Here is a 57,671-nt window from a genome sequence, read left to right on the forward strand (position 1 = left end):
CTCCACGCCCAGCTCCGGGTCGAACCGGTCGATCGCCTTGATCAGGCCCACCGCCCCGACCTGCAGCAGGTCCTCCTGCGGCTCACGGTGCGCGGCGAAACGCCGGATCGCGAACCGGACCAGCGACAGGTTCATCTCCACCAGGGTGGCCCGCACGTACGAGTACTCCCGGGTGCCCTCCTCCAGCGCCGCGAGCCGGCGCAGCAGCACCCGGGTCAGCTCCCGGGCGTCGGCCGGCGCGACCTCGCGCAGGTCCTCCGCCGCCGCCAGCTCCGGCGGCAGCAGGTCGCGCAGGTCCGCCGTGGCGGAGGCGGCCGGGGAGACGAGCGGTTCACCAGTGGTCGCGGCCATCGGAGTCCTTTCCTCGTTTCTTCGTGACGCAACGCCCGTTACCCCGTCCCGGCCGATCGATGCGGTCACCGGTCGTGAAGGTTCCATGAAGGAGGTTCGTACACTTCGGGTGCGTCGCGGAACGGCCCAGGCTAGCGCGGTGAACCGGCGGGACCAACGCGACGACCAGCCGTTTCGGCTCGGCGAACGGCTGCGATAGCCTCCGGACGGGAACACATCACACCTGGAGCCGCGGCCCGTCCCGAGGTGTCCGCGACCGGATGCGGGCCGGCGGCGCGGCGTTCTACGGAGGCGACATTTCGATGGCTGGCCCGATCCTGTCCCCCGAGTCGCAGCACCGCCCGCCGGACGGCCCGGGCACCGCGCTGGTCAACGAGGCGGAGCTCCGGCAGCTGCTGGCGGGTCTGACGGCCGTGCGGGACGGCGACTTCAGCACCGAGCTGCCCGACGACGCGGACGGGCTGCTCGGCGAGATCGCCACCGTGTTCAACGGCATGGTCGACCAACTGTCGCACTTCACCTCGGAAGTGACCCGGGTGGCCCGCGAGGTCGGCACCGAGGGGCGGCTCGGCGGCCAGGCGCAGGTGCCGGGAGTGTCGGGCACCTGGGCGGACCTCACCGACTCCGTCAACGCGATGGCCGGCAACCTCACCTGGCAGGTGCGCAACATCGCCCAGGTGACGACGGCGGTGGCCCGCGGGGACCTCACCCAGAAGATCGAGGTCGACGCCCGGGGCGAGATCCTGGAACTCAAGGACACCGTCAACACGATGGTCGACCAACTGTCCTCGTTCGCCGGGGAGGTCACCCGGGTCGCCCGCGAGGTCGGCACCGAGGGGCGCCTGGGCGGCCAGGCCCGGGTCGAGGGCGTCTCGGGGACGTGGCGCGACCTGACGGACTCGGTGAACTCCATGGCCGGCAACCTCACCGCGCAGGTCCGCTCGATCGCCCAGGTCGCCACGGCGGTGGCCGAGGGCGACCTCACCCAGAAGATCACCGTGACCGCCCGGGGCGAGATCCTGGAGTTGAAGACCACCATCAACACCATGGTCGACCAGCTCTCGTCGTTCGCCGACGAGGTCACCCGGGTCGCCCGCGAGGTCGGCACCGAGGGCCGCCTGGGTGCCCAGGCCCGGGTCGAGGGCGTCTCCGGCACCTGGAAGCGGCTCACGGCGAACGTCAACGAGCTGGCCGGCAACCTCACCCGGCAGGTCCGGGCCATCGCCGAGGTGACCGGCGCCGTCACCGCCGGGGACCTCACCCGTTCGATCACCGTGGACGCCTCCGGCGAGGTCGCCGACCTCAAGGACAACATCAACGCCATGGTGGAGTCCCTGCGCCAGACCACCCGCGCCAACGAGGAACAGGACTGGCTCAAGACCAACCTCGCCCGCTTCTCGGCGCTGATGCAGGGCCGGCGGGACCTCTCGGTGGTCGCCGAGTCGGTCATGGACGAACTCGCCCCGCTGGTGGGCGGACAGTGCGGCGCCTTCTACCTCGCCGAGGAGAGCCCCCGCGGAACGGTGCTGCGGCTCGTCGGCTCCTACGCGTTCCCCGACGGTGAGCGCCCGACCCGCTTCCGCCTCGGCGAGTCCTTCGTGGGCCAGGCCGCGCGCAGCCGGCGCACCATCGCCGTCGACTCCCTCCCGCCGGACTACCTGGCCGCCTCCTCCGGTCTCGGCCGCACCGAGTCGCTGTCGCTGATCGTGCTGCCGATCGTGGTCGAGGAGCAGGTCCTCGGCGTCATCGAACTGGCTTCCGTCCGCCCCTTCACCGAGGTCCACCGGGACTTCCTCGACCAGCTGATGGAGACCATCGGCGTCAACGTCAACGCCATCATCGCCAACGCCCGCACCGACGAACTGCTCGGCGAGTCCCAGCGGCTCACCGCCGAACTCCAGACCCGGTCCGAGGAGTTGCAGGCACGCCAGGAGGAGCTCCAGGCCTCCAACGCCGAACTGGAGGAGAAGGCGGAGCTGCTGGCCCGGCAGAACCACGACATCGAGACCAAGAACCTGGAGATCGAACAGGCCCGCCAGGAGCTGGAGGAGCGCGCCCACCAGCTGTCCCTCGCCTCCAAGTACAAGTCCGAGTTCCTGGCCAACATGAGCCACGAGCTGCGCACCCCGCTCAACAGCCTGCTCATCCTGGCCCAGCTGCTGGCGCAGAACCCCACCCGGAACCTGACCGCCAAGCAGGTCGAGTACGCCGGCATCATCCACTCCGCCGGCTCCGACCTGCTGCAGCTGATCAACGACATCCTCGACCTCTCCAAGGTCGAGGCGGGGAAGATGGACCTCAACGTCGAGGCGGTGCCGCTCCAGTCGCTGCTCGACTACGTGGAGGCCACCTTCCGTCCGCTGACCGGCCAGAAGAACCTCGCCTTCGCCGTCCGGACGGCCAGTCGGGTCCCGGCCGAACTCCGCACGGACGACTACCGGTTGCGCCAGGTCCTGCGCAACCTGCTGTCCAACGCCGTCAAGTTCACCGAGCAGGGCCGGGTCGAGCTGCGGATCGAACCCGCCCACGAGGACGGGATCCCGGACGGCGTGCGCCGCGACGGTCCGGTGCTCGCCTTCCACGTCACCGACACCGGCATCGGCATCGCCCCGCAGCACCTGGAGACCGTGTTCGGCGCCTTCCAGCAGGCCGACGGCACCACCAGCCGCAAGTACGGCGGGACCGGCCTCGGCCTGTCGATCAGCCGCGAGATCGCCTTCCTGCTGGGCGGCGCGATCACCGTGGAGAGCACCCTGGGCCGGGGCAGCACCTTCACCCTCTACCTGCCGTCCGAGCCCGCCCACCTCTCCGCCGCCGGCCCCGGCACCGCGCCCGGAGCTCCCGAACGCGTGGCCACGGTGCCGTCCCAGGACGCCGGGCACGACCCGGCACGGGCGGCCGGCGGCCGGCCGCGGCGGCTGCTCGTGGTGGAGGGCCGCCCCAACGGCCTGCTCTCCCTGGTCGCGGAGAACGCCGTCGCCGACCTCGCCCGCTACTCCGGCGGGCAGCGGCCGGTCGAGATCGTCACGGCGGTCGGCGCGCAGGAGGCCGCCACCGCCCTGGCCACCGCCCCCTGCCACTGCGTCGTCCTGGAACTGGGCCTGCCCGACGGAACGTCGGCGACCCTCCTGGAGGAGATGGAGGGCGACCCGGCCCTGTACACCGTCCCGGTCCTGGCCCACGACAACCGGGGCGTCGTCCCGGACAACGAGCACGCGGTCCGCCGGCGGGGCGAGCAGCCCCTGGAACTCCTCTCCAGCCTCGACGAGCTGCGCGAGCGCATCGCGCTGCACATGAGCGCCGACCGGCCCGGGGGCGTCGTCCAGCTGGTCCGGGACACGGACCGCGAGCCCGCCCGGACCCCCGGTGCCGACCCGGTGCTCACCGGCCGCACCGCGCTGGTCGTCGACGACGACGACCGCAACCTCTACGCGATCACCAGCATCCTGGAGCTGCACGGCATGCACGTCCTCCAGGCCGAGAACGGACGCGCCGCCCTGGAGGCGCTCGCCGTCCACCCGGGCATCGACGTGATCCTCATGGACGTGATGATGCCGGAGATGGACGGCTACTCCGCCACCGCCGCGATCCGCGCCATGCCCGAGCACGAGGGACTGCCGATCATCGCCGTCACCGCCAAGGCGATGATCGGCGACCGGGAGAAGAGCCTGGCCTCGGGTGCCAGCGACTACATCACCAAACCGGTCGACGCCGACCAGGTGATCAGCCGGATCAAGCACCTGCTGTCCTCGTAGCGCGTCCCCAGCCGCCCGCCCCGAGCCGCCACGCCCCAGGAGCCCCGACCGTGCACCAGCCACCGGAGCAGTCCCCCGCCGGCAGCAGCCCGTCGACCGGGCCGACCCCCGGCACGCCCGTCGTCGTGCCCGTCGCCGGGCGCGACGCCACGACCGGAACACCGGAGACCCGCCAGTCCGAACGCGAGGCGACGGCGGTCGGCCGGCTGGCCGGCACCGTCGAGCGGCTACGGCTGGAACTGGACCACGCCCAGGCCCACACGGCGGGCCGCGCCGTGATCGAGATGGCCGTCGGCGTCCTCGTCGAGCGCCTGCGGTGCAGCCCCACCGAGGCGGCCAGGCAGCTGGAGAACCTCTCCGAGCAGTCCGGGACGTCGCCCCTGGAGCTCGCCGCCGACCTGGTCAACCAGTCCGCCGCGGACGAGATCTCGGCGCTCGTGCGGAGCTTCGTCGCCGGGGCCTCCGCACCGTCGGCGGACGCCGCCCCGCCGGCCGATCCGGTGGCCGTCCGGCTCCGCAGCACCGAGGCGGACGTGCTCGCCGGCGGCGACGCGGCGGCGGCCGCGCGGTCCATGCTGGAGCACGCCCTGCGGCCGCTCGGCGTGGCCGCCGTCGCCGTCTGGGCGGCCCACCCCGACCTCTCGCTGTCCCTCGCGGGCAGCGCCGGCTTCCCCGAGGAGGAGGCCCGACGCTGGCGCCACGTCCCGCCCGGCGTTCCCACCCCGGCCCGCCGGGCCCTGGACGAGCGGTCCGCCGTCCGCTACCCGACACTCGCCGACGCCTCCCTGCCGTCGATCGGCCAGCACGAGGTCCGCGGCGGCCGGCTGGCCGTCCCGGCCGGCACCGGCGGCCGGCTCATCGGGGTCCTGGAGATCTGCTGGCACGACGCGCTGCCCGAGCACTCCCAGTCCCTGCAACGGCAGTTCGAGGCACTCGCGGAGCTGGCGGCCGCCACCCTGGAGGCCTGGAGCTGCCCGGAGCCCGCCGGCCCCGATCCGGCCGACCGGCAGTTCGGCGAACTGCGGCAGCTGGTCGACGGCCTGCTCGACCCGTGCATGATCCTCCGGTTGTCGCCCGACGGCGACGACCACCTCCCCCGGTTCGTGATCCGGCACGTCAATCCCACCTTCGTCGACTTCGCCGGGCGGCCGACCAGCGCCATCGCGGGCACCCACCTGCTGGAGGCGTACCCGCTGGCGGCGGAACCCGGCGGCCTGGCGGAGAAGGTCGAGCACGTCTTCGCCACCGGGGAGCCCTTCCGCACCCACGGCATGCGGCTCGCGGCCCTGGTCGACGGCGTGCCGCTGACCGCCCTGGCCCAGGTGAGTATCAGCCGGCACGGGACCCACGTGGCGGTGGTCTGGCGCCTCGGCGACGGCACCCCGCGGGTCGCCCGGCTGCTCCAGCACGCGCAGCGGCTCGGCCGGATCGGCGGCTTCGAGGAGGATCTGACGACCCGTCAGATCGCCTGGAACGAGACCCTGTTCGAGCTGCACGGGCTGCCGTCCGGCTCCCCGCCGATCGCCCTGGACCAACTGGCCGACCACGCCCACCCGGACGACCGGCACACCATCGGCCGCTTCCTGCGCACCCTGCTGCACCACCGGCGGCCGGCCTCCACCGCCTTCCGCCTCCAGCGCCCCGACGGCGTCACCCGGCACATCCGCGTCGTGGCGGAGCCGGTGCCCGCCCCGGACAGCAGTCTGCGGATCGTCCGCGGCGCCTACCAGGACATCTCCGCCCAGCACTGGACGGAGGTCGCACTGGCCGCGACCCGCGACCAGCTGGTCCAGAGCGAACAGCAGGCGGCGGAGCGCAGCCGGCTCGCCCTCCAGCTCCAGCACGCCATCATGCCGCCCACCCGGGGCCCGCTGGACCTGCCCGACCTGCACGTCGCCGTCCGCTACCGTCCGGCCGAGAAGGACCACCTGGTCGGAGGCGACTGGTACGACACGCTCACCCTGCCCTCCGGCGACGTCCTGCTGTGCGTGGGCGACGTCTCCGGGCACGGCATCGAGGCCGCCACCGGCATGGTCGCCCTGCGCAACGCGCTGCGCGGGCTGGCCGCGACCGGTGCCGGGCCGGCCCAGCTGCTGAGCTGGCTCAACAGCGTCACCCACCACCTCACCGACAACGTGACCGCCACCGCGGTCTGCGGCCTCTACGAGCCCGGGACGGGCCGGCTCCGCTGGGCCCGCGCGGGGCATCCGCCGCCGGTCCTGCAACGGGCGGGGCGTGCGACCACCCTTCCGCAGCTGGGCGGCATCCTGCTCGGCGCCGTGGACCAGGCGGAGTACGAGGAGGGCGAGTTGCCGCTGGAGCCGGGCGACACCCTGGTGATGTACACCGACGGGCTGATCGAGCGCCGGGACGAGTCCCTCCAGGCCTCGCTGACCAGTCTGACGGCCCTCGTCGAGCAGGCCCACCGGGTGGCGGCCACGGGCGAGGCCGGGCTCCAGGACCAGCTGGACCACCTGCTGCGGTACAGCAGTGCCGACACGGACGACGACACCTGCCTGGTCGGGGTGGCCGTCCGGTAGGCCCGCCCGGAGCGGGCCCACCGGACGAGCGCTCAGGAGGCGACCGGCGGGCGGTAGACGGTCAGGGCGGCGGGGCTCTTGGACAGCCGCAGGGCGCCGCGGGCGGGGACGCTCTCCCCGTCGACGGCGATCCGGTCGGCGTCGCCGAGGAAGTCCAGCTCCAGGGCGCTCAGCCGGGCGGTCCGGTAGACCCGGGAGCGGTGCAGGGTGCCGGTGAGGAACGCGGCGGCGAGCCGGGTGCGGGCGAAGGGACTGCCGCCGTCGACGACCCGGACGTCGAGTTTCCCGTCGGCCAGGGCGGCGCGGTGGGTGGGGGCGAAGCCCGCCGGTTCGTACGCCCCGTTGCCGGCGAAGAGCAGCCACAGCCGGTGCGGCCGGCCGCCGGCGTGCACCGTGACCGGTTCGGCGGTCGCCAGCAGCTCGGCGACGGCCACCGCGAGGGCCGGCCACTTGCCGATGCGCTTCTCCGACCGCTCCCGCCGGTGCACCAGCTCGGGGTAGACGCCGAGGCTGAAGGTGTTCACGAAGGTCCGGGTGCCGGTGTCGTCGGTGGCCAGTCCGAGGTCCACGCCGACCGCGGTGCCGGCCTCGACGGCCCCGGCGGTGGCCTCGTGGGTGGTGGCCCCGAGGTCGAGCGCGAAGTGGTTGAGGGTGCCGCCGGGGAAGACCGCCAGCGGCAGCCCGCGGTCGACGGCCAGCCCGGCGGCCAGGTTGACGCTGCCGTCGCCGCCGCACACCCCGAGCGCGCCGCCGGCCCGGTCCGCCCGGTCGGCGGCCTCGGTCAGCAGCTTCACCAGGTCGTCCTCCGGCCCGCAGACCCGGACGTCCGCCTCCGGCAGCAGGGCGCGCAGCGTGTCGGCCGTCTCCTCGGGGCCGTCGGCGAGCGGAGCGCCGCTCCCGGAGCCGGAGTTGACCACCACCGACAGCCCCCGGCCGCCCGGCAGGGCCGGGGCCGGGAGGGCGGCCGGGGCCGCGGGCGGCGGGACGTCCGAGGAGCGCGGCCACCAGCGCAGGGTCGTGGCGGCGGCGCCCGCCCCCAGGGCCGCGCCCGCGAGGACGTCGCCGGGGTAGTGCACGCCGGTGTAGACGCGCGAGAACGCCACCGCCGCCGCGACCGGCGCGACGGCCGCGCCCAGCAGCGGGGACTCGATGGCCACGCCGGTGGCGAAGGCGGCCGCGGAGGCCGCGTGGCCGGAGGGGAAGGAGGTGGTGACGGGCTGCCGCAGCAGCCTGCGGATGGCGGGCACGCCGTCCGCCGCCGGGCGGGGGCGGCGGGTGGCGTGTTTGGCGACGGTGTTGGCGGTGGCCGAGGCGATGGCCAGGGATCCGAGCCCCCGCAGGGCCGCGCGCCGGCCGCGGCGTCCGCCGACGGTGCCGAGGACGGCGGCGGTGGCCGTCCAGAGCACCCCGTGGTCGGCGGCCCTGCTCAGCGCCCGCAGCCATGGCCGCGTGCCGTGCAGCGGCGCGGCGGCGATGCGGTCGAACAGGGCCCGGTCGATGGCGTCCAGTCGTGTGGTCCCCAGTCGTGTCATCCGACGAGCCTAACGAAGCGGGCCCGCCGAGCCGAGGAGGTGACCGCCCGGGTGTGTCCCCGGACGGCCGTACGGGGTTCGGGCCCGGATCAGGCCTGGTCCGTGGAGATGGCCACCAGCTTGGTCACCGAGCCGTCGTCCCCGACCACGTCGCGCAGGTGCCGGAAGCCGAGCCGGTGGCACATCGTCAGGCTCGGCGTGTTCTCCGCGCCGACCATGCCGTAGACCTCCTTGAGTCCCAGCTCCTCACCGGCGTAGCGGATCAGGCCGCGCACCACCTCGCCGCCCAGGCCCCGGCCCCAGAACGCCGGGGCCAGCGCGGTGACCAGCTCGTGGCCGTCGACGTTCCCGGCGCGCTTGACCTCGGCGTGGCCCGCGTACGCGCCGTCCACCCAGAGGCCCCAGACGTCGAAGAGGTTCTGCGGGTAGACGTCGCTCAGGATCGCGCGGAACAGCGTGCGGATGTCCGGCTCGGGCACGAGGTCCTGGCCCATCCAGCGGCACACGTCCGCGTCGCGCAGCAGGGAGACGAAGGCGTCCTCGTCCTCGGTCCGGTAGGGGATGAACTCCAGGTGCTCGGTGCGCAGCGGAGGGGTCATGCTGCTCTCCTCGGGTCGTGGTGGTTCGGTGGTTCGGTGGTTCGGTGGTTCGGTGACGCGGCGGTGCGGTGGTGGGGACGGGGCCGGCCGGCCCGCACGCGGCCGGCTGCCGTCCCGCGGCCGGTCAGGCCCGGGCGTTCTCCATGCGCTCGCGCAGGCTCTTCGGGCGCATGTCGGTCCACACCTCGTCGACGTAGGCGGTGCACTCGGCCTCGGTGCCCTCGGTGCCGACGGCCTGCCAGCCGGCCGGTACGTCGAGCTCGGCGGGCCAGAGGGAGTACTGCTCCTCGTCGTTGCGCAGCACCTGGTAGCGGGTGTTCTCGTCCATGTCGGGCTCCTTCGTCGTCGTCATCGGTCGGTCGTGGCGGGGTTCGGTGCGGGTGGGTGGTGGCGGGTGGTGGTGGGCGTCACCGTCCTTCCCGGGCGTGCCGGGCGATCTGCCGCAGGGCGGCGGCGAAGTCCTCGGCCGCCCGGCGGACGGCCTCGGTGCCGTGGACGGCGGGCCGGTGGTGCCAGGTGAAGGCGAGGCGTCCGCTCCGGGCGGCGCCGACCACCTCCAGCGGGTGGGAGCCGCCGTCCCGGGGGTCGTGGTCCTGGCCGAAGGAGCCGAGCTCCGCGCGGACCAGACCGTCCCCGGCGGTCTCGGGCCTGGCGTCCCACTGGCCGAGGTAGTTGAAGACGACCTGGCCGTGCCCGCCGGCGGCGAGCCGCTCGCGGACCTCGGGGGTGCCGAAGGTGCGCAGCGCGCCGAAGCCGAGGCCGTTGCCGGGCACCGCGCGCAGTTGCCGGCGGACGGACTTCACCAGGGCGCGCCAGTCGCGGTCCGGGTCGGGCGCGGCGGGGTCGGGGACGTGGAAGCCGACGGGGTGGACGGTGGTGAACCAGCCGACCGTGCGGGAGAGGTCGACGCCCTCCAGCAGGTCCTCCCGGCCGTGGCCCTCCAGGTCCAGGCCGATCCGCTCCTGGCCGCTCCAGCGGGCCAGGGCGAGGGCGAGGGCGGCGAGCAGCACGTCGTTGACCCGGGTGCGGTAGGCGGCGGGGGCGGCGCGCAGCAGCGCCTCGGTGTCCGCCTCGTCGAGTTCGACGGTGACCGCCGCGCGGGCCGAGACGTCGCCACCGGTGCCGTCACCGCCGGTGCCGTCACCGCCGGTGCCGTCGCCGGGCCCGTCCGGGCCGCCGGGCAGGGCCGCCCGGGCGCTCACCGCCTCCTCCCAGTACGGGAGTTCGTGGTCCAGGCCGCCCTCGGCGACATGGGCGGAGAGCCGCCGCGCCCAGTCCCGGAAGGAGGTGCCGCGCTCCCCCAGGGTGATCGCCTCGCCGCGGGCGGCCTGCGCGTGGGCGCTCTCCAGGTCGTCGCGCAGCACCCGCCAGGAGACGGCGTCGACGACGAGGTGGTGGGCGGCCAGGAGCAGCAGCGCCGGGTGGTCGGGGTGGCCGGTGAACAGGGCGGCGCGCAGCAGCGGGCCGCGGGCGAGGTCGAAGCCGGCGTGGAGTTCGTCGGCGGCCTTGGCCATGGCGGCGTCGGCGGCCTCGGTGCCCTGCCCGGTCAGGTCGCAGTGGACCAGGAGGTCCTCGACGGGCGCGGGCGGCGGGTTGAACTGGTGCCAGCCGGCCTCGTCGTGCGTGAAGCGCATCCGCAGGCCGTCGTGGTGTTCGAGCAGGGCGTCGAGGGCGGCGCGCAGGGCCCGCGGGTCGGGGTCGGCGGCGAGTTCGAGCAGGGTGGACTGGTTGAAGTGGTGGTGGGCGGCGCGCGGGGTGGTCAGGAACCACTCCTGGATGGGGGTGAGCGGGACGTCCCCGGTGACCGGGCCGTCGTCGGTGCGCTCGCCGGCGGCCCGGACGACGGTGGCCAGTTCGGCCACGGTCTGGTGGCTGAAGAGGTCCCGGGTGGCCATCCGCAGGCCGTCGCGGCGCAGCCGGGACACCACCTGCATGGTGAGGATGGAGTCGCCGCCGAGCAGGAAGAAGTTGTCGTCGGCGCCGACCCGTTCGAGGCCGAGGACGTCGGCCCAGATCCGGGCGATCCGGCGTTCGAGGTCGGTCTCCGGGTCCCGGCCGGGGGCGGTGGTGGCCTGGACGGGTCCGGGGTCGGGCAGGGCGCGCCGGTCGAGCTTGCCGTTGGGGGTGAGCGGCAGGCGCTCCAGGGGGACGAAGGCCGCGGGGACCAGGTGCGGCGGCAGCGACTCGGCCAGGTGGAGCCGCAGTTCGAGGGCGGGGGCGCCCCGGTCGGCGTCGGCCGGGACGACGTAGCCGACCAGTCGGCCGCCGCCGGGGCCGTCGGCGCGGACGGTGACGACGGCGTCGCGCACCAGGGGGCTGCGGCGCAGGGCGCTCTCGATCTCGCCCGGTTCGATCCGGAAGCCGCGCAGCTTGATCTGCTCGTCGGCGCGTCCGGCGAACCGGAGCCGGCCGTCGGCGTCGCGGCGGGCGAGGTCGCCGGTGCGGTACATCCGGGCGCCGGCCGGGCCGTGCGGGTCGGCGAGGAAGCGGGCGGCGGTCAGGCCTGGGCGGCCCTGGTAGCCGCGGGCGAGGCCGGGGCCGGCCAGGTAGAGCTCGCCGGTGACGCCGGGCGGTACCGGCCGCAGCGCGGTGTCCAGGACGTAGGCGCGGGTGGCGCCGCTGGGCCGGCCGATCGTGGGGCTGCCGGTGCCGGGGGCGAGCGGTTCGGTCCAGCTGGCGACGACGGTGGCCTCGGTGGGGCCGTAGGAGTTGATCATCCGCCGGCCGGGGGCCCAGGTGTCGACCAGGTCGGCGGGGCAGGCCTCGGCGCCGACCACCAGGGTGCGCAGCCCGGTGAGGGCGGCGGCCGTCGCGGGGTCCACGGTGGCCAGGGCCGCCGGGGGGATCAGGGTGTGGCTGATCCGGCGGTCGGCGAGCACCTCGGCGAGCCGTTCGCCGACCAGCGGGCCCTCCTCGCCGGTGACCAGGGCGGCCCCGGAGAGCAGTGAGATGCACAGCTCCAGCACGGAGGCGTCGAAGCTGGGCGAGGCGAACTGGAGCACCCGGTCGCCGGGGCCGACGGCGTACTGCTCGGCGGCGGCGGCCGCGAAGACGGCGAGGCCGCTGTGGGTGACCAGGACGCCCTTGGGCGTTCCGGTGGAGCCCGAGGTGTAGATGGCGTAGGCGGGGTGGGCGGGGGTGAGGCCTTCGGTGCGGTCGGCGTCGGTGGGCGGGGTGTCCGGCCCGTCGGCGGCCCAGACCTCGGCCGGGTCGTCGAGCAGCAGGTGGGCGCCGGAGTCGCGGACCATGAACTCCCGCCGGGGCGCCGGGTAGTCCGGGTCGACGGGGAGGAAGGCGCCGCCGGCCTTGGCGACGGCGAGCTGGGCGACGACCATGGCCGCCGAGCGGGGCAGGGCGAGGGCGACCAGCCGCTCCGGTCCGACGCCGCGCCCGATGAGCCGGTGGGCGAGCCGGTTGGCGGCCCGGTCCAGTTCGGCGTAGCCGATCTCCCGCTCGCCGTCGAGCAGTGCCGGTGCGTCGGGGGTGGCGGCGGCCTGCCGTTCGAACAGCTCGGCCAGGGTCGCCTCGGGCACCGGGCGGAAGGTGCCGCGGGTCTCGGCGGGCGGCGTGTCCGGGCCGGCCAGCGGCAGGGCGCCGACGGCCCGGGCCGGGTCCTGGGCGACGGCGGTCAGCAGGGCGGCGAGCTGGCCGGCCATCCGCTCGACGGTGTCCGCGTCGAACAGGTCGGTGTTGTAGGTGAGCAGGCCGTGCAGCGCGCCGCCGTCGGCCTCGGCGAACTCCAGAACCAGGTCGAAGGCCGTGCGGGTGTTGTCGGTCTCGACGTCGGCCACGTCCAGGCCGGGCAGGTCGAGGGCGGCGGACGGGGTGTTCTGGAGCACCACGAGGACCTGGAAGAGCGGGCTGCGGCTGGTGTCGCGTTCCGGCTGGACCTCGTCGACGACCTTCTCGAACGGCACGTCCTGGTGGGCGAAGGCGTCCAGGACGGTCTGCCGCACGTCGCCGAGGAGCGCCTCGAAGGGCCGCTCGGGCTCGATCCGGGAGCGCAGCACCAGGGTGTTGACGAAGAATCCGACCAGGTTCTGCGTCTCGGGCCGGTCGCGGCCGGAGGTGACGGTGCCGACGGCGACGTCGGTGTCCCCGCCGAGCCGGGCCAGGTAGGCCTGGGCGGCGGCGACCAGGGTGGTGAACAGGGTGGTGCCGCGCTCCCGGCCGACGGCGGCCAGTCGGCGGGCGGTGTCGGCGGGCAGCTCCAGCCGGGCGGTGGCGCCGTTGCTGGTGCGCACCGCGGGCCGGGGCCGGTCGGTGGGCAGCCGCAGCGCGCCGACTCCCTCCAACTGCCGCTTCCAGTAGTCGAGTTGCTCCTCGGCAGGGGCGCCGGCGGTGCGCTGCCAGTGCGCGTAGTCGGCGTACTGCACCGGCAGCGGCGCCAACGGGGGCTCCGTGGAGCCGAGTTCGGCGCGGTAGAGGTGGGCGAGGTCGGTGAGCAGCACACCGGTGGACCAGCCGTCGGTGACGATGTGGTGCAGGGTGAGGGCGAGCACGTGCTCGCCGTCGGCCAGCCTGGCCAGGGCGGGGCGCAGCAGCGGCCCGCGACGCAGGTCGAAGGGGCGGGCGCGCTCGGCGGCGAGCAGCGCGCCCAGCGCCTCCGCCCGCCCCCCGTCCGGCAGTTCGGCGAGGTCGTGCAGCGGCAGCGGGACGTCCTGCGGCGGGTGGACGAGCTGGACGCCGTGGCCGTCGACGCTGTCGAAGGTGGTGCGCAGCGACTCGTGCCGGGCCACCAGGGCGCCCAGCGCCGCGCCGAGCGCGCCGGTGTCCAGGGTGCCGCGCAGCCGCAGCGCGAGCGCGGTGGCGTACTCGGCGCCGCCGGGAGCGAACTCCTCCAGGAACCAGAGGCGTTGCTGGGCGTAGGACATCGGGGCGGCGCCCTCGCGGGGCACCGGGAGCACCGGCGGGCGGGCCGGGGCGGCCGGTTCCGCGGTGAGCAGCCGGGCCAGGCCGGCCGGGGTGGGGTGGTCGAAGACCGCGCGCGGCCCGAGGTCGGCGCCGAAGGCCTCGGCGAGGCGGGCGGCGAGGCGGATGCTGAGGATGGAATCGCCGCCCAGCTCGAAGAAGCCCTCGTCCACGCCGGGCGGGCGGATGCCGAGGACCTCGGCGAAGACCTCGGCGGTGCGGCGTTCGGCGTCGGTGCGCGGCTCGGTGCGGGAGCGGCGCTCGCCGCCGACTTCCGGCGCCGGGAGGGCGGAGCGGTCGACCTTGCCGTTGCGGCTCAGCGGGAGCGCGGCGAGCGGGACGAAGGCGGCCGGCACGAGGTAGTCGGGCAGGCTGCGGGCGGCGAAGGCCCGCAGCTCCTCGGGGTCGGCGGCGCCGACCGGGTAGGCGACCAGCCGGCGGGCGCCGGGCCGGTCCTCGCGGACGACCACGGCGACGTCGGTGACCAGCGGGTGGGCGGCCAGCACGGCCTCCACCTCGGCGGGCTCGACCCGGAAGCCCCGGATCTTCACCTGGTCGTCGGCGCGGCCGAGGAACTCCACGGTGCCGTCGGCGCGCCGCCGGGCGAGGTCCCCGGTGCGGTACATCCGGGCGCCGGGCGGGCCGGCCGGGTCGGCGAGGAAGCGGGCGGCGGTCGCCCCCGGGCGGCCGAGGTAGCCGCGGGCCAGGCCCTCGCCGGCCAGGTACAGCTCGCCCGCGCAGCCCGGCGGGACGGGCCGCAGCCGCCGGTCCAGGACGTGCACCCGCCGGTCGTCCAGCGGGCGGCCGATCGGGACGGTGCCGGGCACCGCGGCGGCGTCGGCCAGGGCGTGGGCGGTGGCGAAGGTGGTGGTCTCGGTGGGCCCGTAGCCGTCCACCACGGTGAGCCCGGGGCAGGCCGCCAGAACGCGGCGCACGGCGGCGGCGGGCACCACGTCGCCGCCGGTCCACAGGGCCCGCAGGCCGGTGAAGCAGTCCGGCGCGTCCTGGGCGAGCAGCCGGAACAGTCCGGCGGTGAGCCAGAGCGCGGTCGGTCCGTCCGGTCCGGCGAGGCGGCGCAGCACGGTGGCGTCCACCGGGCCCTCGGGGGCGACGAGGACGCAGCCGCCGTTCAGCAGGGGCGCCCACACCTCGAAGGTGGCGGCGTCGAAGGCGACCGGCGAGTGCAGCAGCACCCGGGCGCAGCTGCCGTCGGCGAAGCGGCTGTCGGTGGCGAGCGACGCCACGTCGCGGTGCCGGACGGCGACGGCCTTGGGCTCGCCGGTGGAGCCGGAGGTGTACATCACGTACGCCAGCCGGTCCGGATCGGCGGGCGGCAGCGCGGCGGGCGCCGGCTCGTCGCGGACGGCGGCGACCCGCTCGGCGGTCAGCACCGGGCCCGCACCGGCCCGGTCAAGCAGGACGCGGCGGCGTTCCTCGGGGGCGCGCAGGTCGACGGGCAGGTAGGCGCCGCCCGCCTTGAGGACGGCCAGCTGGGCGACGACGAGTTCGGCGCCGCGGTCCATCGCCAGCGCGACCCGCTCCTCGGGGGCGAGGCCGTCGGCGAGCAGCCGGGCGGCCAGCCGCTCGGACCACTCGTCGAGCTCCCGGTAGGTCAGTTCCCGTTCGCCGTCGCGCACGGCGGGGGCGTCGGGGGTGGCGCGGGCTCGCTCGGCGAAGATCCGCGGCGGGCTGCTCGGCGCCGCCGGGCGGGCGGTGGGGTGCCAGGAGGCGAGCAGGTCGCGGTCGGCCGCGGTGAGCGGGTCCAGGGCGGCGAGGTCGCCGTCCAGGCCGTCGGCGAGGGCGGTCAGCAGCCGGGCGAGGCGGTCGGCGGCGTCCCGGGCGGTGTCCGGGTCGAACAGCGCGGGGTCGTAGGCCAGGTCGAAGGCGAGCTGCCCGCTGAGGTGGGCGCGCAGGCACCAGGGGAAGGTGGTGGCGTCGTCGGCGCGCACCTCGACCACCCGGACGCCGGTGCGGTCGGCGGCGGACTCGTCGACGGGGTAGTTCTCGAACACCAGCATGCTGTCGAACAGCGCCTCCCCGGCGGGCAGTTCGCTCAGGGCCTGGATCCGGGGCAGGGCCAGGTGGTCGTGGCGGCGGCCGTCGCTCTGCCGGTCCTGGAGGTCGCGCAGCCAGGTCCGCACCTCGCCGTCCGGGATCCGGACCCGGGCCGGCACGGTGTTGATGAACAGGCCGATCATCGTCTCGACGCCGGGGAGTTCGGCGGGCCGACCGGAGACGGTGGTGCCGAAGACGACGTCCCCGGTGCCGCCGTAGCGGGCCAGCAGCAGCGCCCAGGCGCCCTCGACCAGGGTGTTGACGGTCAGTCCGGCGGCGGCCGCGTTCTCCCGCAGCCGTACCGAGAGCGCCTCGTCGAGGACCCGGTGCACGGCGGCGGTGGCGCGGGCCCGGTGGGCTCCGGCGGGCCGGCGGTCGCAGGGCAGCGCGGTCCGTTCGGTGAACCCGGCCAGGGCGTCGCTCCAGTGCTCCTCGGCGGCCCGCCCGTCCTGCTCGCGCAGCCAGGCCAGGAAGTCCGCGAAGGGGCGCCGGACCGGGCGGGGCGCCTGGGGTCCGCCGGTGAGAGCGGCGTACTCCTCGCACACCTCGGTGAGCAGTTGTCCGGTGCTCCAGCCGTCCAGGATCACGTGGTGGGTGGACCAGAGCAGCAGCAGCTCGTCGCCGGGCAGCGCGGCCAGGGCGAGCCGGGTGAGCGGCGCGGTGCCCAGGTCCAGTCCGGCGGCCCGCTCCTCGGCGAGCAGCCGTTCCGTCTCGGCGTCCCGCTGCCCGGGCGGCAGCGCCCGCCGGTCCAGGTGGCGCACGGGCAGTTCGGCGCGGCGGGCGACCAGCTGGACGGGGTGCGGCAGGCCGCGCCAGTGCACGGAGGTGCGCAGCGCGGGGGTGCGGTCGGCGACCAGCTGCCAGGCCTCGGCGAAGGCCGCCGGGTCGGCGACGCCGGCCAGCCGGACGGCGATCCGGTCCACGTAGGCGCCGTCCTCGTCGACCAGGCCGTGGAAGAGCATGCCGGACTGCAGGGGGGTGAGCGGCAGGACGTCCTCGACCCCGCGGCCGTCGCCGACCAGCCGGTCCAGCTGTTCCTGGTCGAGGCCGGCCAGCGGGAAGTCGGACGGGGTGCGGCCGCCGGCGGCGGGGTCCGCGCAGTGCTCGGTGAGCTCGCGCAGGGCCTGGAGGGTCTGCTCGGCGAGGGCCCGGACGGTGGCCTCCTCGTACACCGCCTCCGGGTACGTCCAGCCCAGTTCGAGCCGGCCGTCCTGGACCGCCCCGATGACGTCCAACAGGTAGGGGCGGGGCTCGTCGGGGTCGGCGTCCCGCCCGGCCGGGGGCAGCGAGCCGCGCAGCAGCCCCTCCGCGCCGGTGCCGGTGTCCCACTGCCCGTGGTAGTTGAAGCTGATCCGCGGCGCGGGCGCGTCGGCCGGCAGCGCGTCGGGGTGCAGGTAGCGCAGGGCGCCGTAGGAGAGTCCGCGCAGCGGGACGGCGCGCAGCTGCTCCTTGACCGAGCGCAGGGTGTCGTGCCAGCCGGCCGCGGGGTCGACGCGCAGGGCGAGCGGGAACTCGGCGGTGAACCAGCCGACCGTCCGGGAGAGGTCCTGGTCCGCGAAGAGGTCCTCGCGGCCGTGGCCCTCGACCCCGACCAGCACGGTGTCCCGGCCGCACCAGCGGGCCAGGGTGCGGCCCAGCGCGCTGAGCAGGACGTCGTTGACCTGGGTCCGGTAGACCTCCGGGACCCGGCGCAGCAGGGCCCCGGTGGTCTCCTCGTCCAGGGTCACGGTGAGGGTGGCGGCGCCGCCGTGGGTGTTGGGCCCGGGCCGCCCGGCGGGCAGCTCGGCCGGGGCCGCGCCGGTGCGGGTCCAGTGGGCGGTGTCGCCGTCCAGGGCGCCGGAGCGGGTGTGCCGCTCCAGCCGGGTGGCCCAGCGGGCGTAGGAGGTGCCCTGGTCCGGCAGCCGGACGGGCGCGCCGGTGCGGGCGGCGCGGTAGGCCGTTTCGAGGTCGGCCAGCAGGATGCGCCAGGAGACTCCGTCGACGGCCAGGTGGTGGGCGGTCAGCACGAGTTGGCCCGGCTGCCGCTCGCCGCCGTCGAAGAACAGGGCGCGCAGCATCCGGCCGCCGAGCGGGTCGAGGGAGCGCTGGGCCTGCTCGGCGGCCCGCTGCACCTCCTCCTCCACGGCGCCCTCGTGGGCCGTGAAGAGGCCGTCCGGGGCCTGCTCCAGGACTTCCTGGCGCCAGTCGGTCCCGTCGTGGCGGAACCGGGTGCGCAGCGCCGGGTGGTGCGCCGCCAGGGCGAGCACGGCCGCGCGCAGGGCCGCCGGGTCGGTGTCCGGGGCCAGGGCCAGCCGCTGGGTCATGGTGAAGCGCAGCGCGTCGCCGGGGCGGCGGCCGTCCAGGTACCCGTGCTGGATCGGGGTGAGCGGCGCCTCGGTGGGCTCGGCCTCCAGGCCGGCCGCCACGGGGGCGGCCGACTCCCCTGCGGCGAGGGCGAGTTCGGCGACGTTCTGGTAGCGGAAGACGTCCTTGGTGGTGAGCGCGAGCCCGGCGGCGCGGGCCCGGGAGACGATCTGGATGCTGAGGATGGAGTCGCCGCCGAGGGCGAAGAAGTTGTCCCGGGCTCCGATCCGCTCCACGCCGAGCACCTCGGCCCAGATCGCGGCGAGCCGCTCCTCGGTGCCGGGGCGCGGGGCGACGTACGCGGTGGTGCGGTCGGGCCGGGCGGACGGGGCGGGCAGGGCCCGCCGGTCGGTCTTGCCGCTGGTGGTGCGCGGGATGCGGGCCAGCGGGACGAACGCGGTGGGCACCAGGTGGTCGGGCAGGGTGCGCCGCAGCCAGGCCCGCAGTTCCTCGGCGGGCGGCACCCGGTCCCCGGCCGGCACCGGGTAGCCGACCAGCAGGGTCCGGCCGCCCAGTTCGCGGGCGGCGACGGCGCAGTCCGCGAGGTCGGGGTGGGTCAGCAGGGCGGCCTCCACCTCGCCGGGTTCGATCCGGAAGCCGCGGATCTTGACCTGCTCGTCGGCGCGGCCGAGGAACTCCAGCTGCCCTTCGGCGTCCCAGCGGGCCAGGTCGCCGGTGCGGTACATCCGGGTGCCGGGCGGGCCGTAGGGGTCGGCGAGGAAGCGGGCGGCGGTCAGCCCGGGCCGGCCGAGGTAGCCGCGGGCGACCTGCGCCCCGGCCAGGTACAGCTCCCCCGGCGTGCCGGGCGGCACCGGGCGCAGCGCGCCGTCGAGCACGTAGGCGGCGGTGTTGCGGCCCGGCCGGCCGATCACCGGGCGCCCGGGGTGGTCGGCGCAGCGGGCGTAGGCGGCGTCGACGGTGCACTCGGTGGGCCCGTACAGGTTGTAGGTGCTGATGCCGAACTCGGCCTGTGCGGCGCACAGGTCCCGCCAGGTGGCGGCGGGGACGGCCTCGCCCCCGAGCTGGAGCAGCCGGGGGTGGTGGGCGGCGGGGGCGAACAGTCCGGCGGCGGTGAGCTCGCGCAGGAAGGAGGGGGTGACGTTGACGACGTCGAGCCGCCGTTCGACGATCCGGGCGAGGAAGGCCTGCGGGTCCAGCCGGACGTCCTCGTCGATCAGGTGGAGCTCCTGGCCGGAGACCAGCAGCAGCGGGCCCTCCCAGCTGGTGTCGAAGGAGAGCGAGGCGCTGAGGGCGACCCGCAGCCGGGCGCCGTCGGCGGTGTGCGGGACGAGCATCCCCTCCCGGTGGTCCCGGCAGAGGTTGACCAGCTGGCGGTGCTCGACGACCACGCCCTTGGGGCGGCCGGTGGAGCCGGAGGTGTGGATCAGGTAGGCGGCGTGCCCCGGCAGCAGCGGGGCGGTCCGCTCGGCGTCGGTCAGGTCGTGGCCGGGCAGGGCGTCCCAGGGCACCTCGCGCAGGGTCCGCTCGGTGAGGACGGTGCGCGGCCGGGTGTCGTCGAGCAGCAGGGCGGCCCGCTCCTCGGGCAGGTCCGGGTCGACGAACTGGAGGGCGGCGCCCGCCTTGAGCACCGCGAACAGGGCGACCAGCAAGTCGGAGGTGCGCGGCAGCCGGACGGCGACCACCTGCTCCGGGCCGGCGCCGAGGGCCGTCAGGTGGCGGGCGAGCCGGTTGGCGCGGGCGTTGAGCGCGCTGTAGTCCAGGGTGGCGTCCCGGGCGACCACCGCGGTGGCGTCCGGGGTGCGGGCGGCCTGCTCCTCGAACAGGGCGGTGAAGGTGGTGTCCGGGCCGGGCAGCGCCTCGCCCCGGCTCTGCCGCAGCACTTCCCGCCGCTCGTCCCCGGTCATCAGCGGCAGCTCGCCGACCGGCGTGTGCGGGGCCTCGGCGGCGGCCGTCAGCAGGGTGGTCAGCCGGGCGGTGAGCCGTTCGGCGGTCCGGGCGTCGAACAGCCCGGTGCTGTACTCCAGGTAGCCGGTCAGTGCGCCGTCGTGCTCGGCGAAGTCGAAGGAGAGGTCGAAGGTGGCGTTGCGGACCGGCGGGGTGATCGGCTCCGCCGTCAGGCCGGGCAGCCGGGGCGCCTCGGCGCCGAGGTTGTGCAGTGCCACCATCACCTGGAACAGCGGGGTGCGGCTGGTGTCGCGCTCCGGCTGGAGGACGTCCACCAGCCGTTCGAAGGGCACCTCCTGGTGGGCCAGGGCGTCCAGGACGGTGCGCTGCGCGGCGGTCAGCAGCTCGTGGAAGGACCGTTCGGGGCGGATGTCGCCGCGCAGCACCAGGGTGTTGACGAACATGCCGACCACGTCGTGGAGTTCGCCCCGTTCGCGGCCGGAGGTGACGGTACCGACGGCGACGTCGCTCTGCCCGGACCAGCGGGCCAGCAGCACCTGGCAGGCGGCCAGCAGCACGGTGTAGAGGGTGCCGTCGGCCTCCCGGCCGCGCTCGCGCAGCCGGGCGGTCAGGTCGGCGGGCAGGGTGAAGGCGACCAGCGCGCCCTCCCGGGTGCGCACCGCCGGGCGCGGCCGGTCGGTGGGCAGTTCCAGCGGCTCCAGGCCCTCCAGGGCGCCGCGCCAGTGGGCGAGGTCGGCCTCGGCGGCGGCGGTGCGGGTGCGCTGCCAGGCCGCGTAGTCGGCGTACCGGACGGGCAGCGCGGGCAGGTTCGGGCGACGGCCTTCGAGGGCGGCGGCGTACAGCTCGCCGAGGTCGCGGCCGAGCACGCCCATCGACCAGCCGTCGGTGGCGATGTGGTGCACGGCCAGGGCGAGGACGTGCTCCTCGGCGGCCGTGCCGAGCAGCCGGGCGCGCAGCACCGGCCCGGCTTCGAGGTCGAAGGGGGTGGCGGCGATCCGCTCCAGCCGGGCGTCCAGCTCCGCCGGCCGGACGGGCTCGTACGGCAGCTCGACGGGGTGCGGCGGGTGCACCACCTGCCGGGCCCGGCCGTCCCGTTCCGCGTACGTGGTCCGCAGCGCCTCGTGCCGTGCGACCAGGGCGTCCAGGGCGGTGCCCAGGGCGGCCCGGTCGAGGGGGCCGCGCAGCCGCAGCACCGACAGCGAGGTGTACTCGGTGCTGCCGGACTCGAAGCGGTCGAGGAACCAGAGCCGCTGCTGGGCGTAGGAGAGCGGCGCGTCGGCGTCCGGGTCGGCGGCGGGGATGACGGCGGCCGTGGTGCCCGCGCCCGGTGCGCCGAGCGCCCCGGCGAGGTCGGCGAGCACGGGGTGGGTGAACAGCAGCCGGGGCGAGAGGTCCGCGGAGCCGAAGGCGGCGCGCAGCCGGGCGGTGACCCGCACGGCGAGGATGGAGTCCCCGCCGAGGGCGAAGAAGTCGTCCTCGGCGCCGATCTCCCCGGCGGACAGCACCTCCGTCCAGGCCTCGGCGACCAGCCGCTCGGCGGGGGTGCGGGGCGCGGTGCGCTCGCGGCCGGCCGCGAAGCCGTCCGGCCCCGGCACCGGCAGGGCGCGCCGGTCGAGCTTGCCGTTGGGGGTGAGCGGGAGGGCGGCCAGCGGGACGTAGGCGGCGGGCACCAGGTAGGCGGGCAGCAGCCGTTCCAGGTGGGCGCGGAGTTCGGCGGCGCCCGGGGGCCGGGCCGGGTCCTCGCCGACGACGTGGGCGACCAGCCGGCGGGTGCCGGCCGGGTCCTGGTGGACGCCGACGGTGGCGAGGGCGATGCCCGGGTGGGTCTGCAGGGCGGCCTCGATCTCGCCGGGTTCGATCCGGTAGCCGCGGATCTTCACCTGCTGGTCGGCGCGGCCCAGGTAGCGCAGGGTGCCGTCGGCCTGCCGGCGGGCCCGGTCGCCGGTGCGGTACATCCGGGTGCCGGGGGCGCCGAAGGGGTCGGCGAGGAAGCGGGTGGCGGTCAGGCCGGGCCGGTTGAGGTAGCCGCGGGCCAGGCCCTCGCCCGCCACGTACAGTTCGCCGACGGCGCCCGGGGGCAGCGGGGCGAGGTCGTCGTCGAGCACGTACAGCCGCAGGTCGGCGATGCCGGTGCCGATCGGGCCGGGGCCGCCCGCCGTGGCGGTGGCGAGGTCCAGCGCGGTGTGGGTGACGTGCACGGTGGTCTCGGTGATGCCGTACATGTTCACCAGGCGCGGCGCGTCCTCGGGGTGGCGCCGGTACCAGTCGGCGAGCCGGGTGACGTCCAGCGCCTCGCCGCCGAAGACCACCGTGCGCAGCGCCAACCGGGCGGATGTGTCGGGCAGTTGGGCGTCGGCGCGGTCCAGCTGGTGGAACGCGGACGGGGTCTGGTTGAGCACCGTGACCCGTTCGTCGGCGAGCAGCCGCAGGAAGTCCTCCGGGGAGCGGGCGGTGTCCTCGGGCACCACGACGAGCCGGCCGCCGTGCAGCAGCGGGCCCCACAGCTCCCAGACCGAGAAGTCGAAGGTGTAGGAGTGGAAGAGCGTCCAGACGTCCTCGGCGCCGAAGCCGAACCGCTCCCGGGTCTGCTCGAACAGCCGCACCACGTTGGCGTGCGGCACCACCACGCCCTTGGGGCGGCCGGTGGAGCCGGAGGTGAAGATGGCGTACGCGGGGCTGTCGGGCAGCGGGCGGTGCCCGGCGCCGAGCGGGCCGGCCGGGCGGCGGGCGAGGTCGGCGCGCACCCCGGGGGCGGCCAGGGCGAGGACGGGGACCTCCACGCCGGCCTGCTCCTCGGTCGTCACCAGCGCCACCGGGGCGGCGTCGCGCAGCAGTTCGGTGCGGCGCTCGGCGGGCAGGCCCGGGTCGAGCGGCAGGTAGGCCGCGCCGGTCTTGAGGACGGCGAGGACGGCCACCACCAGTTCGGCGGTGCGGGGCAGTGCGAGGGCGACGTAGCGCTCGGGGCCGGCGCCGTACCCGGCCAGCCGGTGGGCCAGCCGGTCGGCCCGGGCGTCCAGCTCGGCGTAGGACAGCTGCTCCCCGCCGCAGGTGACGGCGACGGCCCGCGGGGCGCGGGCGGCCTGCTCCTCGAACAGCTCGACCAGGGTGCGCCCGGGCCGGCCCTGCGCGGTGCCGTTCCACTCGACCAGCAGCCGGTGCCGCTCCTCCTCGGTGGTCCAGGCGAGCGAGCGCAGCGGGCGGTCCAGTCCGTCGGCCAGGCCGGTGAGCAGCAGGCAGAGCCGCTCGGCGAGGCCGCGCACGGTGGCGGCGTCGAACAGCCCGGGGTCGTAGGCGAGGTCGAAGCCGACCTGCCCGCCCTGGTAGGCGCGCAGCACCAGCGGGAAGTTGGTGGCGTCCCGGGAGGAGACCTCGGCCAGCCGCACCCCGGTGCCGGCGGCGTCGGTGTCGTCGAAGGGGTAGTTCTCGAAGGCGACGATGCTGTCGAACAGGGCGCTGCCAGGCGGGACGTCGCTGTAGCCGGTGAGCTCGGCCAGCGAGACCGCCGCGTGCCGGCGGGCCTCGGCCTGGTCCGCCTGGAGCTCGCGCAACCAGTCGGCGGCGGTGCGGGCGCCGTCCACCCGGACCCTGGTCGGCAGGGTGTTGATGAACATGCCGATCATCGACTCGACGCCGGGCAGTTCCTCCGGCCGGCCGGAGACGGTGGTGCCGAACAGCACGTCCGGCTCGCCGCTGTAGCGGGACAGCAGCAGCGCCCAGGCGCCCTGCACGACGGTGCCCAGGGTCAGCCCGGACTGCCGGGCGGCGCGGGCGAGCCGCTCGGAGACCGGCTCGGGCAGGGCGGCGCTGTGGCTGCCGGCCGAGCGGGCCCGGTGGGCCTCGCGCCGGGTGCGGTCGGCGGGCAGCGGGGTGGCGGTGGCGAAACCGTCCAGCACGGACCGCCAGTGGGCGCGGGCGGCCCCGGCGTCCTGCCCGGCCAGCCAGTGCACGTAGTCGGCGAAGGGCCGGCGCACCGCCGGGGCGGGCGCGCCGCCGGTGGTGAGCGCCGCGTACTCGGCGAAGACGTCGGTGAGCACCTGGGCGAGGCTCCAGCCGTCCAGGATCAGGTGGTGGGAGGTCCAGAGCAGCTGGACCCTGGCCTCGGGCAGCCGGACCAGGGTGAGCCGGGTGAGCGGGGCGGTGGCGATGTCCAGACCGAGGGCGAGGTCCTCGGCGCGCAGCCGGGCCAGCCGTTCGGCCCGCTCGACCGGGTCGGCGGCCCGCAGGTCCAGGTGGGCGACCGGCAGCCGGACGCCCCGGCGCACCACCTGGAGCGGGGCGGGCACGCCCTCCCAGACCACCGAGGTGCGCAGCGCGGGCGTCCGGTCGGCGACCCGCTGCCAGGCCAGGGCGAGCGCCCGCGGGTCGGCGACGCCCTCCAGCAGCAGGACGGCCTGGTCCAGGTAGACGTCGTCCTCGCCGCCGACCAGGCGGTGGAAGAGCATGCCCTCCTGGAGCGGGGTGAGCGGCAGCAGGTCCGCCACGTCCCGGCCGTCGCCGACCAGGCGGTCCAGCTGCTCCTGGTCGAGGCCGACCAGCGGGAAGTCGGAGGGGGTGCGGCCGCCGGCGCCGGGTTCGGCGCAGTGCTCGACGACGGCGCCCAGCGCGGCCAGCACGGCCTGGGACAACTCCCGTACGGTGTCGGCCTCGTGGATGTCCTCACTGTAGTGCCAGGTGAGCTCCAGCTCGCCGTCGGCGACCACGGCGGAGACGTCCAGCAGGTGGTCCAGCGGCTCGTCCGGGGCGAGGTCCCGGCCGGGGGCCTGCCCGGCGGGGGCGAAGTCGCCGGCCTCGGGGGCGGTCCACTGGCCGTGGTAGTTGAAGCAGACCTGCGGCAGCGGGACGTCCCGCAGGGCGGCGGCGTCCGGCGCGGGCGAGCCGAGCCGGGCGAGGGCCTCGTAGCCGAGGCCGCGGCGGGGCACGGCCCGCAGCCGCTCCTTGACGTGCTTGAGGGTGGCGGCCCAGTCGGGGGCCCCGGGCAGGTCCAGGGTGACGGGGTACTGGGTGGTGAACCAGCCGACGGTGCGGGACAGGTCGAGGCCGTCGAACAGGTCCTCGCGGCCGTGGCCCTCCAGGGCGACGGTGACCCGGCCGGTGCCGGTCCAGTCGGCGAGGGCCCGGCCGAGGGCGCTCAGCAGCACGTCGTTGACCTGGGTGCGGTACACCTCGGGCACCTTGCGCAGCAGCGCCTCGGTGGTGGCCCGGTCGAGCCGGCCGCGCAGGGTGCGCACCGAGCCGGCCGTGGGGGTGCCGGGCCGGTCGACGGGCAGCGGCGCGGCGGGGGCGGCGGTCTCGGCCCTCCAGTACGGCAGGTCCTCGTCCAGGCCGCCGGCCCGGACCAGCTCGGAGAGCCGGTGCGCCCAGTCGGTGAACGCGGTGGGTTCGGGCTCCAGGCCGGGGTCGGTGCCCGCGGCGGCCCGCCGGTAGGCCTGCTCCAGGTCGGCGAGCAGCACCCGCCAGGAGACGCTGTCCACGGCGAGGTGGTGGGCGGTCAGGAAGAGCTGGGGCCGGGCCCCGTCCTCGGCGCGGAACAGGACGGCGCGCAGCAGGGCGCCGGTGGCCGGGTCGAGTTCGGCGCGGGCTGCCTCGGCGGCCCGCAGCCGGGCGGCCCCGGGCCCGGACCCGGCCTCCGACTCGGCCTCGCCGCCGGGGTCGAGCCGGACCAGCAGCCGTCCGGCGTCGGCGGCCGGCTCCTGGCGCGGGCCGTCCTGCCCCGGGGTGAAGCGGGTGCGCAGCGCCGGGTGGGCGGCCACCAGCGCGTCCAGCGCCCGTTCCAGGGCGGGCTCGTCCAGCTCGTGCGGCAGGTCGAGCAGCATCGACATGGTGAAGTGGCGCAGCGGGCCGTGGGCGGCGAAGAACCACTCCTGGACGGGGGTGAGGGGAGCCGGCCCGTCCTGGTGGCGCGGAGCGGGGGCGGCCTGCGCCCCGACGGTGCGGGCCGCGGCGGCGAGGTCGGCGACGGTCTGGTGGCGGAAGACGTCCTGGGAGCCGATCCGCAGGCCCTCGGCGCGGGCCCGGGAGACGGCCTGGATGCTCAGGATCGAGTCCCCGCCGAGTTCGAAGAAGTTGTCGGTGACGCCGACCCTCGGCACGCCCAGCACCTCGGCCCAGATGGCGGCGAGGGTCTCCTCCTCGGGGGTGCGCGGGGCGACGAACCCGCCCTCCCGGACGTCGGCCTCGGGGGCGGGCAGGGCGCGGCGGTCCAGCTTGCCGCTGGTGTTGAGCGGCAGCGCGTCGAGCACGGTGAAGGAGGAGGGCACCATGTGGTCGGGCAGCACCCGGCGCAGTGCCGCGCGCAGTTCGGCGACGGGGCGGGCGGCGCCGTCGGCGAACACCAGGTAGGCGGCCAGCCGGTGGTGACCGTGGGCGTCGGGGACGGCGGTCACGGCGGCCGCGGCGACCTCGGGGAGGTCGAGCAGGGCGGCCTCGATCTCGCCGGGTTCGATCCGGTGGCCGCGCACCTTGACCTGGTCGTCGGCGCGCCCGAGGTACTCCAGGCGCCCGTCGGCGGTCCAGCGGGCCAGGTCGCCGGTGCGGTACATCCGGGTGCCGGGCGGGCCGTAGGGGTCGGCGGTGAAGCGGGCGGCGGTCAGGCCCGGGCGCCCGGCGTAGCCGCGGGCGACCTGCTCGCCGGCCAGGTGGAGTTCGCCGCTCACCCCGGGCGGCACCGGCTGGAGCCGGCCGTCGAGGACGTAGGCGCGGACGTTGGGCAGCGGGCGGCCGACCAGCGGCCGGTCCCCGCCGTCGATGCGGCAGGCGAGCGCGTCGACGGTGCACTCGGTGGGCCCGTAGTAGTTGTAGGCGGCCACCTCGGGGCGGGCGGCGAGCTCGCGCCAGAGCCGGGGGGCCACCGCCTCGCCGCCGAGCATCAGCACCCGGGGGCGGTGGCGGGGGTCGTCGAGCAGCCCGGCGGGCAGCAGTTGGCGCAGGTAGGAGGGGGTGAGGTCGAGGAAGTCGATCCGGTGGCGCACGACGAACTCGACCAGGGCGGCCGGGTCCATCCGGGTGGTCTCGTCGACCAGGTGCAGCGGGTGGCCGTCGGCCATCAGCAGCAGGCCCTCGAGCGAGGTGTCGAAGGAGAAGGAGGCGGTCAGCGCGACGTTCAGCGGCCCGCCGCCGGCGTCGGCGACGAAGCCGGCCCGGTGGGCGGCGAGCAGGTGGGTCAGGGCGCGGTGCGGCACGGCGACGCCCTTGGGGCGGCCGGTGGAGCCGGAGGTGTAGAGCACGTACGCGGGGGTCGCCGGGTCCGGCGCGGGGAGCCGCCCGGTGTCCTCGTGGTCGGTCCCCGTCAGCTCGCGCAGGGTCTGCTCGTCCAGCAGCAGGGCCGGCCCGGAGTCCTCCAGCAGGTAGCGGACGCGCTCCTCGGGCAGCGCCGGGTCGACCGGCACGTAGCCGGCGCCGGTCTTCCAGACCGCGAGGACGGCCGTCACCAGGTCGGCGGTGCGCGGCAGGCGCAGCGCGACCAGCCGTTCGGGGCCGGCGCCGCAGGAGGACAGCCGCTGGGCGAGCCGTTCGGCGCGAGCGTCCAGCGTCGCGTAGTCCAGCCGCTCCTCCCCGGCGACCAGCGCCAGGGCGTGCGGGGTCTCGGTGGCCCGGCGCCGGAACAGTTCCGGCAGGGTGACGTCCTCGACGGGCAGCGCGGTGGCGTTCCAGTCCCGGGTGACCCGCTCGGTCTCCCGCGCGGAGAGCAGCGGCAGGGTGGCGAGCCGGCGGTCCGGTTCGGCGGCGGCGCCCTCCAGCAGCCGCAGCAGCTGGTCGGCCGTCCGGGCGGCGGTGGGGGCGTCGAAGAGGTCGGCACGGTACTCGAGGACGCCGGTGAGCGCCTCGCCGTCGGGGACGAACTCCACGCTGAGGTCGAAGGTGGCGGCCTGCCGGGGCACGGTGACCGGCTCGGTGGCGAGGCCGGGCCGGTCGCCGGCCGCGGGCGGTGCGGGGTGCAGCAGCACCAGCACGTCGAACAGCGGGTTGCGGCCGGCTTCGCGGGGCGCGCCGACCGCCTCGACCAGCCGCTCGAACGGCGTGTCTCCGTGGGCGAGGGCGTCGTTGCCGGTCTCGGTGGCGGCCGTGAGCAGTTCGCGGAAGGAGGCGTCGGGCGCGACCCGGGTGCGCAGCACCACGGTGTTGACGAAGCAGCCGACGGCCCGTTCCAGCTCGGTGCGGGTGCGCCCGGCCATCAGGGTGCCGACGGTGACGTCCGGCCGGCCGGACCACCGGGCCAGCAGCGCCTGGGTGCCGGCCACCAGCGCGGTGTTGAGGGTGCCCTGCCGTTCGGCCGCGAGGGCGCGCAGCCGGGCGGTGAGCGGCGCGGGGACGGTGAAGGTGTGCAGGGCGCCGGGGCCGGCCTCCTCGCCGCGCCGCGGGTGGTCCAGCGGCAGTTCGGTCGGCTCGGCGCCGGCCAGCTTCTCCCGCCAGTGGGCGAGGTGCCGCTCCAGCCGGTCGCCGGCCAGCTGCTCGCGCTGCCACACCGCGAAGTCCGGGTACTGGGTGGGGACTTCGGGCAGTTCGGGTTCGGCGCCGCGGGCCAGGGCGGCGTAGACGGTGCACAGCTCGTCCAGGACGACGCCCATCGACCAGCCGTCGGTGACGATGTGGTGGGCGGTCAGCTGCAGCACGTGGGACAGCGGCGACTCGGCCACCAGCAGGGCGCGCAGCAGCGGCCCCCGGGCGAGGTCGAAGGGCCGGCCGTACTCCCGCAGCAGGACCGCGTCCAGGCTCTCGCCGCCGGCCTGCTCGTGGACCGGCAGCTCCACCGGCCCGGCCTCCCGGACGATCTGCACCGGCCGGCCGTCGGCCTCCTCGAAGGTGGTGCGCAGCGCCTCGTGGCGGGCCACCACGGCGGTCAGGGCGGCGGCGAGCGCCGTGCGGTCCAGCGCCCCGGTGAACCGCAGGGCGACGGCGCTGTTGTAGCGGGCGTCCCCGGGGCTCAGCCGGTCCAGGAACCAGAGCCGCTGCTGGACGAAGGAGGGCGGCAGCGGTCGGCCCCGGTCGGCGCGCGGGATGGCCCGGTCGGCGGGGCGGGTGCCGCCGGCCCGGCCGGCCAGCCGCTTGCGCAGGGCCTCCTGGAGGTCGGCGGGCAGGGCGGCGGCGCGGTCTCGCTTCGAAGTCGTCATGGTCGGCTCCTCACCGTTCGTTCTCGTCGGGGCGGCCGGAGTCGGCGGCTTCGTCAGGGGCGTCGGGATCGTCGGGGTCGTCGAGGGCGTCGCCAGGGGCGTCGGGGTCGTCGGGTCCGTCCAGCGCGGCGGCTTCGAGCTCGCTGAGCACCAGGTCCTCCACCAGCTCGGCGAGGGCGGCCACGGTGCGGGAGACCAGCACGTCGCGGGGGGTGAGGGTGACACCGAAGTCGTCGTTGGCCCGGGAGGCGATCAGCAGGGCGCGCATGGAGTCGCCGCCCAGCCGGAAGAAGTCGTCGGTGGCGCCGACGGCGGTGTGCAGGGTCTCGGCCCAGATCTCCGCCACCGCCTCCTCGGTGGGGGTGCGGGGCGCGACCCGCTCGGCCGGCTCGGCCTCCTCCGGGGCGGGGGCGGGCAGGGCGGCGCGGTCGGTCTTGCCGCTCGCGGTGAGCGGGAAGCGCTCCAGCACCGCGAAGGCCGAGGGGACCATGTGGCCGGGCAGCGCGCGGGCGGCGAGGGCGCGCAGTTCGGCACCGGTCGGCGGCTCGGTGCCGGGGGCGGCGAGCAGGTGGGCGACCAGACGGGGCAGCCCGGGCTCGTCCTCCCGGATGCTCACCACGGCGTCCAGGACGGCCGGGTGGCGGGACAGCACGGCCTCCACCTCGCCGGCCTCGATCCGGTGGCCGCGCAGCTTGAGCTGGTGGTCGGTGCGGCCCAGGTAGTGCAGTTCGCCGTGGCGGTCGCGGCGCACCAGGTCCCCGGTGCGGTACATCCGGCCGCCGGGCGGCCCGTACGGGTCGGCGGTGAAGCGGGCGGCGGTCAGGCCGGGCCGGCCTAGGTAGCCGCGGGCCAGGGCCGGTCCGCTCAGCCACAGTTCGCCGGGGACGCCGTCGGGCACCGGCCGCAGCCGGGCGTCCAGGACGTACGCGCGGGTGGCGGGCAGCGGGCGGCCGATCGGCGGGGCGGTGCCGTCGGCGGTCAGCGGGTCGGACCAGGTGGCGACCACGGTGGCCTCGGTGGGGCCGTAGGAGTTGACCATCCGGTGGTGCGGGGCCCAGCGGGCGACCAGGTCGGCGCCGCAGGCCTCGGCGCCGACGATCAGGGTCCTCAGCGCGGGCAGGCTGCCGGGGGTGTCGTCCGGCAGGGTGGCGAGGGCGGCGGGCGGCAGCAGGGTGTGGGTGACGCCCTCCGCCCGGAGCAGCGCGGCCAGGTGGGCGCCGAGCAGCGGCCCCGGCTCGGGCACCACCAGCCGGGCGCCGTGCGGCAGGGCCAGGCACAGTTCGAGCACCGAGGCGTCGAAGCTGGGGGGGGCGAAGGCCAGCACCCGGTCCCCCGGGGCCACCCGGTAGTGGGCGGCCTCGGCGGCGGCGAAGGCGGCGAGGCCGCGGTGGGTGACGACGACGCCCTTGGGGGTGCCGGTGGAGCCGGAGGTGAAGATGACGTAGGCCGGGTCGTCGGGGTCGAGCGGGCGGGTCCGGTCGGCGTCGGTGGGGCGGTGGTCCGGGGCGCCGTCCGGGGCGGCGAGGAGTTCGGCGACCTCCTTGGCGTCCAGGGTCAGGGCGGGGGCCGCGTCGCGCAGCATCGCCCCGATCCGCTCCTCGGGGTAGTGCGGGTCGACGGGCAGGAAGGCGGCGCCGCTCTTCGCCACCGCCAGTTCGGCGAGCACGGTGTCCGCCGAGCGGGGCAGCAGCAGGGCGACGGTCTCCCCGGGGCCGGCGCCGCGCGCGATCAGCCGGTGGGCCAGCCGGTTGGCGTGGGCCTCGGCCTCGGCGTACGTCAGTTCCAGGCCGGCGGCGCTGAGGGCGACGGCCCGCGGCCACCGGTCCGCGGCGGCCTCGACCAGGGCGGGCAGGGTTGCCGGGGGCACCGGGGCGAGTTCGGGGCGGGCCGGGCCGCGCAGCAGCCGCTCGTGTTCGCCGGGCGGCAGCAGGTCGAGTTCGTCCAGCGGGGTGGTGCCGTCCGAGTCGGCCAGCGCGGTCAGGGTGTGCAGCAGTTGGCCGGCCAGCCGCCCGGCGCTCTCCCGGTCGAGGTGGCGGGGGTCGTGGCCGAGCTCGACGGCGAGCCGTTCGCCGGGCGAGACGACCACGGTGAGCGGGTAGTTGGTGGCCTCCCGGGCGTCGAGGTCGCGCAGCAGCAGGCCGTGGGCGCCGGCCGTGGCGTCGCCGACCGGGTAGTTCTCGAAGACCACCAGGCTGTCGAACAGCTCGGTGCCCGGCGGCACCTGGCTCAGCCCGTGCATCCGGGCCAGCGGCAGGTGGTCGTGGCGGCGGTCCTCGGCCTGCTCCTCCTGGAGGGTGCGCAGCCAGTCGGCGCAGGGCCGGCGGCCGTCGACGGCGACCCGGGCGGGCAGGGTGGTGATGAACAGGCCGACGATGCCGTCCGCGCCCGGCAGGTCGGCGGGCCGGCCGGAGACGGTGGTGCCGAAGCAGACCCGCGGCTCGCCGCTCCAGCGCGACAGCAGCAGCGCCCAGGCGCCCTGCACCACGGTGTTGAGGGTCAGCCGGTGGCGGCGGGCGAACTCCTGGAGCCGCGCGGTGCTCGCCTCGTCCAGCCGGTGCGACAGCCAGTCCCCGGAGCGGGTGGTCTCACCCGGGGCGGGGCGGCGGTCCCAGGGCAGGGCGGTGGGGGCGGTGAGGTCGGCGAGCACGCCGCGCCAGTGCTCGACGGCGGCGCCGGTGTCGCGGGCGGCGAGGCCGCGGACGTGGTCGGCGAAGGGCCGGCGCTCGGGCAGTTCGGGCCGCTCGCCGCGGGCGAGGGCGGCGTGGGCGGCCAGGACGTCCCCGAGGACGTGGAAGACGCTCCAGCCGTCCAGTAGCACGTGGTGGAACTCCCAGACCACCCGGACGGCGTCGGGGCCGAGCCGGATCAGGTCGAGGCGCAGCAGTGGGGCGCGGTCCAGGGCGAGCGGGCGGGTGCGCCGGTCGGCGAGCAGTTCCTCCAGCCGCTCGTGGTGCCGCGCCTCGGTCAGCCCGCTCCAGTCGTGCCGGGTGACGGGCAGTGTCGCCCGGCGGTGGACGACCTGGAGCGGGACCGGTACGTCCCGGAGCACCACCGAGGTGCGCAGCACCGGGGTGCGGTCGACGACGTGCTGCCAGGCGACGGCCAGCAGGTCGGGGTCGCGGGCGCCGTCCAGGACGAAGGTGATCTGTTCGACGTACAGGCCGTGCCGGGCCTCGTCGAGGCCGTGGACGACCATGCCGGTCTGGGTGGGGGTGAGCGGCTGGATCTCCGTCACCTCCCGTCCGGTGCCGGCCAGCCGGTCGACGCCGGCCTGGTCGAGGCCGGCCAGCGGGAAGTCGGAGGGGGTGCGGCCGCCGGCGCCGGGTTCGGCGCAGTGGCGGACGATCTCCCGCAGCTCGTCCAGCAGTTCGGCGGCCAGCCGGGCGACCGTCCCGCCGTGGTGCAGCGCGCGGGAGTAGGACCAGGTGAAGGAGAGCCGGCCGTCGGCGACCTGCCCGAGCACGTCCAGGACGTGGGGGCGGCGGGCCGTGCGGTCCATGCCGCCGGTGAGCGGGCCGGCCGGTTCGCGCAGCAGGCCGCCGGGGGTGGCCGTCCGGTCCTGCCGGCCCAGGTAGTTGAAGCCGATCCGCGGCAGCGCGAGGCCGGGCACCGGCCTGAGGTGGCGCAGCGCGCCGTGGCCGAGGCCGCCGCCGGGCACGGCCCGCAGGTTCTCCTTGACGGCCTTGAGGGCGGTGCCGGTGTCGGCGTCCCGGGGCACGTCGAGGGCGACGGGGTACATCGCGGTGAACCAGCCGACGGTGCGGGACAGGTCGACGCCTTCGAGGAGGTCCTCGCGGCCGTGGCCCTCCAGGGCGACGAGCACCCGGTCCCGTCCGGTCCAGCGGGCCAGGACCCGGCCGAGGGCGCAGAGCAGGACGTCGTTGACCCGGGTGCGGTAGGCCTCCGGGACGTCCTGGAGCAGTCGGCGGGTGTCCTCGGCGCCCAGTTCGAAGGTCAGCGACTCCTCGGTGTCGGCGGTGTTGGCGCCCTCCAGGTCCACCGGTATCTCGTCGTCCACCAGGCTCTGCCAGTAGGGGAGTTCGGCGTCGAAGCCGCCGGCCGCGGTGTGTGCGGCGAGCCGTTCGGCCCAGGCCCGGAAGGAGGTGGTCTTGGCGCCGAGGTCGGGCCGCTCTCCGGCGCTGAGCGCGCGGTGGGCGCGCTCCAGGTCCTCCAGCAGGATCCGCCAGGAGACGGCGTCGACCACCAGGTGGTGGGCGGTCAGCAGCAGGACGGGGCGGGGGTCGTCGGCGAAGCGGCAGAGCGCGGCCCGCAGCAGCGGGCCGGCGGCCAGGTCGAAGCCCTCGGCGAGGCGCTCGCCGAGCCCGCGCAGGACGGCCTCGCGCTCCTCTCCCCCGGCCGCCTCGTGGACGTGCAGCTCGGGGGCCTGGCCGGGTGCGGTGCCGTGCTGGCGCCGGTGGCCGTCGGGCAGCGGTTCGTAGCGCAGCCGCAGGGCGTCGTGGTGGTCCAGGACGGCGGCCAGGGCGGCCCGCAGGTCGCGTTCCCCGGTGTCGGGGGCGAGGACGAAGGAGACGGTCTGGGTGAGCCGCGCCGGGTCGCCGTCGAGGGTGTCCAGCAGCCAGTGCTGGACGGGGGTGAGCGGGGCGTCGCCGGTGACGGCGCCCTGCTCGGCGGTGGCCGCGGGGCTCGGGGAGCGCTCGGCGGCGCGGGCGAGTTCGGCCAGGGTCTGGTGGGCGAACAGGTCCCGGGGGGTGAGCGCCAGGCCGTTCCGGCGGGCCGCCGAGACGATCTGGATGCCGAGGATGGAGTCCCCGCCGAGGGCGAAGTAGTTGTCGTCCGCGTTCACTTCGGGCACTGCGAGCACCTCGCGCCAGATCGCGGCGAGGGCCCGTTCGGTGTCGGTGTGCGGCGGCCGCTCGTGCCCGGTGCTCCCGGCGGCGGGGGCGGGGACGGGCAGGGCGCGCCGGTCGAGCTTGCCGGTGGCGCCGAGCGGCAGCCGTTCCAGCGGTACGACCAGGGCGGGCACCAGGTGGTCGGGCAGGGTGCGGCCGAGGAAGGCCCGCCATTCGGCCGGGTCGGGCAGGTCGCCGTCGCGGGCCACCGCGTAGCCGACCAGCCGCTTGTGGCCGTCCTGCTCGACGACCCGGGCGGCGGCGGCCGACACCCGGGGGTGGCGGGCCAGCGCGGCCTCGACCTCGCCGAGTTCGATCCGGAAGCCGCGCACCTTGACCTGGTCGTCGGCGCGGCCGAGGTAGTCGAGTTCGCCGTCGGCGCTCCAGCGCGCCCGGTCGCCGGTGCGGTACATCCGGCTGCCGGGCGGGCCGTAGGGGTCGGGCAGGAAGCGGGCGGCGGTCAGCCCGGGGCGGCGCAGGTAGCCGCGCGCCACGCCGGTGCCGGCCAGGTACAGCTCCCCGGGCGCGCCGACGGGCACCGGGCGCAGCCGCTCGTCCAGGACGTAGGCGCGGGCGCCGCCGGCCGGGCGGCCGATCGGCGGGTCGCGGTCCGGGTCGGCGGGGTCGCAGGTGTGGGCGGTGGCGTAGACGGTGGCCTCGGTGGGGCCGTAGACGTTGAACACCCGGCAGCCGGGGACGGCTTCGCGGACCTGGCGCACGGTGCGGGCGGGCAGTCCCTCGCCGGCCAGGACCACGGTGTCCACGTCCAGGCGGACGCCGCCGTCGGCGAGCAGTCCGCCGAGCGCCGAGGGCACCGCGCTGAGCAGCCCGGCCTCCCAGGGACCGGGGTGCTCGGCCAGGGCCAGCAGGTCGCGCAGGAGCTCCACGCGGCCGCCGGAGAGCAGCGGCCCGAAGATCTCGAACACCGACACGTCGAAGTTGAGCGAGGTGGCGGCGATCACGTGCTCCAGGCCGCGTCCGGCGAACTCGGCGGCGGCCCAGTCGGTCAGGGCGAGCACCGAGGCGTGGGCGACCACCACGCCCTTGGGGCGGCCGGTGGAGCCGGAGGTGTGGATGACGTACGCGGGGTGCTCCGGCAGCAGGGCGCCGTTCCGTTCCTCGTCGCGTACGGGCCCGGGGCGGGCCGCGGCCAGCCGGTCCCGGCAGTCCGGGTCGTCCAGCACGATCCGGTGGTACGGGCCGTCGGGCAGCCGCTCCCGGGTGGCGGCGGCGGTGACCACGGCGTCGGGCCGGACGTCCTCGAAGAGGTAGGCGATCCGCTCGGCCGGGTAGCCGGGGTCGACGGGCAGGTAGCCGGCGCCGCTCTTGAGCACGGCGAGCAGGGCCACGGCCAGGTCGACGGTGCGCGGCAGGGCGAGCGCGACGAAGCGCTCGGGGCCGGCCCCGGCCTCGATCAGCAGCCGGGCCAGCCGGTCGGAGCGCTCGTCGAGCTCCCGGTAGGTCAGCTGTTCCCCGCCGGCGCGCACGGCCGGGGCGTCGGGGGTGCGGGCGGCCTGCCGGGCGAAGGCCTCGGGCAGGGTGCCCCGGGGCGCCTGGCGGACCTCGCCGGCGAGGCGCTCCAGGAGTCGGTGCCCCTCGGCCCGGTCCAGCAGCGGCAGTTCGCCGGACGGCCGGTCGAGGCCGGCCGCCATCCCGGCGAGCAGGGTGCGCAGGCTCGCCCCGAGCCGTTCGACGGTGGCGGCGTCGAAGGCGGCCGGGTCGTGGTCGAGGCTGACCTCGATGTCCGTGCCGGGCGCCACCACCACGCTGAGCGGGTAGCTGGTCGGCTCCAGCACGTGCTCGGTCTCCACCCCGAGGCCGTGCCGGGTCAGCGACTCGGCGTCGAAGGGGTAGTTCTCGAAGACGACGATGCTGTCGAACAGGGCGGTTCCGCCGGGCAGTTCGCTCCAGTTCCGGAGCTGGGCCAGCGAGACGGCGTCGTGCCGGCGGGCCTCGGACTGGGTGTCCTGGACCTCCCGCAGCCACTCCAGCAGCGGGCGCCGGGCGTCGATCCGCACCCGGGTCGGCAGGGCGTTGATGAACAGCCCCACCATCGAGGTGACACCGGGCAGTTCGGCGGGCCGGCCGGAGACGATGGTGCCGAACACCACGTCCTCGCCGCCGCCGTAGCGGGAGAGCAGCAGCGCCCAGGCGCCCTGGAGCACGGTGTTGACGGTCAGCCCGGCCCGCCGGGCGGTGTCGCGCAGTCGCTCGGACAGCGCGGGGCCGAGGGCGACCCGTACCGAGGCCGAGGAGGAGGCGCGGTGGGCTCCGGCCGGGCGGCGGTCCCGGGGCAGTTCGGTGGGGGCGGGGAAGCCGGCCAGGGTGGCGCGCCAGTACCGTTCGACCCCGGCCCGGTCCTGGCCGGCCAGCCAGCGCAGGTAGTCGGCGTAGGGCGCGCGCTCGACCGGAGCGGGGGCGCGGCCGGCGGTCAGGGCGGCGTAGCGCTCGCACACCTCGTCGAAGACCTGGGCGGCGCTCCAGCCGTCGAGCAGCACGTGGTGGAAGGTCCACACCACCCGTACCCGGGTGGGTGTCAGCCGGATCAGGGCCAGCCGCAGCAGCGGCGCGGCGGTGAGGTCGAGCCCGGCCGCGCGGTCCTCGGCGAGCAGCCGGGCGGTGTCGCGCTCGACCTGTTCGGCGGGGCGGCCGCTCCAGTCGTGGTGGGTGACCGGGACGACGGCCCGGTGCCGGACGACCTGGAGCGGCTCGGCGCCGTCCTGCCAGCTGAGGCCGGTGCGCAGGATGGCGTTGGCGTCGGCGGTCTGCTGCCAGGCCTCGGCCAGCGCGTGCGGGTCGGTGACGCCGGACAGCACCAGCTGGACCTGGTTGACGTAGGTGTCGCCGTCCGGGTCGAGCAGGCTGTGGAAGAGCATCCCGGCCTGCATCGGCGTCAGCGGGTAGACGTCGGCGACGGTGCGGCCGTCCCCGGCGATCCGGTCCACGGCGGCCTGGTCGAGCCGGGCGAGCGGGAAGTCGGCGGGGGTGCGGCCGCCCGCGCCGGGTTCGGCGCAGTGGGCGACGATCTCCTCCAGCGCGCCCAGCATGGCCCGCGCCAGCCCGTCGACGGTGCTCTCCCGGTGCCGGCCGGCGCTGTAGTACCAGCCGATCTCCAGCTCGCCGTCCTCGACCCGGGCGACCACGTCCAGCAGATGGGGGCGCTCGGTGCCGGGGGCCTCCGCGCCGCCGAGGCCGCCGGGCACGGCGCGGACCAGGGCGGCGCCGTCGGCGGACCAGTCGAAGCGGCCCAGGTAGTTGAAGCTGATGCCGGGGGCGGGCGCGGAGGCGAGCGCCCCGTCCCGGGCGAGGTGGCGCAGCGCCCCGTAGCCGAGGCCGCGGTCGGGCACCGCCCGCAGCTGCTCCTTGACGGCCTTGAGGGCGGTGCCCCAGTCCCCCGCCGCCGGGACGTCCAGGGCGACGGGGAACAGCGAGGTGAACCAGCCGACCGTACGGGACAGGTCGACGCCGTCGAACAGGCCGTCCTCGCGGCCGTGGCCCTCCAGGCCGACGGCGACGGTGCCGTGCCCGGTCCAGTCGGCGAGCACCCGGCCGAGCGCGGTGAGCAGCACGTCGTCGATCCGGGTGCGGTAGACGGCGGGGACCCTGCGCAGCAGGGCGTCGGTGCGCGCGCGGTCCAGCCGGACGGTCGCCCGGCGCAGTTCGGCGGCGGTGTTGGCGCCCTCGCCGTCCACCGGCAGCGCCCGGGCGCAGGCCGCCGCGGCCGCCGTCCAGTGGGCGCGCTGGGCGGCGAAGCCGCCGGCCGCGGTGTGCCGGGCCAGCCGGTCGGCCCACTCCCGGACGGAGCTGGTGCGGGCGGGCAGCCGCAGCGGGCGGCCCTCGACGGCCTGCCGGTAGGCGGTCTCCAGGTCCTCCAGCAGCACCCGCCAGGAGACGCCGTCGACGGCCAGGTGGTGGACGGCCAGCAGCAGCCGGTCGGGGCGGCCGGCGCCGCCGGTGAGGAGGCGGGCGGTGAGCAACGGGCCGGTGGCGAGCCGGAAGGAGGCGTGGGCGGCCGCGGTCACCGCTTCCTCGGCGCCGTGGTCGTGGACCTCCAGCAGTTCGGGCGCGGCCTGGTCGGCGGGGGCGCAGTGCTGCTGCCAGGCGCCGTCCGCGGTGCGGGTGAAGCGGGTGCGCAGCGCGTCGTGGTGGGCCCAGAGGGCGGCGAGGGCGCGGCGCAGCGCCCGCGGGTCGACGGCGCCGGGGGCCTCCACCACGACGGACTGGTCGAACTGCTCGGCGTACGGCGGGTTCGGGTCGAGGAACCAGTGCTGGATCGGCGTCAGGCCGACCTCGCCGCTGACCGCTTCGGTGCCGGCCACGGTGACGGCGCTGCCGGCGGCCGCGGCCAGGGCGGCGACGGTGGGGTGCCGGAAGAGGTCGCGCGGGGAGAGCGCGAGTCCGGCGGCGCGGGCCCGGGAGACGACCTGGATGCTCAGGATGGAGTCGCCGCCGAGCAGGAAGAAGTCGTCGTCCAGGCCGACCCGTTCGACCCCGAGCAGTTCGGACCAGATCGCGGCGAGCAGCCGCTCGCGCTCGGTGCCGGGGGCGCGGTGGGGGCGGTCGCCGCCCGCCGACCACTCGGGGGCGGGCAGCCGTCGGCGGTCCACCTTGCCGTTGGCGGTGAGCGGGAGTTCGGGCAGGGTGACGAAGGCGGCGGGCAGCATGTAGTCGGGCAGGTCGGCGGCCAGGTGGGCGCGCAGCGCGGCGGCGCCGGGCGCCTCGGCGCCCTCGGCGGGCACCAGGTGGGCGGCGAGGCGCTTGCGTCCGCCGTCCTGGTGCAGCGAGACCACGGCCTCGGCGACGGCCGGGTGGGCGGTGAGCCGGGCCTCGATCTCGGCGGGCTCGATCCGGAAGCCGCGGATCTTGATCTGGTCGTCGGCGCGGCCGACGAAGTGCAGTTCGCCGTCCTCGCTCCACCGCGCGGTGTCGCCGGTGCGGTACATCCGGCCGCCGGGCGGGCCGAAGGGGTCGGCGAGGTAGCGGGCGGCGGTCTCCCCCGGGCGGCCCGCGTAGCCGCGAGCGAGGCCGGCCCCGGCGATGTACAGCTCGCCGGTGACGCCCGGGGGTTGCGGCTGGAGGGCGCCGTCCAGGACGTACACCCGGGTGTTGTCCAGCGGGCGGCCGATCGGCAGCACGGCGGGCAGCTCGTCGCCGGCGCGGAACGCCCGGCGGGTGGCGAAGGTGGTGGTCTCGGTCGGCCCGTAGCCGTCGACGACGGTGAGGCCGGGGCAGGCCGCCAGGACCTTGCGGACGGCGGCGCCGGGCACCGCCTCGCCGCCGGTCCACACCTCGCGGGCGCCGTGCAGGCAGCCCGGGTCCTCCTGGGCGAGCAGCCGGAAGAGGCCGGCGGTCAGCCACAGGCAGCTCACGCCCCGCTCGGTGACGGCGTGCCGGACGGCGGCGGCGTCCAGGTCACCGGGCGGGGCGAGGACGGCGGTGCCGCCGCGCAGCAGCGGCACCCAGAGTTCGTAGGTGGAGGCGTCGAAGGCGTGCGGGGAGTGCACCAGCACCCGGTCGTGGCCGGCGAAGGCGCGGTCCAGGGCGAGCGCGGCGACGTCCCGGCGGCGCACCGCGACGCCCTTGGGGGTGCCGGTGGAGCCCGAGGTGAACATCAGGTACTGGACGTGGTCGGGGTGGACGGCCGCCGGGGCCGCCACCGGCCGGTCGCCGGGCAGGTCCTCGGGCCGGTCGCCGGGCAGGTCTTCCGGCAGGTCGACCCGCAGCACCCGCTCGGCCGGGCGCAGCGCGGCCGCCTCCGCCGCCCGGTGGGCGTCGGTGAGCAGCAGTTCGGCGCCGGCCGCGGCCAGCATCCGCTGCAGCCGCTCGCGCGGCGCCCGGCCGTCCAGCGGCACGTACACCGCGCCGGTGCGCACCAGCGCCAGCTGGGCGACGACCAGGTCGGCGGAGCGCTCCATCAGCACCCCGACCGGCTGCTCGACCCGCACCCCGCGGGCGGCCAGCCGGCCGGCCAGTTCGGCGGCGCGGGCGTCGAGTTCGCGGTACGTCAGGCGCTGCCCGTCGGCCTCCAGGGCGACGGCCGCGGGGGTGCGGAGCACCTGCCCGGCGAACAGTTCGGCGATGTCGGCGGCGGGCTGCTCGACGGCGGTGGCGTTCCAGTCGACCAGGACGCGCCGGCGCTCCTCGCCGGTGAGCAGCGGCAGCCGCGCGGGCGGGCGGTGGGCGCCGGCGGGCAGGCCGGTCAGCAGGGCGGTGAGCTGCCGGGCGAGCCGGCGCACCGTGGACTCGTCGAACAGCCGCGGGTCGTAGCAGAGCCGCAGCGACAGCTCCGGGCCGGGGTAGGCCAGCAGCGCCAGCGGGTAGTTGGTGGTCTCGATGCCGTCCAGGTCGCGCAGCCGCAGGCCGTGGGCGTCGGCCGCGTCCTCGTCGACCGGGTAGTTCTCGAAGACCACCAGGCTGTCGAACAGGCCGCTCTGTTCGGGCAGTCCGGTGCCGGCCCGCAGCCGGGTGAGCGGGACGAAGCCGTACCGCCGGTCCTCGCTCTGCTCGCGCTGGAGGGCCCGGAGCCAGTCGAGCACGGTGCCCTCGGCGGGTACGGCGGTGCGGGTCGGCAGGGTGGTGATGAACAGGCCGGTCATCGCCTCGACGCCGGGCAGCTCGGGCGGCCGCCCTGAGGAGGTGGTGCCGAACACCACCTCGTCCCGTCCGGCCTGGCGGCCCAGCAGTACCGCCCAGGCGCCCTGGAGCACGGTGTTGAGGGTCAGTCCGGCGCCGCGCGCCAGGTCCTCCAGAGCCCTGGTCGCGGCGGCGGGCAGGGTGAACGGCAGGTCCCGGGTGGACTCGGCGCGGTGGCTGGCCACCGGCTCGCGGTCGTAGGGCAGCGGCGTCGGCTCGGTGAGCCCGGCGAGGCGGGTGCGCCAGTGCCGTTCGGCCTCGGCGTGGTCGCGCCCGGCCAGCCAGGCCAGGTAGTCGCGGTAGGGCCGGCGCTCCGGCACGGTGCCGTACGGGACGTCCGCCCCGGTGCGGGCGAGGGCGGCGTGCACCGCGAAGACGTCCGAGAGCACCTGGAACAGGCTCCAGCCGTCCAGGACCAGGTGGTGGAAGGACCACAGCACCCGCACCCGGTCGTCCGACAGCCGGATCAGCAGCAGCCGCTGGAGCGGGGCCCGCCCCAGGTCGAGGCCCTGGGCCCGGTCGCGGTCCAGCAGCTCGGCCAGCCGGTCGCGGCGCTCGTCCCCGGGCAGCGCCCGCCAGTCCAGGTGGGTGACCGGCACGGCCGCCCGGCGGTGCACCACCAGCAGCGGCTCGGGCACCCGCTGCCAGCGGACGTGGGCGCGCAGCACCGCGGTGCGGTCGGTGACCCACTGCCAGGCCGCGGCGAGGCGGGCCGGGTCGGCCACGCCGTCCAGGACGAAGTCCAGCTGCTGGAAGTAGGCGCCGCTTTCCTCCTCGGCGAGGCCGTGGAAGAGCATCCCGGCCTGGGTCGGGGTGAGCGGCAGGACGTCCTCGACCGCGCCCGGGTCGGCGCCGGTGACCAGGTCCACCGCCGCCTGGTCGAGCCGGGCCAGCGGGAAGTCGGACGGGGTGCGCCCGGCCGCGCCGGGGCGGGCCGCGTGGCGGGCGAGGTCGGCCAGTTCCTCGGCGAAGCGCCGGGCCAGCGCCTCGACGCTCCCGCTCCGGTGGACGGCGGCGGAGTGGAACCAGGTGAACTCCAGCGCGTCGCCGTCCAGCCGGCCGACCACCTCCAGCGGGTGGGGGCGCCGGACGGCCGGGTCGGCGTCCAGCTCCAGCGGCCGGAAGGTGCCGCGGAACAGCCCGTCCGGGTCGTCCGGCAGGGAGATCCGGCCCAGGTAGTTGAAGCTGATCCGGGCGGCCGGGGCCTCGGGCGCCGTGCCGGGCCGCCCGAGGTGGCGCAGCGCCTCGAAGCCGAGGCCGCGCCGGGGGACGGCGCGCAGCTGCTCCTTGACCTGCTTGAGGACGGTGTCCCAGCCGGCTCCGGCGGGGACGGCCAGGGCGACGGGGTGGCGGGTGGTGAACCAGCCGACGGTGCGGCTGAGGTCGAGGTCGGCGAACAGCTCCTCGCGCCCGTGGCCCTCGACGTCCACCACGACCCGCTCCAGCCCGCTCGCCCCGCACAGCGCCCGGCCGAGCGCGCTCAGCAGCACGTCGTTGGCCTGGGTGCGGTAGGTGTCGGGCAGGGTCCGCAGCAGGGCGGCGGTGTCGGCGGGGCTCAGCCGGACGGTGACGGAGCGTTCGGTGGCGTAGGTGTCGGGGCCGTCCAGCTCGTCGGGGAAGGCCTCGGCGGTGCCGGGTTCGGGCAGGGCCCGCGCCCAGTACGCCGTCTCGTCCTCGAAGCCGCCCTCGGCGGCGAAGGCGCTCAGCCGCTCGGACCACTGGCGCAGCGGCGAGGACTTGGCCGGCAGGGCCGCGGCGCCGTCCCGGCCGTCGCGGCGGGCCCGGTAGGCGGTGTCGAGGTCCTCCAGCAGCACCCGCCAGGAGACCCCGTCGACCACCAGGTGGTGGACGGCCAGGTGCAGGACGGGCGGGCGGCCCCCGGCGCGCTCGTGCAGCACGGCGCGCAGCAGCGGCGCGCCGCCGTCCAGGTCGTACGGGCCGAAGTGCGGGGTGTCCTGGTCGGGGCCGCTGTGCCGGACCAGGGCGGTCCGGCCGGTCGGCTGCTGGATCCGCCACCGCGCGGCGCCGCCGCCGTCCGGGGCGGTGAAGGCCGAGCGCAGCGCGTCGTGGTGGGCGACCACGTCGTTCAGCGCCTCCTCCAGGGCGGCCCGGTCCAGGTCGGCGGGCAGCAGCAGGGAGAGCGCCTGGGCGAAGTGCCCGGCGCTCCCGGCGGCCCGCTCGAACCACCAGCGCTGGATCGGGGTCGGCACGGCCTGGCCGGTGGCGGCCACCGGTGCGGGCGCGGCCGGAGCCTCGGCGTCCTCGGCCGCGAGGGCGAGCGCGGCGACGGTCTGGTGGCGGTAGAGGTCCCGGGAGGTCACCGCCAGCCCGGCCTGCCGGGAGCGGGCCACCACCTGGATGCCGAGGATGGAGTCGCCGCCGAGGTCGAAGAAGTTGTCGTCGGCGCCGACCCGCTCCAGCCGCAGCACCTCGGCCCAGATGCCGGCGAGCGCGCGTTCGGCGGGGGTGCGGGGGGCGACGTGGCGGACGGCGGGCGCGGCGGGCCCCGGGTCGGGCAGCCGGTCGCGGTCGAGCGTGCCGTCGGGGCCCAGCGGCAGGGCGGGCAGCGGCACCACGACGGCGGGGACGAGGTGGTCGGGCAGGGTCAGGGCGAGGGCGCGGCGCACTTCCTCGGGTTCGATCCGGCCGCCGGGGACGGGCACCGCGTAGCCGACCAGCCGCCGGGGGGCGCCGGTGAGGACGGCGGCCGCCTCGGCCACCTCCGGGCAGCCCCGCAGCGCCTCGGCGGTCTCCTCCGGGTCGGGCTCCAGGCTGCGCGGCCGGGCCCACTGCTCGGCCCTGCCGAGGTACTCCAGTCCGCCGTCGGCGGTGCGCCGCACCAGTTCCCCGGTGCGGTACATCCCGCCTCCGCCGGGTCCGAGGGGCCCGGCGCCCGGCGCGGCGTACGGGTCGGCGACGAGCTCACCGAGGCCCTCCCCCGGCTGGTCCGGCAGCTGGCCCGCGAGGTACAACTCGCCGGGCACGCCGTCGGGTTGGGGGCGCAGGGCGCGGTCGAGGACGTAGCTGCGCGGGCCGTCCCCCGGCGCCGTCCAGGCGTCGAGCAGCGCGCGCTGCTCCTCCTCGGAGACCATCGGCAGTTCGGCGAGGGTGCGCTGCGGCCCGTCGGCCATTCCGGCGAGCAGCCGGTGCAGCCGGTCCGCCAGCGCGGTCGCGGTCCGCCGGTCGAAGAGGTCGGTGTTGTACTCCACCGTCAGGGTGCAGCCGCCGTCGGCGTCGTCGGGGGTGAACTCCAGCACCAGGTCGAAGCGGGCGGCGGGGCGGGGCAGCGGGTGGTCGGCGAAGCGCAGTCCGCCGGTGGGCGCCGGGGTGGTGGGGGTCTGCTGGACGACGACGACCTGGACCAGCGGGGTGCGGCTGGGGTCGCGGGGCGGGGCGAGTTCCTCGACGACCCGGTCGAAGGGCACCGCGGCGTGGGCGAAGGCGTCCAGCAGGGTGGTGCGCATGCCCTCCACGAAGCGGTCGACGGTGGCCTCCTCGTCCACGTCGCCGCGCAGCACCACGGTGTTGACGAAGAAGCCGGTCACCTCCTCCAGTTCGCGCCGCTCCCGCCCGGTGGTGACGGTGCCGAAGGCGACGTCCCGCTGGCCGGAGTGGCGCGAGAGCAGCAGCGCGCACGCCCCGGCGAACAGGGTGAACACGGTGGTGCCGCGGCCGGTGGCGAGGTGGCGCAGCCGGTCGACCAGTTCGGCGGGCAGGTGGTGGCGGTGCGCCGAGCCGTGGCTGGTGCGCTGCTCGGGGCGGGGGCGGTCGGTGGGCAGCCGCAGGGTCGGCAGGCCGGCCAGGGCGCGCCTCCAGTAGGCGAGGTCGGCCGTGTGGTCGGCCGGGCGGTGCTGCTCCCAGTGGGCGAAGTCGGGGTACTGGAGGGCGGGGGCGGGCAGGGTGTCCGGCTCTCCGGCGGCCTCCGCGCGGTGGAGCTCGGCCAGTTCGCGGGTGAGGACGCCCACCGACCAGCCGTCGGTGACGATGTGGTGCTGCGCCAGCAGCAGCAGGTGCTCCTCGTCGGCGAGCCGGATCAGCAGCACCCGGGTGAGCGGGCCCCGGGTCAGGTCGTAGGGCCGGGACAGCTCCTCGGCCAGCAGGTGTTCGGCGGCCGCGGCGCGTTCCTCGGCGGGCAGGGCGCCGAGGTCCTCGGTGCGCAGCGGCAGGTCGGCCCGCTCGGCGACGCGCTGCGCGAGCTGCCCGTCGACGGTGACGACGGTGGTGCGCAGCGCGTCGTGCCGGGCGGTGAGCCGGCGCAGGGCCCGGCCGAGGGCGTCCCGGTCGAGGGCGCCGCGCAGCCGCAGGGCGACGCCGGTGTTGTTCCCGGTGCCGCCGGGGGCGAGGTCGTCCAGGAACCAGAGCCGGCGCTGGGCGCTGGACAGCGGCAGCGGTTCCCCGCCCGGGGCGGGCGGGATCGGCTCGGCGCCCGCGGTGTCGGCCGGCCGGTCGAGCAGCGGGGCGAGGGCGGCGACGGTGCGGGCGGTGAAGACGTCCCGCAGGGTGAGCCGCACGCCGAGCCGTTCGGCGACCCGGGACAGGGTGCGGGCGGCGAGGACGGAGTCGCCGCCGAGGTCGAAGAAGTCGTCCTCGGCGCCGACCGCGTCGAGGCCGAGGACCTCGGCCCAGACGGCGGCCAGGGCCTGTTCGCCGCCGGTGCGCGGGGCGAGCCGCCCGGCGGTGTTCTGCCGGGCGGGCGCGGGCAGCGCCCGCTGGTCGATCTTGAGCTGCGGGGTGAGCGGGAACTCGGGCAGCACGACGACGGCGGCGGGCACCAGGTGGGCGGGCAGTGCGGCGGCCAGGGCGGTGCGCAGTTCGGCCGGGTCGGGGGCGGCCCCCGGGTCGGCGGGTGTGGCGTAGCCGATCAGCCGGACGTGGCCCGGCTCGTCCTCGCGGACCACCACGACGGCCTGGTCGACGGCCGGGTGGGCGCGCAGCGCGGCCTCGATCTCGCCGGGCTCGATGCGGAAGCCGCGCACCTTGAGCTGCCGGTCGAGCCGGCCGAGGAACTCCAGTTCCCCGTCGGCGTTGCGGCGGGCGCGGTCGCCGGTGCGGTAGAGCCGGGCTCCGGGCGGGCCGAAGGGGTCGGCGACGAAGCGCCCGGCGGTCAGTCCGGGGCGGCCGAGGTAGCCGCGGGCGACGCCCTCGCCGCCGAGGTACAGCTCGCCGTCGGTGCCGGGCGGCTGGGGCCGCATCCGCTCGTCGAGCACGTGGACCCGGGCGTGCGGCAGGGCGTCGCCGATGGTGGGCGACCCGGTGCCGGCGGCGAGCGGGCCGGTCCAGGTGGCGACGATGGTGGCCTCGGTCGGGCCGTAGGAGTTGATCATGCGTCGGCCCGGTGCCCAGCGGTCGACCAGTTCGGCGGAGCAGGCCTCGGCGCCGACGATCAGGGTGCGCAGGTGGCGGCCCGCACCGGCGGGGACGGTGGCCAGGGCGGCGGGCGGGATCAGGGTGTGGGTGATCCGGTGGTCGTCCAGGACGGCGGCGAGCTCCTCGCCCAGCCAGGGGCCGTGCGGCGGGATCACCAGGGTGGCGCCGGTGAGGACGGAGACGAACAGCTCCAGGACGGAGGCGTCGAAGCTGGGCGAGGAGAACTGGAGCACCCGGTCGCCGGGCCCGACGGCGTAGTTCTCGACGGCGGCCGCGGTGAACCCGGCGATCCCGCGGTGGGTGACGACCACGCCCTTGGGCGTGCCGGTGGAGCCCGAGGTGTAGATCACGTACGCCGGGTGGTCGAGGCCGGCCGTCTCCCCCTGCTCACCCGGCCCGGCCGGCTCCGCGGCCGTCTCCAGGGCCTCGCGGACGGCGGCCGGGTCGTCCAGCACGACGACCGGGTCGGCGTCGGCGAGCATCAGCGCCCGCCGCTCGGCGGGGTAGCCCGGGTCCACCGGCAGGAAGGCCGCGCCCGCCCGGGCGACGGCCAGTTCGGCGGCGACCAGTTCCATCGAGCGGGGCAGGGCCAGCGCCACCGTCCGCTCCGGGCCGGCGCCGTGCCGGCGCAGCGCGCGGGCCAGCCGGTCGACGCGCTCCGCCAGGTCCCGGTACGTCCAGGTGCGGCGGCCGTCGGTGAGCGCGGGCGCGTGCGGGGTGCGGGCCGCCTGGGCGGTGAACAGCGCGTCGAGGGTCCGGGGGGCGGCCCCCGGGGCTCGGGTGGTGCCGCCGGTCTGCGGTGGAACGGTCGGGCGCAGGGGCTGGGCAGGCCGGTCGGCCATTGCGGAAGGTCCTTCCGATGGGGGCGACGACGAGGGCACCGGGGCAGGCGGTAGCCGCCCCTCGGGCCCGGGGAACGGTGCTGGGGTGGTGCGGGGTGTACGGCGGGGCCGGCCGGTTCAGTCGGAGGTGGCCCGGCGGGCGGTGCGTCCGGAGACCTGCACCCGGTCGATCCGGCCGGTGGCCGGGTCCCGGTGGAAGCGCCCGCCGGGCTCGGGGTGGCCGGTGTCGGGGGCGATCAGGTCGAAGGAGAGGTCGGCGTGGCAGCGCAGCGGGATCGGCAGGTCGCCGTCCACGGAGAGGGTGGCGGGTGCGTCGCCGGCCGGTTCGACCCGGTAGCGGATCGTGCCGTTGCGGTACTCGCCCGCGCACCGGGCGACGGTGGCCGGTCCGGCGAGCGGCACGGGTGCCCCCGCGCCCACCGGTTCGATCGCGGCGGGCACCCGCAGCCCGGCGAACTCCTCCAGTTCGGCCGCGAGTTCGCGCCAGAGCGCGGTGGCGGCGCCGGCGTTGCCGGTGAAGGCGACCACGGCGCCGGTCTCCGGGTCGGCCCGCAGGTGGCAGGAGGTGCCCATGGCGTTGCCGTCGTGGCCGTACCAGTGCCGGCCATCCTGGCGGTAGAGCGCCGTTCCGGCGCCCCAGCCGTCCGCGAGTGCCCCGGGCCGGGCCGCGGGCTCCGGGCGGCGCATCAGCTCGGCGACCTCCGGGGGCAGCACCTTGGCCCGGCCGGCCAGGGCGGCGCCGAGTGCGGCGAGGTCGGCGGCGCTGGCCAGCAGCGCGCCGGCCGGGGCTTCGAGTGGGGCCAGGTTCTGCCGTACGGCGCGGGCCCGGCCGGTCGCGGCGTTGAGCGCGTGTCCGGCGGCGACCGGCCGTCCGGGGGCGGTCGTGTCGACGAAGACCGCTCCGGTGCCGAGGGGTTCGAGCAGCAGGGTGCTCACCGCCTCGTGCCAGTCCATGCCGGTCACCGTCTCGACCAGGCGGCCGGCGGCGACGTAGCCGGCGTTGGAGTAGGAGAAGTCGGTGCCGGGCGGGAAGAGCGCGTCCGCGGCGGTGCAGACGGCGGTCAGGTAGCGCGTCGCGGTGGTGCGGGCGGCGGCGTCGGAGTCCGGTCCGGTGGGCAGTCCGCCGGTGTGGCTCAGCAGGTGACGAATCGTTACTTCGGGCAGCTGTCTCAGCTCCGGTAGGTGCTCGGCGGCCGGTTCGTCCAGGTCGAGGTCGCCGTCGTCGGCGAGCAGCATCACCAGGGCCGCCGTGTAGGGCTTGGTGAGCGATCCCACCGGGACGGCGGTGTCCTCGGTGAAGGGTGCCCCGGTACCGGTGTCGGCCACGCCGGTGTGCAGGGCGAGGGTCTCCGCGCCGGTGTCCAGCACCAGTTGGGCACCGGGCACCCGGTGGACGCGTGCGAGGGTGTCGAGCCGGTGCTGCAGTTCACCGCGCAGGAGGAGCGGCGCCCGCTCGCGAGTGGGCGCCGGGCTGGCGTACGGCATGACGGAAGCTCCCGTTGACTGGTTCTCGGGTGCGGGCGCGCCGGGCGCCCGCGGTGGAATTGCGGATTGGGGTGCGGCACAGCGGGAATTCCCGGTCCACGGTGCCGTGCGCTCCGGCCGGCGGCGCCTGCTTCAGGACGCGCGGGAACGCCCGGAATCCGCGCAGGGCGGACCGGCGGCGCCGCGCCGCACCCGGGAAGCGGAATCCCCGAGTGCCCGTCGCGGAGCGCCGCACCGGCTCTCCCGGAGCCGTTCCGCGGCCGCACCGACGTGTCCCGACCGGACGGTACGAATGCGACCGGAAAACCTGCCGAACGATGAACGGCGGACCGGCGCGCGGTGAACCGCGAACGGCCGAATACCCTAGCCGGCCGGAACGTTCGAACAGAAAACCGTACCCCGCCGGCCGGCCGCTCTCCCGGTCGCCACCTGCGCAATGGCCGTCCCCGGCATGTCCATCCCCCTTATTGGCGATCCGTCCCCGTGCCCCTCGCGCGGAACGCGCCGACGCGGCCGAGGAGCCGCACAATCCATGCCGCCCCGAACGCCCGGACGACGAACGCACATCAGTCTTCACGGCGGGTCAGCCGCTCGCAACCCCTTCCGATTGAACGGAAAGCGACCCCGTCGGTAATCGGAACCCCAAAATCCCAGGTGCGACTCTTGCCCGCACCCGAAGGAGCCGATCACGGGCGCGAATTCTTTGGCTGAAAATATCAGGTTCAGATCTCACCAGTCACTCGAACAATCATTCGCAGCAATAGGCGAGTGAATTCCCGGACCGCTGTGACGGATGTGCCGGAATGCGACGGAATCAATCGGGTGGGTCAGGAGTGACACCGCCCGGGCCACCCAGCAGCCCCAGGGCCGCGTCCACGAGCCGGCCGGGAGCCGGAGCGACGTCCAGCGCGGCACCCCGCTCGTCCGCCCCCAGCGGTTCGAGCACGGCGAGCTGCGAGTCCAGCAGCGACTCCGGCATGAAGTGGCCCCGGCGCCCGCCGATCCGCTCCGCCAGCAGGGCGCGACCGCCCGTCAGGTGCAGGAAGAAAGGGTCCCGGCCGCCCTCCCGCAGGGTGTCCCGGTAGCTCCGCTTCAGCGCGGAGCAGGTGACCACCCCGCCGCTGCCCGCCGCCTCCCGTTCGCCCAGCCACTCCCCGATGGCCCGCAGCCAGGGCTGCCGCCGCTCGTCGTCCAGCGGGACGCCGGCCGCCATCCGGGCGATGGAGTCCGGCCGGTGGAAGTCGTCCCCGTCCGCGAACGGCACCCCGAGCCGCTCCGCGAGCAGCCGGGCCACCGTGGACTTGCCCGTACCGGCCACCCCCATGACCACGACGTACGGGAGGCCGCGCCCACCGCCGCGCCCACCGCCGGGGTCCATCGGCGCGCCTACCGCTCGCGCGGCGCCGGCCCGCGCGAGCCCGCCGGGTACTCCTCCAGCGGGACGTCGCCCCGCTCCCAGCCGGTCAGCACGGGTTCGAGCACCCGCCAGGCCTCCTCGGCCTCGTCGCCGCGGCTGGACAGCGCCGGATCCCCGTTCAGCACGTCCAGCAGCAGCCGGCCGTACGCGGGCAGGTCCTGCGGCTCCATCCGCGCGGTCAGCGAGAGCGGGGCGAGCTCGTGGGCGTGGGCGCCGATGCCGGTCAGGTCCAGCGCCAGCCCCTCCGGCTCCAGCTCGAACCTCAGCACGTTGGGCCGGGCCTCCCCGCTGTGGCCGAACGGCAGGACGGGCACCGGGCGGAAGCGCACCGCGACCTCCTTGCGGTCCTCGCCCAGGGCCTTGCCGCTGCGCAGCCGGAACCTCGTCCCGGCCCACCGCCGGCTGTCCAGCTCCAGCTCCACCTCGGCGAAGGTCTCCGTCCGGCGCTCCGGGTCGACCCCCTCCTCCTCGGCGTAGGCGGGCACCTCGCGGTCCCCGATCCGGCCGGGCAGGTAGCGGGCCCGCCGGGTGCGCCGCACCACGTCCCGCCCGGTCAGCGGCCGCACCGAGCGCAGCACGTCGACCTTCCGGTCCCTCAGGTCCCGCTCGCCGAGGGTGACCGGCGGCTCCATGGCCACCAGGCAGAGCAGTTGCAGCAGGTGGTTCTGGACCATGTCCTTGAGCGCCCCGACGTGGTCGTAGTACCCGGCCCGCCCCTCCAGGGCCAGCGTCTCGTCCCAGACGATGTCCACCCGGTCGATGTGGGTGCTGTTCCAGATCGGCTCCAGCACCCGGTTGGCCAGCCGGCTGCCGAGCACGTTCTGGACGGTCGTCATGGCCAGGAAGTGGTCCACCCGGAACACCGCCCGCTCCGGCACCAGGTCGGCGAGCAGCCGGTTCAGCTCCCGCGCCCCGGCCAGGTCCTCGCCGAACGGCTTCTCCAGGACGATCCGGCTGCCGGCCGGCAGGCCCGCCGCGTGCAGGGCGGTGATCACCCGTGGGAACAGCGCCGGCGGGAGCGCGAGGTAGACGGCCACCGGCCCCTCCCCGGCGACGACCGCGGCGACGTCGGCCGGTTCGGTGACGTCGGCCCGCCGGTAGTCCAGCGCGGCCACCACCGCCTCCCGGGCCGCGGCCGGGAGCTCGCCGCCGTGCCGGTCGAGCCGGGTCGCGGCCCACGTCCGGTACTGCCCGGTGTCCCGGTCCTCCCGGCTCGCCCCGGTCACCCGCAGCGAGTCGCCGACCTGCCCGGCCGCCCGCAGCGCGGCCAGCGCCGGCAGCAGGAAGCGGGCGCTGAGGTCCCCGGTCGCGCCGAGGATCGCGAGCCGGTCGATCATCGCCGGCCACCCGACCCGGGGCCCGCCGCCGACCCCACCCGCGCCGACCCCGCACCCGCCGCCCTCGCCCGGCCCAGGCTGACGCCGCCGGCGATGATCCCGATGTGGCTGAAGGCCTGGGGGAAGTTGCCCATGAACTCTCCGGTGGACGGGTCGATCTGCTCCGACATCAGCCCCAGCGGGCTCGCCCGGGAGCACAGCGAGGCGTACAGCTCCTCGGCCTCGTCGAGCCGGCCCTGGCCGACCAGGTTCTCGACCAGCCAGAAGCTGCACAGGACGAAGGCGCCCTCGTCGCCCGGCAGGCCGTCCGGGGACTCCTCGTGCAGGTAGCGGTAGAGCAGTCCGCCGCCGGCCGACAGCCGCTCGGCCACGGCCGCGGCGGTCGCCACCATCCGCGGGTGGTCGAACGGCACCACCCGGCGCAGCGGGAGCGCGAGCAGGCTCGCGTCCAGCGCGCCGCCGCCGTCCAGATGGACGCTGAGGGTCTTGGCGTCCTCGTCCCAGGACTGCTCCAGGATCAGCCGGCGCAGCTCCTCGGCGGACGCGCGCCAGCGCTCCGTCCCGGCGGGCCGGCCGAGCCGCTCGGCGATCCGCGCGGCCCGGTCCAGCGCCACCTGGCACAGGCCCGCCGAGTAGGTGAACACCCGGCCCTCGCTGCGCACCTCCCAGATGCCCTGGTCCGGCTGCCGCCAGGCCTGTCCGGCGGTGTCGGCCAGCCTGGCCAGGCCGGCCCAGAGCGCGGGCTGGATCTCGCCGCCGGCCAGCAGCCACTGGTCGGCGCAGTCCAGGATCTCGCCGTAGACGTCGTGCTGGCGCTGGTCGGCCGCGCCGTTGCCCCAGCGCACCGGGGCGGAGCCCCGGTAGCCCTCCAGTTCGCCGTCCTCGACCTCCTCCGGCACCGGGCCGCCCCGCAGGTCGTACATGATCCGCGGTCCCCGGCTGGCCTCGAAGGCGTCCAGGACCCAGCCGAGGAAGGCGTCGGCCTCGCCGCGGAAACCGATCCGGCGCAGCGCGAACACGGCGAAGGCCGCGTCGCGGATCCAGCTGTAGCGGTAGTCCCAGTTGCGGATCCCGCCGATCGGCGCGGGCAGCGAGGAGGTGGGGGCCGCGACCAGCGAGCCGTTGGCCCAGTCGTCGCAGAGCTTCAGGGTGATCGCGGCCCGCCGCACCAGCGGCTCCCCGGGGCCGTCGTACGAGAAGTGCCCCATCCAGCGGCGCCAGGCCTCGGCGGTGCCCCTCAGGGTCGCGTCGGCGTCGAAGCGGTGGTGCCGGTGGAAGCGGCCCCAGGACAGCACGAGGTCCAGGCGTTCGCCCTGGCGCAGCTCGTGGGTGCCGTGCAGGCCGGTCAGCGGGCGGTTGGAGCGCAGGTGCAGGCGCAGGTCCGGGCGCCGGTTCGGCCGCACCTCCAGCCCGCTGAACAGGGCCCTGGTCTGCGCGCCGCCGCGCGGCTCCAGCTCCGCCCGCAGCCGGACGGTGCCGTCCAGCACCACGGCCGAGCGCACCAGTTCGCCGCGGTCGGCCGGGGCGTCGTCGGTGAGGTCGGCGCCGGAGCGCAGGGTCAGCGCGTCGGTGACGCGCACCAGGCCGGTGGGGCCGCGCAGTTCGGTGGTCAGGACACCGGTGTCCGGCTCGTAGCGCTGCCGGGCCTCCCGCAGGTCCTCCGGCGCGAGGGTGAAGTGCCCGCCCCTGGCGTGGTCCAGCAGGCCGCAGAACAGCGGTTCGGAGTCGAACCGGGGCAGGCACATCCACGGGAGGGCGCCGTCCGGGCCGACCAGGGCGGCGGTCGCGCCGTTCCCGATCAGGCCGAGGTCCTCCAGCGGCGGGTAGCCCTGTCGCCGGCGGACCGGCCGGAACGGTGGATCGGGGTCGTACATGCCGCCTCGCTTCCGCAGCCTTCCTGTCCCCGCACGGCCACGGGGTACGGACCGGTGCGGATCCCGCCCCTCCGGGCGGCCGGCGACCGGCGACCGGCCGCGCGCCCGACGGCTCCCACGTTCCCGGGGATCGGGCCGCCGCGCGATCCGGCCGCTCCCGGCAGCGGTGCATTCCGGTGAAAAACGCGCGCGCCCTGCCCCGGGGCGCCGCGGGCGGGGCTGCTAGGGTCCGAGCGCTACGAGCGCGTACGAGCGACGGTGGAGGTTCCCATGGTTGGCAAGGACACGGAGCGGGCCTTCATCGGGTCGTTCACCTCGGCGGGCGGGCGCGGAATCGTCCTGGCCTCGCTGGATCCGGGCACCGGGGCGCTGACCGCCACCGGTGCGGTCGACGCCGTCGACCCGTCCTACCTCGCGCTCGGGCAGGCCCCGGGCGGCCCGGTGCTCTACGCGGTCTCCGAGACCGCGCCGGGCGCCGTCACCGCCTACGACGTCGCCGGGACGGTGCCCCGCCCGCTCGGCGCCCCCGTGCCGGTGGACGGGGACGACCCCACCCACCTGAGCCTCACCCGGGGCCACCTGCTGACGGCCAACTACGGCTCCGGCAGCGTCAGCGTGCTGCCGCTCGCCGCCGACGGCGCCCCGCAGGCCCCGAGCGGCGTGCTGCGCCACCGGGGCAGCGGGCCGGACCGGGACCGCCAGCGCGGCCCGCACGCCCACCAGGTGCTCCCCGACCCGTCGGGGCGCTGGGTGCTCGGCGTCGACCTCGGCACCGACTCGGTGCGGATCTGCGCCCTGGACCCGGCGACGGGCGAACTGACCGTCCACGCGGAGACCACGCTGCCGCCCGGCACCGGGCCCCGGCACCTCGCCTTCCACCCCTCCGGCCGCCACGTCTACGTGCTCGGCGAACTGCGCCCGGTCGTGACGGTCTGCCGCTGGGACGCCGAGACCGGGACGCTCGAAGCGGTCGCGGAGGCTCCGCTGTTCCCCGACGGCGTCGAGGAGCCGGCCTCGCCGTCGGCTCCCGTGGTCTCCCCCGACGGCCGGTTCCTGTGGGTGGCGGTGCGCGGCACCGACTCCATCGTGGTGCTCGCCCTCGACCCTTCGGGCGACCGGGCGAGCGCGGTCGCCTCGGTGCCCTGCGGGGGCCACGGGCCCCGCGACCTGGTGCTGGGCCCCACGGGCACCCGGCTGTACGTGGCCAACAAGCGTTCGGGCGACGTCACCTGGTTCGACGTGGACGCCGCGACGGGCACCCCTCGCCGGGCGGGCTCACTGGCCGTCCCGGCGGCGTCCACCGTCGTCTTCGGCTGACCCGTCCGGATCGTGCGGCCCGTGCGACGGCGGCGGGCCCGGGCCGCTCACTCCTGCGGGTCGCGGACCACCACGACCGGCACGGTGGCGTGCCGGGTGCAGTGCTGGGCCACCGAGCCCAGCAGCATCCCCGCGAAGCCCCCGAGGCCCCGGCTGCCGACCACCAGCAGGTCCGCCCCCCGGGAGGCCTCGACCAGCGACCCGGCCGGGGAGCCGTAGCGCGCCTCGGTGCGCACCTCGACCGGCGGGTCGTCCCCCACGGCCTCCCGGACGGCCCGCTCGGCCTCCTGGCGCGCCCGGCCCTCCAGTGCCGCCTCGTCGGTGGCCGCCGGGGGGAACCAGCCGCGCGCGCCGTGGTAGGTCGGGTACTCCCAGGCGATCACCGCCAGCACGGCGCCGCCGGTGAGCTCCGCCTGGCGCACCGCCCAGCGCAGCGCCCGCTCGGACGGCTCCGAGCCGTCCACCCCGACCACGATGCGGCCCTTGCCCTCAGACCGGTCGGCCATGTCTCCTCCTCGACTCGACGGCGGCGGAGGATCGCACCGGTCGGTGGTCCGCCGTCACCGGCTCGGTGTCCAGCCTGGTACCGACCCCGCCGGGTGCGCAGTCCGGCTGGTCCGGGCGGGTGCGCCCGCCGCGGGCCGTGGCGCCGCCGGCCGGGTCGACCGGCACGCGGGCCCCGGGCCGGCGGCGCGGCTCGGGGCCCTCCGGGGTCCGGAAGGGGGGATCAGCCGTCGTTCTCCGGCGACGGCAGGTAGGCGCCGGGCACGTCGTCGGGCGCGAGGATGGTGTTCTCGCCCGGGTACGGCGTGGTCCAGCCGTGCGTCTGGTACCAGACCAGGTGTTCCATCTGCGCCGGGTTGGCGTGGTCCGGGACAGCGTTCGGGCCGGTCAGCCGCTGCCGCGACTTCCAGGTGTCCCACTGGGCCGCGACGGCCTGCCGCTCCGCCGGCGGCGCGGTGGTGGCCGGTGCCGCCGCCGCCCGCAGGTCCTGCTGCCCGGGCACGTCGAGGCCGCAGGAGGGCGGCGTCTTGAGGCCGTCGGTCAGCGGGGTCCGGTTGGGCACCGCGTCGTACGGGGTGTAGTCCGGGCGGTCGGTGAAGGCCCCGGTCATCGGGCTGGCCGCGCTGTCCTTCTGGTTCATCGGGTGGATGCCGAGGATCTGCTCGATGGTGCGGATCATGGTGATCTGCGAGTAGTAGCGGCTGTCCACGGCGCCGTGCTGCGCCCAGGGGCTGATGATCTGGATCGGGGCGCGGTGGCCGTCCACGTGGTCGAGGCCCGCCTGGGAGTCGTCCTCGACGACGAAGATCGCCGAGTCCTTCCAGTACTCGCTGTGGGTGATCTCGTCGACGATCCGCCCGGTGGCGAGGTCGTTGTCGGCGACCTGGGCGGCCGGGCCCGCCGCGCCTCCGGTGTGGTCGCTGGACAGCCACAGCATGTTGAGGTCGGCCGGGCCGTTGCGCTCGAAGTCCTGCTTCCAGATCTGGTACCGGTACAGGTCGGGCACGTCGGTGTCGAACTTCGGGAAGCCGGGCACCGAGACGCTGTTGAGCGAGGGGATCGGCGAGGAGGACTTGAGCGCGTAGGCGCTGCCCTGACCGGTCTCGTCCATGGCCTTGGCGTCGCAGTACAGGTTCTGCCAGGTGGCGTCGGCGGGCTTGTCCAGGAACTGGTGGAACTCGCCGAAGTCGCGTACGGACCGGCCCGCCGCCTGCGCGCCCGTCCACAGGAAGCCGGAGCGCTGGTGGCCCAGGCCGTCGTCCTCGGTGTCGTAGCTGCGCTCGTACTCGCCGGCCGAGGACTCGGTGTACTCCGGGTTGTCGGCCTGCATCAGCCAGTTGTGGCCCTCGGCGGAGTTGGTGCCGATGTCGTAGGTGTTGTCGTAGAGCCCGAACTGCTCGGCCAGCGCGTGCTGGTTGGGCGTCACGTCGGCGCCGAACTGGGCGAGCTTCGGGTCGCCGTTGCCCTGGGGCAGGTCCCCGAAGAGCTGGTCGTAGGTCCGGTTCTCCTTGACGATCAGGAAGACGTGCTTGATCGGCGACGGGTCGCCGATCCGCTTGGGCACCGGCTCGGCCTTCGCCTTGTGGCCGTTGGCGAGCTTGACCGCGTTGTTCGTCCAGCCGTTCTGCCGGAACACCCCGGCCGTCCGGGAGCGGATCTCCTTGTCGCTCGGGAGCGTGAAGGAGGTGAGGCTGGAGGTGGTGTCGTGGGTCTTGTGGGCGCCGGTGCTGTTCGGCCGACGGGCGTCGATGCCACGGGTGTTGGAGACGATCACCTTGGAGCCGACGGTGGCGACCTCGGCCGGGAAGTAGTCCGTGGGCAGCAGGCCGACGTAGCTCACCGGCTGCTGCGCGCCGGAGAAGCGGTAGACCGCCACCGCGTTGGCCCGGCCGAGGGTGACGAGCAGCCGGCCGTCCTCGGTGAGCGTGATCGCGGTGGGCTCGTAGCCGACGGAGGCCTCCGGCCACGGCTTGGTGGAGACGGTCTGGACGACCTTGTCGTGCGCGGTGTCGATCACCGACACCTCGTCACCGGCGGTGTCCGCGACGAACACCACCCCGTCCTTGGCGTACAGCGCCGTCGGGTGCAGGCCGACGGCGACGGTGCCGACGGCGGCGGACGGGTCCGCGAGGTCGATCACGCTGACGGTGCCGGTGGTGGTGGCGGCGGTCACCGGGTCGGCCGGCACCTGGGTGCCGTAGGAGTTGATCGTGGTGTCGCCGGCGGTGGCCGCCCGTCCGCCCTCGTTGGAGACGTACAGCTTCCCGCCGACCCGGACGACGCCGCGCGGGGCGTTGCCGACCGTCCAGCTCTGCCGGACCGCGCCGGTCGCCGCGTCGATCGCGACCACCCGGTTCTGCCCGTTGACGGCCGCGTACACCGTGGAGCCGTCGGCGGAGAACACCGCGCCGGAGGCCAGCGCGTGCTTGTCCCCGTCGGCGGGGATCGGCACCGCCACCGGCTTGGCCAGCGTGCCGTCGGGCTGCACGGTGAACCGGGTGTAGCCGTCGAGCTGGCCCAGCCACAGCTGCTTGCCGTCCGGGGAGTAGACCGGGGACTCCTGGCCGACCGAGCCGTTGGGGATGCGCAGCTCGTCCGCCTTGTTGGTGCCGACGCGCTGCCGCACCTTGCCGGTCTTCAGGTCCACCACGACCAGCGCCGAGTCGCCGTCGGTGACGGCGGCGGCCAGGTGGGTGCCGTCGGGGCTGACGGCGGAGCCCATGATCTTGCCGTTGTCGATGACCTGCCGGTCGCCGTACGGGGCGAGGTACTGGTCGCTGGAGATCACCAGGCCGTCGGCGGTGGTCTCGCCGACCCGCTCGGTGCCGAACTGCTGGGTGCTCGCGAAAGCCGTGCCGGTGGCCACGGCCACCGCCGTGACGCAGGCGGTGGCGAGTGCGGCCCGGCGGCCCACCCGGCGGCCCAGGAGGACCACGTGATCGTTCCGGCTGCGTCGACGACGCGTTACCTGCATGGCGTCAGCCCT

At 76.3% G+C, this 57,671-nt stretch carries 16 protein-coding genes (1 of these 16 running past the window's edge); 3 read left to right on the forward strand and 13 right to left on the reverse strand.

Going from position 1 to position 57,671, the window contains the following annotated elements; genetic code table 11:
* Window positions 1-351, reverse strand: a 351-nt coding sequence (locus ACWD4P_RS14190) for a sigma factor (RefSeq protein WP_449779776.1), incomplete at its 3' end; no start/stop codon positions are given.
* Between the two features lie 302 nt (window positions 352-653).
* Here ACWD4P_RS14190 and ACWD4P_RS14195 point away from each other — a divergent pair.
* Together ACWD4P_RS14195 and ACWD4P_RS14200 are read left to right on the forward strand one after the other, a co-directional pair.
* A complete protein-coding gene (locus ACWD4P_RS14195; protein WP_359830288.1) occupies window positions 654-4,106 on the forward strand; it encodes a HAMP domain-containing protein in 3,453 nt (1,150 codons plus the stop codon).
* A gap of 50 nt (window positions 4,107-4,156) precedes the next feature.
* Entirely contained in the window at window positions 4,157-6,646 is a 2,490-nt protein-coding gene (locus ACWD4P_RS14200; protein WP_449779777.1) for a SpoIIE family protein phosphatase, read from the forward strand.
* Window positions 6,647-6,678: 32 nt separating this feature from the next.
* Here ACWD4P_RS14200 and ACWD4P_RS14205 read toward each other — a convergent pair whose 3' ends face one another.
* The 9 genes from ACWD4P_RS14205 to ACWD4P_RS14245 all read right to left on the reverse strand — a co-directional run bounded on the left by ACWD4P_RS14205 (window position 6,679) and on the right by ACWD4P_RS14245 (window position 52,864).
* Window positions 6,679-8,178 (reverse strand): phosphatase PAP2 family protein, encoded by a 1,500-nt coding sequence (locus tag ACWD4P_RS14205; RefSeq protein ID WP_449779778.1) that lies wholly within the window; start codon window positions 8,176-8,178, stop codon window positions 6,679-6,681.
* An 89-nt stretch (window positions 8,179-8,267) separates the two neighbouring features.
* Window positions 8,268-8,777 (reverse strand): GNAT family N-acetyltransferase, encoded by a 510-nt coding sequence (locus ACWD4P_RS14210; RefSeq protein WP_359830103.1) that lies wholly within the window; start codon window positions 8,775-8,777, stop codon window positions 8,268-8,270.
* Between the two features lie 124 nt (window positions 8,778-8,901).
* Window positions 8,902-9,105 carry an MbtH family protein gene (locus ACWD4P_RS14215; protein ID WP_359830105.1) on the reverse strand — a complete coding sequence of 68 codons (204 nt, stop codon included), beginning with the start codon at window positions 9,103-9,105 and terminating at the stop codon, window positions 8,902-8,904.
* A 79-nt stretch (window positions 9,106-9,184) separates the two neighbouring features.
* Window positions 9,185-29,059, reverse strand: a complete 19,875-nt coding sequence (locus tag ACWD4P_RS14220) for a non-ribosomal peptide synthase/polyketide synthase (protein ID WP_449779779.1) — start codon at window positions 29,057-29,059, stop codon at window positions 9,185-9,187.
* 10 nt (window positions 29,060-29,069) lie between these two features.
* Window positions 29,070-46,751, reverse strand: coding sequence for a non-ribosomal peptide synthase/polyketide synthase (locus tag ACWD4P_RS14225; RefSeq protein ID WP_449779780.1), 17,682 nt, complete (start codon window positions 46,749-46,751; stop codon window positions 29,070-29,072).
* Window positions 46,752-46,868: 117 nt separating this feature from the next.
* The gene (locus ACWD4P_RS14230; RefSeq protein ID WP_449779781.1) at window positions 46,869-48,236 is read right to left on the reverse strand and encodes a serine hydrolase domain-containing protein; all 1,368 of its coding nucleotides are present in this window, start codon (window positions 48,234-48,236) and stop codon (window positions 46,869-46,871) included.
* A gap of 814 nt (window positions 48,237-49,050) precedes the next feature.
* Window positions 49,051-49,614 carry a gluconokinase gene (locus ACWD4P_RS14235; RefSeq protein ID WP_359825433.1) on the reverse strand — a complete coding sequence of 188 codons (564 nt, stop codon included), beginning with the start codon at window positions 49,612-49,614 and terminating at the stop codon, window positions 49,051-49,053.
* Between the two features lie 8 nt (window positions 49,615-49,622).
* On the reverse strand, window positions 49,623-50,990 hold the full coding sequence (locus ACWD4P_RS14240) for a glucose-6-phosphate dehydrogenase (protein ID WP_449779782.1): 1,368 nt from the start codon (window positions 50,988-50,990) through the stop codon (window positions 49,623-49,625).
* On the reverse strand, window positions 50,987-52,864 hold the full coding sequence (locus ACWD4P_RS14245; protein WP_449779783.1) for a glycoside hydrolase family 15 protein: 1,878 nt from the start codon (window positions 52,862-52,864) through the stop codon (window positions 50,987-50,989). Before ACWD4P_RS14245 ends, ACWD4P_RS14240 begins: the two co-directional genes overlap by 4 nt.
* Before the next feature lie 270 nt (window positions 52,865-53,134).
* On the opposite strand from ACWD4P_RS14245, the gene ACWD4P_RS14250 reads away from it, so the two are divergent.
* Window positions 53,135-54,181 carry a lactonase family protein gene (locus ACWD4P_RS14250; protein WP_449779784.1) on the forward strand — a complete coding sequence of 349 codons (1,047 nt, stop codon included), beginning with the start codon at window positions 53,135-53,137 and terminating at the stop codon, window positions 54,179-54,181.
* A gap of 47 nt (window positions 54,182-54,228) precedes the next feature.
* On the opposite strand, the gene ACWD4P_RS14255 is transcribed toward ACWD4P_RS14250, so the two are convergent.
* The 3 genes from ACWD4P_RS14255 to ACWD4P_RS14265 form a co-directional block, all read right to left on the reverse strand.
* Window positions 54,229-54,687 carry a universal stress protein gene (locus tag ACWD4P_RS14255; RefSeq protein WP_359825422.1) on the reverse strand — a complete coding sequence of 153 codons (459 nt, stop codon included), beginning with the start codon at window positions 54,685-54,687 and terminating at the stop codon, window positions 54,229-54,231.
* 221 nt (window positions 54,688-54,908) lie between these two features.
* Window positions 54,909-57,659 carry an alkaline phosphatase family protein gene (locus ACWD4P_RS14260; protein WP_449779785.1) on the reverse strand — a complete coding sequence of 917 codons (2,751 nt, stop codon included), beginning with the start codon at window positions 57,657-57,659 and terminating at the stop codon, window positions 54,909-54,911.
* 4 nt (window positions 57,660-57,663) lie between these two features.
* Window positions 57,664-57,671: the 3' end of an ABC transporter permease gene (locus tag ACWD4P_RS14265; protein WP_449779786.1), read on the reverse strand. It continues 1,387 nt past the right edge of the window; the window shows 8 of its 1,395 coding nt (coding positions 1,388-1,395); its start codon lies off the right edge, out of view; it ends in the stop codon at window positions 57,664-57,666.

The sequence above is a fragment of the Kitasatospora sp. NPDC002543 genome (genome assembly GCF_053594915.1).

Coding starts and splice junctions, on each gene's coding strand:
- ACWD4P_RS14215 (WP_359830105.1), bottom strand. CDS start 9,105: ATGGACGAGAACACCCGCTACCAGGTGCTGCGCAACGACGAGGAGCAG.
- ACWD4P_RS14240 (WP_449779782.1), bottom strand. CDS start 50,990: ATGATCGACCGGCTCGCGATCCTCGGCGCGACCGGGGACCTCAGCGCC.
- ACWD4P_RS14220 (WP_449779779.1), bottom strand. CDS start 29,059: ATGACGACTTCGAAGCGAGACCGCGCCGCCGCCCTGCCCGCCGACCTC.
- ACWD4P_RS14195 (WP_359830288.1), top strand. CDS start 654: ATGGCTGGCCCGATCCTGTCCCCCGAGTCGCAGCACCGCCCGCCGGAC.
- ACWD4P_RS14250 (WP_449779784.1), top strand. CDS start 53,135: ATGGTTGGCAAGGACACGGAGCGGGCCTTCATCGGGTCGTTCACCTCG.
- ACWD4P_RS14205 (WP_449779778.1), bottom strand. CDS start 8,178: ATGACACGACTGGGGACCACACGACTGGACGCCATCGACCGGGCCCTG.
- ACWD4P_RS14260 (WP_449779785.1), bottom strand. CDS start 57,659: ATGCAGGTAACGCGTCGTCGACGCAGCCGGAACGATCACGTGGTCCTC.
- ACWD4P_RS14255 (WP_359825422.1), bottom strand. CDS start 54,687: ATGGCCGACCGGTCTGAGGGCAAGGGCCGCATCGTGGTCGGGGTGGAC.
- ACWD4P_RS14235 (WP_359825433.1), bottom strand. CDS start 49,614: ATGGACCCCGGCGGTGGGCGCGGCGGTGGGCGCGGCCTCCCGTACGTC.
- ACWD4P_RS14210 (WP_359830103.1), bottom strand. CDS start 8,777: ATGACCCCTCCGCTGCGCACCGAGCACCTGGAGTTCATCCCCTACCGG.
- ACWD4P_RS14225 (WP_449779780.1), bottom strand. CDS start 46,751: ATGGCCGACCGGCCTGCCCAGCCCCTGCGCCCGACCGTTCCACCGCAG.
- ACWD4P_RS14230 (WP_449779781.1), bottom strand. CDS start 48,236: ATGCCGTACGCCAGCCCGGCGCCCACTCGCGAGCGGGCGCCGCTCCTC.
- ACWD4P_RS14245 (WP_449779783.1), bottom strand. CDS start 52,864: ATGTACGACCCCGATCCACCGTTCCGGCCGGTCCGCCGGCGACAGGGC.